Origin of the sequence: Synechococcus sp. 65AY6A5 (assembly GCF_002760415.1) — a bacterium.
In the GTDB taxonomy this organism is placed as follows: domain Bacteria; phylum Cyanobacteriota; class Cyanobacteriia; order Thermostichales; family Thermostichaceae; genus Thermostichus.
On the sequence record NZ_AXUW01000001.1, the window covers coordinates 2,219,396 to 2,272,291 of the forward strand.

Here is a 52,896-nt window from a genome sequence, read left to right on the forward strand (position 1 = left end):
TTATGGTGAAAAACCCGACGGGTGGAGACCCTCTGGAAAGCGTGTCAAGCGGGGCCTGTACCAAACGGCAAAGGGGTGGTTGGTCAACGCTGAGGCAAATGCTGCCGCCAACCTGCTTAAGAAAGTCAGCAGAACCTTGGGGCTTTGCGTGAAGGAACTGTCTAGAGGCGCTTTGACAACGCCGTTACGGGTTCTTTTGTGGACTGCGTAAGAATCCCCCGCCTTCAGGCGGTGGGAGTGTCAAGACTGCGGTCGCCTCCGTCGATAGTCTCGATGGGCCAGATTGAAGTAATCCTGAGTTGGATGCTGAGGAGTAAATCGGTGGGGATTCACAAGCAATGGCTCAAATAGCCCGCTAAAAGGTTCGGATCCCTGCCCTCTGCTGTCTAAGGAAAGAGCATACAATTGAGGAAGACTAGCCCCGTGATGGACACGTGAACATGCTGAAACGAATCAGTCGAAGCTGCCGGCCCCTGCTGGCCATTGCCCTGGCTTTGATCTTGGCCTTGGCCCCCGTCAGTGCCGTCTGGGCGCGCAGTGGTGGTCGCATTGGCGGTGGCTCTTTCCGCTCTCCGACCTTCTCTGCCCCCCGCTCCGTTGGCCCCCGCTCGGCTCCGGTGTACCCCAGCTATGGAGGGGGGTTCGGCTTTCCCCTGGTGGTGCCCTTTTTCTGGGGTGGTGGTGGCGGCCTGCTGACACTGCTGCTGCTCATCGGGGCAGGTAGCTTTCTGGTGCGCAGCCTGCGCTCGGCTGTTTCCGAAGATGGCGACGAGGGGGTTGCTGACCCGCCAGTAACCCTGGCTCAGGTGAAAGTGGGCCTGCTGGCCAGCGCCCGGCAACTGCAAAAAGACATGAACGCCCTGGCTCTGGAAGCGGATACCCAATCGCCGGAAGGGCTGAGCCAACTCCTGCAAGAGGTCACCCTCGGCTTGATGCGCTACAGCGACTACTGGGCCTATGGCCATGCCCAAGCAGAGAAGCTGCCTCTCTCCCGCGCCGAGTCTCTGTTCTACCAAGCCTCTTTGCAAGAGCGCAGCAAGTTTAGCGCCGAAACCCTCAGCAACCGCAACAACCAAATCCAACAGGTTCCCCAAGCGGTCCTTAAACGCGCTGCTGCCGGGATCCCGGATGTCGGCGAGTATCTGGTCGTTACTCTACTAGTTGCGTATCGCGGCAACTTAGGTACACTACCTGTAGTTAAATCTGCGGCGGATCTGCGGCAGTGCCTGCTGCAGTTGGCCTCCATTCCGGCGGAGCGAATTGTGGCGATCGAAGTGCTGTGGACGCCGCAGTTGGAAGGAGACACCCTGTCGGCAGAGGCGCTGTTGACCGAGTACCCGGAAATGCGGCTCCTGTGAGAGCGCTGGAGTGAGGAGACGGCTGCTGTCGGCTAGGGGTCTCGCCGCCAAGGGAGGTTCTATGTCCGGGTTTGATGCTTCGGCAGACAGGAGCCGTCGTTCTCCTTGGGCTGTATTGCGTTACAAGAGTCAAGCAGATTCCCTGCTGGATGAGCTGCTTGAGGATTTGGAGCACAGCCTTGAAGAAGGGCTGGTGGAAGAGTACCCCTATTGGGGCACGCGCCCGCCGCTGCCTTTGCGGCGCTCTTCTATGGCCTCAGGGATCCTACTGGGTTTGGCCTTGGCGGCCACTCTGGTAGCAGGGCTAGCCTTCTGGACGACCCTGCGCCGCCGGGCGGGAGTCTTTTCTCAGGCCAATTCTCCTTGGCTGAGGGATCCTGTGACTGAGGCCTCCGATTCTCCCAACTCGGATTTCCGGCTGGCCCAGGAACAGGAACCATCTCGGCCCCCAGAGGCGGGAGGTAAAACTCCTCGAGATCCCTCTGAGGAAGTTTCGTCTCAGGAGCCACCTAGGATCACCTTAGCCGAGCCAGAGGCGAAAACAACCCCCGTAAGGCCGCCAGCGGCCACCGCTCCTACCCCTGCAGCGGCAACCAGCGCTTCTCCTCCCTCCCTCAGGTCTGCGCCGGTGCGGATCCCGCCTCAACCGCCGCCGCAGATGAAGCTGGTGGGGTTGATCCACGATCCGGGCGATCCCAAGGCTCTGATTCTGATCGACAACGTGGTGCGACAGGTGCCGGTTGGCCAGGCGGTGAAAGCAGAGTGGCGGGTCACCTCCATCAGCCCCTACGGGGTGAGGGTAAGCAATGGCGCTCAAAGCGTCACCTTGCAATTGGGGTTGTCGCAACGGCTCTAGATATCTCTCTTGACATCTGGAGAGGGATCCCTGTGGAAAGTTGGATCAAATCGAAAAAGGGAGAAGGGGCAGATGCAATTTACCAAGCTGGGGCGAATGAGCCGCTGCAGAGTGGGGTTGGGCTTGGCTTTGGGGTACCTCTGTCTTGGTCTGTTCGCTTGTCGCCGTGCACTCCCCTCCTCTGGCTCTCCATCGGGGATCCCACCGGCCTACGCCCATCGCCCGCAACTGCAGGGCAAGGCGCTGGTGGAGCTAGAGGTGCAAACTGCTGAGGGAGCGGGCAAGGTGATCTTGGAGATTCACGGGGAGGAGGCGCCCCTCACGGCTGGCCAGTTTGTGGATTTGGTGCAGCGGGGCTTTTACAACGGTCTCACCTTCCATCGAGTGGAGAAAGATCCCCAACCTTTTGTGGTGCAAGGAGGGGATCCGCGGGGAGATGGCACCGGTGGCGCTACCGAGCCGGGCAGCAACCGCCTGCGCACCATCCCTTTGGAGATTCAGGTGCGTGGGGAGCCTCACCCCCGCTACAACACCTTGATTGAGGATCCCATCGCCCTGAGCAAGCTGGCCTTGCCCCATCGCTTGGGCGCGGTGGCCATGGCCCGTTCTAGCCCGCTGGATTCGGCCTCTTCCCAGTTTTACATCGCCCTCTCTGCTCTGCCGATCCTGGATGGGCGCTATGCGGTGTTCGGCTATGTCACCAGTGGCATGGAGTGGGTGGAGCGCCTGCAGGTGGGGGATGTGATCCGCTCGGCGCGGGTGCTGGAAGGAGCGGACTTGCTGCAGGTTCCCGGATCTCCAGATTCAACTGCAAACTAGGGACCTCGGCGGCTTATGATGGGCTGCAGCCAGGATTTGCTTGCTTGGCTGCTTTTTCCGCCTTCATTCTGGCCTTTTGCCTGGGGAGAAGAGATTTTCGTGCTCCTGCCCTCCCCGCCAACGGCACCAATCTGCCCGCGCCCCTTCATGTACCAAGATGCCTTTTCTCCCCTAGACGAGCTGCCACCTCACTCGCCGCCGGAGGTAGATGTGGAGCGGATGCTGCAGCAGTTGCAGGATCCGGATCCCCGTTTGCGGATGCAGGCGGCCCGCGCCTTCTGTGAGATCGAAGAGCCCCGTGCCGTGCCGTCCCTGTTGGCTCTGCTCAGGGATCCCTGCCCATTGGTGCGGGTAGGGGCGGCCTATGCCCTAGGTCGAAATTCGGATCCCTGTGAGGTGGAGCTGCTGATCGACAGCTTGCGCCGGGATTGGAATGGCTATGTGCGCAAAGGGTTGGTGTGGGCCCTGGGCAATGCCAAGGATCCGCGGGCCTATCCGGTGTTGCTGGAAGTATTGGCCGGAGATATCACAGCCGTGCGACTGTGGGCGGCCAGCGCCCTCGGACAATTGGCCCAAGCTCAGGTGTTGCCCGGCCCGGCCTTGCAAGAGGTGGCGGCAGCCCTCTGTCGGGGCTTGGCCCACGATCCGGTGGCGGCAGTCCGCGGCAACTGCGCCTGGAGCCTAGGGATCCTAGGGCAACATCTGAAGCCGGCGACGCCCTATACAGCTCTCTATCAAATGCTCACCAAGCAGTTGCTGGCCAGCGCCAGCGGCGACCCTGACTGGGGAGTCCAGGATGATGCGCGACTTGCCCTGCAAAAGCTGGCAGATCCGGATTTGCTGGAAAAACTGGGTAACTTCGACTGACCTGGTCGAGCCCAGGCAGCTCGGCCCCAGAGCAAGCTAGGAGCGACGGCTTCAGCGAACCAGGTCAAGCAGCCAGGCAAAGTAGAAGCGGCTTCGAATGGTTCGGCGTTGTTGCACTTTCCAGCCCCACTCGGCCAGGTGGCCCACCAACGTCGCCTCGCGGTGTTGATAGGCGCGGGTGGTTTTGCTGGGGCCAGGGAAGAACTCCCCTACTTTCTTCAGCAGCGTCAGCCAGGGGGTTTTGGGAGCAAAACTGAAGATCAGGCGAGAGCGGGCCAGGCAAGTTAGGTGGTTGAGCATGCGCAGGGCGTCGGCTTCGGGATAGTGGATCATCACATCCAGGCAGACGACGACATCGTACTCCCCCGTCAGTTCCTCCAAATCCAAAACCTGAAACTGGGGGTTGTCTGTGGATCCCAGCTCCATCTGTTGGCGGCGACGCGCTTCGTTGACCATTTGCTCGGAAATGTCGCTGGCAAACACCTGCGCCCCTCGGGCGGCCAAAGGCAAGCTAAGGCTGCCCACTCCGCAGCCGGCATCGCAAATGCGCAGACCGGAGGGATCCCCCAGCCATTGCAACACCGTCTCGACTGTGCGGGCATGGCCCAGTCGAATATCTTTCTGGACAAAATTGACTTCCTCGTTGCCGTAGATGCGCCGCCAGCGCTCGAAACCGACGGTGTTGAAGTAATTGCGGACAATGGCTTTTTCTTGCATAGAACTTCCAGCTACACGACCTCCTCAGGGGCCTTCCTTGCCGATGCGGATACATTCTACCCCGAAGCCGCTGCCGCCACTCCCAGCGCCTGTCCCATGGCTGTATTAGAATTAACTTGCCTTCACTGGAATAAAACTCAATGACGGAAGCTGAGATTGCCCAGGCGTTGCAGGCTCGCTTGGCCGTCCCTGTCAAGATCGCCGTCAAGCGTCGCCAGGCTCACCTGCACGTTCTCCTCAACCGCTCCCCGCAAACCCAGCTCGACTATCCCCATCTCACCCAACAGGTGCGAGCCGCGCTGGAGGCGTTGGGCCTATCCGGCCTGGAGCAGGTGACGGTCTATGGGCGAGCGTCAGGACATTCCGAATACGAGTGGCAGCAAACCCAGCCGCTGCGGGATCCTCTCTTGAGCGCTGAGGAGACCACGCTCGTGCTGGAAAAGCAAGGCAACCGGCTGCTGCAGGATCTAACGCTGGTTGCTCCCGATTCCGCCGGCCCCCAGCCTGAGCCCAAAGAAAAGGGTCCCGGCCAAAAAGCTGCTGGCAAAGGCGGATCCCCTATTGCCTGGCTGTGGCCGGCAGGAGCAGTGCTGATGGTCGGGATGGCGGTGGCGGTTTTGCTTCTTTTCTTTCTCTAGAAAGCAGTCTGGCTGGGGATCAGGCCGGCTGTGGCGAAGGCCGGGATCCAGACGGGGCCGAGCGAGTCAATGCCGCCCTCTGCAGGGCATCCTGCAGCATCCGCTCCACCAGCTCCGTAAACGTCCAGCCCAGAGCTGCCGCCGCCTCTGGGCAAAGCGAAGTGGGGGTCATCCCGGGCAGGGTGTTCACCTCCAGCACCCAAGGGTTCTCGTCGGCATCCACCCGCAGATCCACCCGCGCCAGACCTTCACATCCCAACACCCGATAGGCCCTTAGCCCTGCCGCCTCGCAGCGGGCCAGCCCTGCCGCGCTGAGGGAACAGGGGATCAAATGCCGTGAGCCGCCGGGGGCGTACTTGGCTTCGTAATCGTAAAAATCTCCCTGGGCAGGGATGATCTCAATGGCCGGGAGAACCTGGCCGGAGAGAATGGAGAGGGTGATCTCCTTGCCGGGAATGTAGCGCTCCAGGAAGACCCGCGAGGAGACCGAGCTGGCCAACGCCAGCCCCTGAGCCAACGACACCTCATCCCGCGCAAGGCTAATCCCCACCGTCGAGCCGCTGTTGCTGGGCTTCACCACCAGCGGGGATCCCAAACGCGCCACACACTCGGCCCAGGAGAGCGGCTGCGCTTCATCCCAGACCAGCCACTCAGGAGTGGGAATCCCTTCGGCCCGAAAGATCTGCTTGGAGACCAGCTTGTCCATGGCCAGAGCGCTGGCCAACGGCCCGGATCCCTGATAGGGCAAGCCCAGCCACTCCAGCATCCCCTGCACCACCCCATCCTCACCGCCGGGGCCATGCAGGGCAATCCAGACGAAGTCGCAGCCTGCCTGCCGTTCCTGCCAAAGGCGCAGCGGCAGATCCTCCTCGGGGTCGATCAACTTCGCCCGATGCCCCAGATCCTCCAGCGCCCGCTTACAGGCTTTGCCCGTTACCAAAGAAACCTGACGTTCTGCCGAACGACCCCCTGCCAAGATAACAATGTTCATGGCTTAACCCCAAAGCACTCCCCACTCCCAGCAACCGGCACCAGGATAGCCGCATTCCCTCACTCTAACCTACGAAGGAGGACGGCGGCGGCGCAAAAACTCGGGAATGTCCAAGCCCCCGGATGCAGGGGGCTCAGGCTCAGGGGGCTGTCGAGGCGGTGGCTCAGAGCCAGAGGCAGTGGTCCTACGCGTCCCCACCCCCCCCTTGTTGGCGACCGAGGCTTTGGATCCAGAAGCGGCAGCCGACCGCGATCCGTCAAAACCGGTGGCGATGACGGTGATGCGCACCTCCCCTTGCATGCGCTCGTCCTGGACGGTGCCGAAGATGATGTTGGCTTCTGGATCCACTGCCTCAGCGATAATCTCAGCGGCTACCGTGACCTCGTGCAACGACAGATCCAGCCCGCCGGTGATGTTGAAGAGCACGCCCTTGGCCCCTTCGATGGAAGTTTCCAAAAGGGGAGAGGAGACGGCGGTAATGGCAGCTTCGCGGGCGCGGGACTTGCCGGATCCCATGCCAATGCCCATCAAGGCAGTGCCGGCATCGGCCATGACGCTGCGCACATCGGCAAAATCCACGTTGATCATGCCGGGGATGAGAATGATGTCCGAAATGCCCTGCACCCCCTGACGCAAGACATCGTCCGCGACGCGAAAAGCCTCGTGCACAGGAGTTTGCTCAGAGATCACCGAGAGCAGCTTGTCGTTGGGGATCACGATCAGGGTATCGACCGCCTCCTGCAGCGCTTGGATCCCTTCTTCGGCCTGCTTGGTGCGCCGCTTGCCCTCAAAGGAAAAAGGCCGCGTCACCACCCCCACCGTCAGGGCACCGCTGGCCTTGGCAATCTGGGCGACGATAGGGGCTCCACCGGTGCCCGTGCCCCCTCCCATGCCGGCGGCAATAAAGACCAAATCTGCCCCTTTGAGAGCCGCTGCAATTTCTTCGCTGGACTCTTCGGCGGCTTTCTGACCAATGGCCGGGTTGCCGCCTGCCCCCAGCCCGCGGGTTAACTTTTGCCCGATTTGCAGGCGGTTCACCGTTGATGTCGAGCACTGCGCAAGGGCCTGAGCATCCGTGTTGATACTCCAAAACTCAACACCCTTGAGGTTGCTGGCCGCCATCCGACTGACCGCGTTGCCACCTCCACCCCCCACGCCCACCACCTTAATTTTCGCGGCATTGCTCAGCATGTTCTCCTCTGGATGAGCCGCTGCCTTGGTCTGGGCTCCGTTTCTTTCATACTCGACCTGAGAGTCCTCCCCCGTGTAGCGCTCACTCCAATGGGAAGGCGTTGACTGAGTTTGCTCCAAGCCTTGCCCAGGACTGGGAGGATGGAAGTCTGACCAATGGTTAGATGGCATGTCAGCCCTCAAGATAGCTTAATTCTGGCAAATATCGAACATGCTAGCTGATTTAATATAAGGCAACTCTCTTCAGATGCCAACGGTGAAGACGTTTGCGGATCTTCTAGCTAGGCGGATGCGGCCCCCAAAAAGAGCCTCATCCGGATAATCTGGGCGCTTTCATGTTTCGTACTTTGCCTATGAATCTTCTCTCGCAGTTAAGCTTCCTCTTTTGTACAAGCGAGGTTCCTATCGAAGGGTACGTATTCCCGAACACCTAGTAGATAGAGCCCAAATTAGGACGAACTGTTGCCCCCAGCGCGCTTCGGTCGGAGCTGAGCTTGCGCTTGCCTAAAAGCTAACTTTGCGTTTTCTTTTCGGAGTATTCGAGAATACTCACCCCTCCCAATTCGAGCCTGGCAGACCAACCGCCAATTTTTGCCGATTTTTAATGCTGAGGTTTGGGTATTCTGCAAACTACCCCACGGCTAAAGCCGAAGGCTTCTGCGCCGAAAGAGCCGGTGGGGGGGTGCCGTCGGGGATCCGCGCCATGGGCTTAGAGCGGCTGCAAATGGATCTCGGCGTTCAGCCGCTGGCACAGGGATCCCCCTGATCCTGCGCCGTCGTCCTGCTGGCCAGGGCCTCTACCACTTCGTCGGAGTTGGCAGTCAGCACCACAACGGGGCGCTCGCAGGCGAGGGGGAAAGCGTGCCAGGTGCCGCGGTGCAGCAGCAGCCCGTGCCCAGGGGGGAAGCGCAGGGCTTGCACTTTGTCTAGGTCGGGGAGGGTTTTGGGGGGAGCCATGACCATGATGAATGGCTCCTGTCCCAAGGCTATAAACACATACGCAGGTGGCGCTCCGGCAGAGCACGGCCGGGTAGCTGGGCAGGATCTTGGCGGTGCGGATGACGGCTTTGCCGGTGTACCAGCAGTCGATCCTAGTTTTTTTCGGGGCAGCCGAAGAAAGGGAGGAGCAGGCAACGGTTTTCTCACCCCAGTCTGAGTCTCTGCGGGCCTTATTCTGGTGAGCTGGGCGAGTTAAACTGCCTCTCGATGATGTGGCAAATTTGCCTGGCAGCGGTGCCGTCGCCGAAGGGGTTTTGAGCCTGGGCCATGCGGGCGTAGGCCTGGGGATCCGTGAGCAATTCTCGGGCCGCCTCCAGGATCTTTTCGGGATGGGCGCCCACCAGGCGGGCGGTGCCGGCAGCAATCGCCTCAGGGCGCTCGGTGGTCTGCCGCAGCACCAGCACCGGTTTGCCCAAAGCTGGCGCCTCTTCTTGAATGCCGCCGGAATCGCTGAGGATGAGAGTGCAGCGCTGCATGGCGCTGACCCAGCAGGGATAGTCCAAGGGCTCGGTAAGAAAAACTCGCTCCCGGGATCCCAACAGGGCCTGCAGGGGCTCTCGCACCGCGGGGTTGGGGTGGAGAGGCAAGAGGAGGGCCGTGTCGGGGAACTCCGCCAAAATCTGCAGCAGAGCCTGGCCGATGGCTATTAAGGGATCCCCCCAGTTTTCCCGCCGGTGCACAGTAACCAACAAAACCCGATAGCGCCCCCAGTCCAAGCCAGGGATGGGGCAGGGGATCCCAAGCGCAGCTACCTGTAGCAGGGCATCGATGACGGTGTTGCCCGTGCAATAGATAGAGCCGATCACGCGGCTTTGCTTCAGGTTATCCACCGCTTGCGGCGTGGGAGCAAAGTGCAGGCTGGCCAACTGAGAAATGAGACGGCGATTGGCCTCTTCGGGAAAAGGGTGGTAGAGATCGTCGGTGCGCAGGCCGGCTTCCACATGGCCTACTGGAATGCGTTGGTAAAAAGCAGCCAGGGCAGCGGCAAAGGCGGTGGTGGTATCGCCCTGCACCAAAACCAGTTGGGGCCGCTGCGCCTGCAAGTAGGGTTCTAGACCCCGCAGGGTGGCTTCGGTGATGTCGGTCAGGCTTTGGCGGGGACGCATGATCTCCAGATCCCGATCCGCCCGTAGGCCGAAGAGCCGCATCACCTGATCCACCATCTCCCGGTGTTGCCCTGTCAGGATCACCTCGGTGCGCAGGTGGGGACTGGCCCGCAGGGCCTGGATTACCGGAGCCAGCTTAATGGCTTCGGGCCGCGTGCCCAAGATCACAGAAACCAGAGGAAGGGAGGTCATAGGCTCAAGGGCATCGGCGCCTGGGGGAAGCGAGCAACTCTGGCCCCGCTCCAGACAGATCGGCCGTCAAATCGGGTTTTGGAAAGGCCCTGACTGGGATCGGAGGCTCCCGCCTGCCTGGTTCTCAAGTTACGGCAGCACAGCCTCTGTAGATGGGGATGTTTCCGGGGCCAACTATAGGCAAAGAGAAACCAGCAGAGGGCGCTCCCCCCGATCTTAACCCCCGATTGCTCTACCTTTTGCTTCGCCGAAGCCAGCCCTGGGCAGGGATCCGGCAAAAAACATCAAAACCAAACAGCGCTGCTCGCTCCCTGCCCACCTCGCCCAAGTGGGCCCAGAGGCTGCCGGGCCGGGGACAGTTACCAGGGCCTCTAGATCCAGCCAAAAGCCTGGAGAGACAGGAATCCGTATCCGCCCTCTTCTACTGCCCTCCAATAGCTTGCCGAGGGCTATGGCTCGCCGAAACAAATTGCGCAGGGGCGGAGAGACTCTTAGCGGCGTTTGATCCGTGGGTATCTTGCATGTCGTTCGATGGTTGCCTCAGAGGGGCTGAGAGCCCAAAGCTGACCCCGAGCCTATATCCAGCCCATCTCATCACAAACGAGGGTAAACACCGTTGCACAACTGGCCACTAGCAGCGATATAAAGGGCGGCTGGCCATGAGCCATGCAAACAGCCGCTGCCAGCGAAGCGCCCACAGCAGCAGAAAAAGTGCGACCTGCCCAGTTGCCTTTGGAGGGTTTGTCAGAGGGATTAAATTTGTTAAACATTTTGACGCAAGCAATGGGGTACAAAAGGGATGATTCACAAGGATTTCGCCTCAGGCTATCACTCTCAGATGAAATTTCCGCGGGATTCAGGACTATTCTCAATACTTCTTCGCTTAGGCTTCAATCTTTCGTAAAATTGCGCTAAGGTATTCGTAGTCGTCCCGCAACAGCGAGCTCAACTGCCGCCCTGCTTGCACCAACCAGTGGCGATCCCGGTTCAAGATCCGGTAAGTCTGACGGATGACAGCGGCCACCAACTCGTCGCTGGGGATCCCGTTGACACGCAGCAGGGTGCGCAAAAACTCAAAAGAGCGGCAAAACTCCCTTACCTCGCTTTCAGAGCAGGGGTAAACTGGCTGGTGGATCTGGGGCGGACGCGGCGGCAGATACTGATAAACCCGCCCCCCGCCAACGAAGCCGACAATGGCAGCGCGGAAATCGCTGCGCAACATGGCGAAAATCTGGGGTTGCTGCTCCCGCAGTTCCCGGGGGGAGAGGCCCAAGGCCCTGGGACGGTGAACGGTGTCGATGGGAGTGATGGCGGCATAGCAGACCACTCCATAGATCCAGTTGCCGGTCTCCTCGTCTTGCGAGCGGATCCAACTGCCGAGGGCGGGCAGGGGCGGGAAGCTCAGGCGTTCTGGCTCTAGGCACTGGGCCACAAGGGTGGTGGTGTTGGCCTCCACCACTTCTCCCAGGGCAGAGGGGGGTGGGGAGATGGCTTGGGATCGCATCCTTCCTCCGCTTTCTCAAGGCCAATGGCTGGGAGGTCGCTCTGGGGTCGCGGACAGAGGGGGCAAGCGGGAATGGAGGCAGGGCCGCTGCTCAGCTCTCCAAGGGCAGCCCAGAGCCAGGTGAGGAGGGGGGCAGCGGGGGTTCTTCTGCCGGCTCTGTCTGTTGGTAGCGGGCCTGGGCCCGTTGCAAGGCTTCCCGCACCACCGCAAAGCCAGTGCCTCCAGCGCTGAGCCGCGCGGCCACCACCTGGCGGGGATCGATGGCCGCAAAGATATCCTCCTCAAAGGCTCGATGAAAGCTTTTCCACCGCTCCAGGGGCAGATCTTTGAGCAGAATTCCCTCTGCCACACAGGTACGCACGATCTGACCCACCAGATCGTGGGCGGCGCGAAAGGGGATCCCTTTTCGCACCAGATAGTCGGCCACGTCGGTGGCGTTGGAGAAGTCTTCCTGCACCGCGGCCTCCATGCGTTGGGTTTGGAATTGGATCCCTTCCCGCAGCAGGATGGTCATCGCCTCCAAGCAAGCCTTCACAGTATCGACGGTATCGAAGAGCCCCTCTTTGTCCTCTTGCAAATCTTTGTTGTAGGCCAGGGGTAGCCCCTTCAAGGTGACCAGCAGAGCTTGGAGATGGCCGAACACCCGCCCTGTCTTGCCCCGCACCAATTCCAGCACATCGGGATTCTTCTTCTGGGGCATGAGGCTGGAGCCCGTGGCACAGGCATCGGTGAGGGCGACAAAGCCAAACTCCTGGGTGGCCCAGAGGATGAGCTCTTCCGAGAGACGGCTGAGATGCACCAAGATCAGGCTGGCGGCAGCGTGGAACTCCACCAGGTAGTCCCGGTCGCTGACGGCGTCTAGGCTGTTGGCACTGATGCGCTCAAAGCCCAGCAGATGAGCAACCAGTTGCCGGTCGATGGGCAAGGAAGTGCCGGCCAAGGCCCCGGAGCCCAGGGGACAGACGTTGACCTCTTCCCGCACCCGTCCCAACCGTTGCCAGTCCCGCCAGAGCATTTCTTCATAGGCCAAAAGGTGGTGGGCCAAGCTGATGGGCTGGGCCCGCTGCAGGTGGGTGTAGCCGGGCAGGATTGTCTCCACATGCTGGCTGGCCAAGTCCAACAAAACCCCCCGCAGCTCCCAGAGAGCCTGCCGGATGGTGTCGATTTCATCCCGCAGGTAGAGGCGCAGGTCGGTGGCCACTTGGTCGTTGCGGGAGCGCCCCGTGTGCAGTTTTTTGCCCACTTCCCCCACCAAGGCCACCAGACGGCGCTCGACGGCGTAGTGGACATCTTCCGCCTCAGGGTCAGGCTGGAAGATGCCCTCGGCAACTTCCTTCTCGATCTGCTCCAGCCCCTGCCGAATTTGCTCTGCCTCTTCGCGGCTCAAGATGCCGCAGGCCCCCAGCATCTGCACATGGGCCAGGGATCCGGCCACATCGTAGGGCAAAAGGCGAATGTCGAAGCCAATGCTGGCGTTGAAGCGGGCAATCCTAGGGTGGAGGGCTCCCGCAAAGCGTCCGCTCCAGGGGCGCGGGGTGGAAGGTGCCGTCGGCTTAGCCATGGGCTTGGAACGGGGAGAGAGATGACCACCACAGAAAGACTTGGCTGCAGTTGAGGCGGAAAAGAGCAAGCAAGGCAACGACAGCCAAAACGCCGCCACCTTGGGGCCAGGGAATCCGGGCGCCACCGCCTTTAGTGAGAGCTGGTGATGCTCTTGAGCATGTAGCCTGCCACGATCCCTATCAAAAGGGCCCAAATTTGGCCCGATTCCACGAAGTTGTTCCAGCCCTTGCGGATATCGCCCAGCACGTCCTGCCGGAACACCTGGGCGACGATCGCTTCCGTCTGCAAGGCCGGCGAGGCCGGCAAGTAAACTAAGGAGGGCTCAGAGCCAGAAGCAGTGGAGTGCATGCATGTACCTCAGGCAAAGGTCAACTGGGAAAGCGGGCCGCCACCTAAGTGGCCTCCCTAGCTAGAGGGTACCCTTAGTTTGAACCTTCGTAGCTAGGTTGGCTCAGAATCGGGCAGTACTTTCAACACCACCAGCGTCGTATCGTCCACCGGCTCAGGCCGCAGGGAAATCTCATCCTGAAACAAGAGCCCTGCATCCACTGGCGGCCCTGGGACAACAGGGTGGGATCCCTGGCGGCCCCGGAAGGCGTCCATCTGCTCAAAAAGGTTCTCCAGGATCTCCTCGGGCGACTCGTAGCGACTGGCAGCCCGCTGGATGGCCTCCATCAGACCTGAAGTCTCCAGCCGCTCCCCGCGGGTATTGGCGGCCTCGACATAGCCATCGGTATAATAAACTACAACATCTCCCGGCTGCAGGTGCACGCAGCTTTCCGAGTATTGGCTGTGTTCCTCCAAGCCGATCAGCGCTCCCTCTGTGTCGAGGGGCTGGATGTCGCGGCTGCGGGCCCGCCACCAGAGGGTGGGGTTGTGGGCGGCGTTGCTGAAACAGAGGCGACGGGAGCGGGGATCGTACTCTGAGTAGAACAGGCTGATAAAGCGATTGGAGTTCTCCAGATCGCTGTACATGGCCCGGTTGAGATGTTGGAGAACGCGGGCCGGCGAGTGGCGGTTGAGGGCTTCTGCCCGTACCATGGCGCGGGTCATGCTCATCAACATGCCGGCAGGGACACCTTTGCCCATCACGTCCCCAATTACGATGGCCAGGCGAAAGTCTTCGGATGGCTCAGGGGAAGGGGCCAGGGATCCAACCGGCTCATCGGCGGCGGCCCTAGAGTTTTCCGGTCGCTCGCTGGGTATCTTAATGAAATCGTAGTAATCGCCCCCCACCTTGCTGGCCACACGGCAGCGGGCTGCCAGCCGAATGCCCGGAACCTGGGGGTACTGGCGGGGCAACAGTTGGGTCTGGATGTAGGAGCCGATCTCCATTTCTTTTTCCAGGGCCATTTTGCGGCGCAAGGCCGCCGTCAAGCGCTCGTTCTCGATGGCCACGCCCGCTTGGTCAGCCACCAACCGCAGCAGTTGTTGGCGACGTTCATTCCACTGGTAGCCGGGCTGACGGCTGAAGACGTACAGGCGCCCCTGGACGGAGCTGCGAATCAACAGCGGCGTCCCGAACAGGCGGACATCTGGCCCCAGACTCTGGCGCAGGCGCTCGTCCAAGAGATGTTCCAGGGCTGGGATCTTCACAGACAGGGATCCCTCGGTTTTTAAAATGGGCTCCTGCGCAGACAGAGCTTGGGCGATCTGCTCCATCTCGGCGCGAATCTGCTCGCGGCGGTCGAGGTCCGAACAATGCAGTTGATCTAGCTGGATGGTGCCGTTGGGGTTGAACAACACCAGCGCGCCGCCGTCGGCAGCGGTGAGTTGGCTGGCCACAAAAGCCGTGAGCTCTAGGATCTGGTTCAGGTTGTTGAAGGAGCGCAGGGCAAAGGCCAATCCCCCCAGCAAATACAGCATCGGCTGCTGGTCTGTCCCCAGCTCTGCCACCGGCTCCGGCTTCGGCGGGGCGGGCAAGATGGCCGGTTTCACTTCCGTCAGCTTTCTCTCCTCCGAGGCCGCCTTGGGCGCACCGGCGGGATCCCCATCTGGGCCAGCTTGGGCCGAGCGCAGATCGCCCTGCTCGTCGGTGGGCGGCAGCGACGCAGCCGGAACGTTGGCGGGAAAGGAGTTTCTGTCCGCGCCTTGGGCAAGCAAAGACTCCGTCCAGGACGAACCCGACAGCCCGGCAGGGGGCTGCGCCGGAAAGGCTTTTTGCGGGCCGTACTCATCCATCGGGAACTTAGAGGCAATCCCTTGGAAACATAACGATGCAGTTTAGCAAAAATATCAAAAGCTTTGTCGCAAAAGTTTCAGCCCAATCCCAATAGTCTTCCTTACGCGCGGCGGCGCTGACGGGATCCCCGGCACAGCTCCTGGTAGAGCTGCTCCAACCGGCTGAGGTTGTGGCTGAGGGTGTAGCGCTCCAGCACCCGCTGGCGGGCTTTCATCCCCAGCAGTTGCGTAAATTCCCGTTGATCCCGCAGCAGGGGCAGCAGCGTTTGCAGCTCCACCGTCACCCGAGCCGGATCCAACAGGATCCCGGCTCCATCGGCCAAAACCTCGCCGTCGGCCCCGACGTCGGTGGCCACCGCCGCCACCCCACAGGCCATCGCCTCCAGCAACGACAAAGAGAGCCCCTCGATTAAAGAGGGCAGGATAAACACGTCGGATCCGCGCAGGATCTCGATGCGCTGCTGCTCGTCGGCAACGTAGCCCAGCCAGTGGATCCCGTGCTGGCGGGTGTAGAAGGGCTTGAGGGTATTGAGCAGCGGCCCATCCCCCACAATGAGCAGGCCGCACTTCTCGCCCATTTGAGCTTGCTTCCAGGCTTTGAGCAAGGCCTCCACATTTTTTTCCGGCGAGATCCGCCCTTGGTAAACGAAGATCCGCTCCAGCCCCAACCGTTGCTTAAGGGTGGAGGGCCCCGGCGAATACTTATCCACGTCGACGCCGTTGGGAATGACCACCACCTGCTCGCGGCTCACCCCTAGCCTGACCAAGATCTGCCGCTGTGTTTCCGAGAAGACGATGGTGCGGTCGTAGTGGGCCAAACAAGGAGCATAGAGCTGGTAGGCCAGGTATTGGGTGCGGGAGGCAATGTTGCGCCGCCGCCGGTCGAAGGCCGGGTGGAAGGTGGCCACCAGCGGCTGGTTGAGCTCCGCACAGATCTCCGGCAAGACAAAGTCGATGGGAGAAATCGTCAGCGAGGCATGCACCAGATCCGGCTGCAACTCCCGCAGCGCCTGGGTGAGCAGCCGCCTGGCGTTGGGAGCTGGGATCGTATAAATCTGCGACTTGTACAGACAGGGCAGGGAGACATCCCGCCCCGCCAGCTCAGCACGCCAACGGCTCCCCGGACGGGATCCCTCTACAGCAGGGGCCTCCAGGCTGGGGGAGGGGCTTTCGTTGGTGAAATGGAAAAAGCTCACCTGATGTCCCCGCTCCAAGAGGCCGTTGGTCACCTCACGGCCATAGGTGACGTTGCCACAGAAAGGTGCCTTCTTGCCTATCCAGGCGATGTGCATGGGCGGATCCCTACGGCGCCAGAACGCTGATCTACAAGGGGATGTGCGATTCCAAAGCCTCTATAAGGGTAGCAGACTCGCATCCCACCTCGGCCCGCTCCTCCCCTCTCAGGGGAGAAACCCAGACCGACAAGGCATTGACAGATACCCAGCCCTACGTCGCAGCTATCCAGCAGAAAAACTTATCTGTGCCCCTCTCTGCCCAGCAGACCCCAGAGGTACAGCCCCGCCGACCCGGTCAGGGCCGCCAGGCCGAGAAACGTCCAGGCAAGGCCGAAATAGGTTTCCGCCACCCCCGCCAAAACCAGCGGCAAACTGAGAGCAATGTTGACCGCATTGTTCTGCAGTCCAAAAACCTTGCCGCGCAGATGTTCGGGGGTCTCCTCCTGGAGCAGGGTTTGCATGGGCACCGCCACCAACGCCCCTCCACAGCCCAGCAGGGCAATCCAAGCCAAGCTGGGAAACAGCTTCCCCTCCGTCCAGGACAAGGCCGCCAAGGACAGACACAGCAACAGGGATCCCAGCCCACTCCAGGCGCGACGGCTCACCTGCCGGCCCGTATGCCCCACCCAAAAGGCCCCAATGGCCATGCCCAGGCCGGCAGCCGCCAGCAACACCCCAAACTGATCTGCCTCCAGCTCCGCCGTCACCTCGGCCATGCGCACCGCCAAGACCGCCAGCGCCGCAAACAGCGAGTAGAGCACCACCATTTGCAGCAGGGCCGCGCGGATCAAGGGCATTTGCCCGATGTATTCCAGGCCCAGCTTGAGATCTTCCCAGAGATGGGGAGCCTCCCAAGGTCTGGGCTCCAGCTTCTCGTGGGGTTGCAACAGCAGCAGCAGGGCTCCCGCCGACAGGTAGGCTCCCCCCACCAACAGCTCTGGCCCCACCTCCCAGCCGGGCAACCACGCACGCCCCCAACGATCCGCCAGCGTTAGCAGCGGCTCGCCGATGGCAAAGCCGGCGATCAGCGAAGCCATCATCGTCGTGGTGTAGAGGGAGTTGGCCGCTAACAGCTCCCGCCTGGGCAGGATCAGGGGCAGAGTGGCCTGTTCGGCAGGGGCAAAAAACTGGGTCAAAACAGACACGGCAAAGCTAATCAACAGCAGCCCGCCAAAGCCCAAAGGGATCCCTGGCCAAAAGTTGCGCCCCGCCGTCAGCCAGAGCAGCGGCGGCAACAGCAGCACCAGGATCCCGCGCACCACGTTGGAGAGCACCAGCACCCCCTTCTTGGGCCAGCGATCCACAAATACCCCCGCCAGGCTGCCCAACAACACCGCCGGCAGCGTAAAAGCCAGCATGATCGCCGCCACCCAGCCGCTGATGGAGGCCCCTTCCGGCTGAAACTGCCTCGAGATCAACCCAATCAGCAGCACCAACAACACCTTGTCGGCCAACTGGGAAAACACCTGCCCTATCCACAGCAGCAGGAAATTGCGTCGGCGCAGCACGGCCAGGAAATTTCTCAGGCCTGGCCCGGCCAGAGCAGCATCCTCCTGCTTCAGCTTCTCGGTTGGGCCGTCGTCTTTGGGATCCTCAGGGAGCGGCTCCGGCAAGGGATTCCCGGACGAACACGCCAGCGAGCCGGAGGGAGGACTTGCCGGCGGCTCAAGTGGGGGGGCCTCCGACTTTAGCACCTCAGTTGAAGGAAATGTGGGAGGAAGATCCCGAAGATGAGGAGTCCGCTGGCAGACCTCCGCCTCCCCTTCCGGCCAATCCCCTCGTCGCTCCAAAGTCATAGTGCCCCGTGTAACCTTTCTCCCTCCCCCGCCTTGGCCCTGACAGGTGCTTTTCATGCCGGCTCGTGCCGCCACTGCTGCTGGACGGAGAGAGGTGCCCTGATCTTAATCTTGGCCCATCCCGCAATCAAACTTGCGCGCCCGTCTCGAGGAGGGGGCGACACCTCCCATCGGTCGCGCCGGCAGGATCTCATCAACCCTCTGCCAAGGACAGGGAGCGCAAGGGATCCGGGATCGACTCGCTGGGGGCCACGAAGCTGCCCTTTTCCACAAAAGTGAGGCGCACCGCCAGCCAACGGATGAAATCCTCATTGGTCGAGACCACTGCCCCCAGCGGCTCCTTTAACTTGTGGCGCAGGGGACGCAGCTCTGGAGCTTCCATGAAAGCCGGCTGGGGCACCCAAAAGAAATCGATGGAGCGATGGTGCTCCTCGTAGTGTCGGCGACGCTCCTCCAGCACTTCCTCCAGAGGTTCAGAGCGCAAAAAAGACAGACTGGCAACAATAAAGTGGTAGGTGGTGGGCTCAGCAGCAGGCATACTCTACGATTAACATGTGAGACTCGAACACCTAGAGGCGCGCTCCTGGCGAAAACACAACTTCTCCTGTCGGCTCTTCACCCAGAGTTGCCAACTTCAGCCTACTGGCAGGATTAGTTGGCAGACTTGAGTAAATGCGGGGCGGGATCGCGGGAGCTACACAGGGTCTGACAGTCTTCCAACTGCCGGGGGACGGGCAGCCGCGCCATCACCTCCTCAGGCGGCATAGACTGCTCTGAAGCCTGCCTGAGGGTGGGCAGAGCTTGAGCTGCCCATTCCTGCGCCCAGAGGGGTGTTGTTGAGGAGGGTTCCCCCTGCTCCAACAGCTCCTGACAGAGCGCGGTCGAGCGCTCCAAGTCGCCGCTGCCCTGATAGGCCATGACCAGGGCTACCCGCGCCAAAGCGCATTCCTCAGGGTTTATCCTGGAACCGTTGCGCTCCTTCTGGCGGGGCGAGCTCTCGTGAATCGAGCAGCAGTAGCAGAAAGACTCAAGGAGGTTGATCGCCTCTAAGTAGCGCTCCTGCTTGAGAGCAGTGATGCCGGCACGAAGGGATCCATACGGAGGGGACATGAGCCTAAGTATAGAAAAGATTCTGACGCCTTGCACTTAAGGGCGTTGATGACCTAGCTTTTTATCCGAGGTTTCGTGTCTGATACTACTATACAGCCTTTGGCCAGGCGACCGCGAATCTCCTTACCCTCTTAAGCTTTTGGCAAGGGCGCTCAACTCTTACGGGCCAAGATATAAGTGCTGACGTAGTGGGTTTCTCGGCGCAACACCTCACAGCCTGCCTGCTGCAGGCGCACCCCCAGGTCGTCGCGGATGTAGTCCCGGTAGTAGGGTTCGTGGAAGGTTTGCACAAAAGCTTCCATCGTCTCCTCCAGCTCGGGCGAGTCCAGCAGTTGCACCGAGTCGCAGATGACAATGGCGCCCCCCGGCTTCACCACCCGGCTCATCTCGTTGATGACATTTTGGCGGGCCGGGCCGGGCAGCTCGTGGAAGAGAAACACGCTGACAACCGCATCAAAGGTGGCGTCGGCGTAGGGCATGGCCTCGGCATTGGCGCGGATGAGCTGGGGCAGCTCCCCGGGCAACTCCTGCAACAGCCGGTTGGCCTTGCGCAGATAGGCAGGGGAAAGATCCAGGCCGTACAACGCCGCTTTGGGCAGGGATCCCCGCAGCAGGCGCAGCGTGCGCCCGGTGCCACAAGCTACGTCGAGGATGTGGGGGTCGGATAGAGCAGGATCGAGACCATCCTTGAGCAGGCGGATCACCCGTCGCCGCATCGCATCTGCCGCGCCACCAAACAGCAGTTCCACCTGCAGGTCGTAGAGCTCAGCCGAGCTGTCGCTCAGGTAACCGTTGGTTTGGTAATGAAAATTTTGCAGGTAGTATTTTGGATAGCCCTCGGTGGAGATGTCTGGAGAAAACTCTTGGTAGCGCCGGCTGTGTACCCGCTGAGTGATCTGCGGCAGATCCAGCCATACCTGCGGGTAGTAGCGGGCAAAGTCCAGCCAGGGGTTATCGAAAAGAAGGGCGTGAGGGTAGTAACCTGCCTCGGCGTCTTGCCAATCGACCTGTAGCAGCCGTTCGTAACGAGCCCGCAACTCTTGCAAAGTAGCTGGGCTGACCTTCACCCGCTCCCGCGGCGGTAGGGGCTTCCCAGAGGAAAAACTTTGCAGCTCCCTGAGCACAGAGAGCATCAGCTCCAAAGCCTGGGTGGAGAGAGCCTTGTGGGCAAAGCCAAAGAGATTTTTGCCCCACTGAAAAGCGCGGTAAGCAGCTTCTCCGACTGGAGATGGGATCGGCAGCGACAGCTCGGAGCTCAACTGTAAGCTCATAACCCTGCAAGGTGCGAATGCTTAATGTTTGTTTACGTTAGATTATAGCAAGGCAGCGATGCGAAACCGGCAAGTTCTGGGCCTTGGGAGAGTCGGCGAAATTGGAGCTGTAAACACTCCACTTCCCTGAGAGGGAGAGTACTCTATTGGTGTCCCAGGAAGGACGCCTCTGATGCTTCATGCGCTGGAGGAAGAGGCTGAGCAGGTCGAGTAGATTGGGAAAAGGGGGCGCCCGAGCATGACAGCCAAGACGGTGTTGGTCATTGACGATAGCATCATGATCCGCAAGATGGTGGCCAGCATCTTGGCTGACCAGTTTCAGGTGCTGGAGGCCAAAGACGGCCTAGCGGGCCTGGAGGCTGCCAAAAAACATCACCCCGACCTGATCTTGCTGGATTTTGTCATGCCCAAGATGGACGGCTATGACACATTGCAGGCCATCCGGCAGGAAGAGAGCCTGAAGAATACCCCTGTCATCATCATGTCGGGGATGAAAGAGCAGGTAACAGCCCGCGTCCCTGAGCCTTTTGTCGATTTCGATTTTATTGAAAAGCCGTTTGAGGCGGAGGCTCTTCTGGCTCGCATTCAAAAGGCCCTGCAAGTAGCCCCTGCGGCGGCAGCAGAGCCGGGATCGGAAACCAACACCCAGTTGCTCTTGAACAAGCTCACCGCCATCGAGACGCTGCTCATCCAAGGCACGGAAAACCTTATCCAGCGGGAAGTGGTGACGCGGCTTTCTGATCTCAACCAGCGCCTGGAGCGTCAGGAATCCCACAGCGCTAACCTGGAAGAGCAGATCCGTAAGCTCACCAGCGAGGTGGAACGGCACAGCCAGGGCTTGGCCTTGATCGTCAAGGAGCTAAAGCACATCCGCAAGCTGTTGGGGGGATCCTGATGTCTGAGAGGGTTTTTGAGCGCGCCTATCGGCACCTGGATGCGGTGACGGCCCTGTTTGTGGCTGTGCTGCTGATCTCCAACATCGCCTCCACCAAGATCGTGCTCTTGGGGCCGTTTACGTTCGATGGCGGCACCGTCCTTTTTCCCCTCAGCTACATTTTCGGCGACATCCTCACGGAGGTCTACGGCTATGCCCGCTCGCGGCGGGTGATCTGGCTGGGATTTATCTCGGCGGCCCTGATGTCGGCGACCTTGATGATCGTGGGATCCCTGCCGGCAGCCCCCGACTGGCCCTACCAGGAAGCCTACAAACAGATTCTCGGCCTTACCCCGCGCATTGTACTGGCCAGCCTAATTGCCTACTGGAGCGGCAGCTTTGCCAATGCCTATGTGCTGGCCCGCCTGAAGGTGTGGACGCGGGGACGCTGGCTGTGGACACGCACCATCAGCTCCACCCTGGTGGGCCAGGCGGTGGATACGGGCCTGTTTATTCTCATCGCCTTCTGGGGGGTGTTTCCCGGTCTGATGAGCCTCATTGTCTCCAACTACGTGTTCAAGTGTGCCGTTGAGGCGGTCTGTACGCCCCTGACCTATGTCATCACCGGCTGGCTGAAGCAGCAAGAACAGGAAGACTACTTTGACGTGGCAACCGACTTCAACCCTTTCCGAATGCAGTCCGTATCTGGGTAGTTCATTCGTCCATGGCTGCCCCGACGGATATGGCCAAAAGAGGGATCCCAGTTTTGGTATAGTCAGCTAGAAACCGCAGGAGCCCCGCCCTGTACCCCCCTATATCCCCCCGTATACGGGGGGACTGGGGGGCCGGGGGCCGTGCCGGTCAGGGTCGGGAGGAATGCGGACGACGTATAATCGTGACATGGCCCAAGTCCTGACTATCTCCTGCAAACTCAAGGTGTCTGTGTCGCAAGCCGCCAAGCTGGATGCGACCCTGGATGCCTTCGCAAAGGCACTGAACTGCGTGAATGAGAACACACCAGAGAAGATAGTCAACGCCGTCAAGCTCCAATCTCTCTGCTACCGCGAGATTCGTACCCGCTTCGGACTATCCAGCAACCTGGCACAACAGGTGTGCAGAAGGTTAGCCGGTGCCCGCAAGGTTGCCCAGCAGAAAAACCGTCCAGTCAAGGCGTTCAAGTCTGGCTTTGTTACCTACGATGCCCGCATCTTCTCGTTCCGTGAGAAGGACTGGACGGTGTCGCTGACCACCGTTGAGGGACGGGAACGCTTTGAACTGGATATAGGTCACTACCAGCGCGGCCTGCTAGCGGGTTCAAATCCCAAAGCAGCCACGTTGGTCAAGCGCCAAGGCGGCTCCTACTCCATCCAGATTGGCGTGGAGTCTGAGGTGCCGGAGCCGGAGCACGCCGTCAAGGCCATTGGTGTGGACTTGGGTAGGAGAGATATTGCCCACACCTCTGAGGGAGATAACTGGAATGGACGGCAGTTGAACCAGGTCAGAGACCACTACTCCCGTTTGAGAGGGGTTCTCCAACGCAAGGCCAGCAAGGGCACACGCAGTACACGACGTCGGTGTCAGCAACTGCTGCAACGGCTGTCTGGTCGGGAGAGACGCTTTCAAACTTGGGTGAACCACTGCATCTCCAAGTCGATTGTTGCTAGGGCACTGGCCACTCACCGTTTTATTGCCTTGGAAGACCTGACCGGGATCCGGGAGCGGGTCAACCGGCAGCCGCGCAGCAAGACGGAGCGGCGGCGGGCAAACAGTTGGGCGTTCTACCAGTTGCGGCAGTTTGTGCACTACAAGGCGATGCGGGCAGGGGTGAAGGTTGTGGTGGTTTCGCCGGCCTACAGCTCGCAGACCTGCCACCAGTGCCTGTGGATTGGGCAACGGGAAGGGAAGCATTTTCGCTGTGTGAACCCGGCTTGTGGTTGGGAAGGGGATGCAGATTTGAACGGTGCCAACGGGATTGCACTTTTGGGGGTCGCTGTAAACCAGCCCCCCTACATCCCCCCGCATGCGAGGGGACAAGAGGGGGGTTCGTGGTTGGCTTGCCAGCTGCAGGGCTACCAAAAGCCCGCTCCGTACCCCCCTCAATCCCCCCGCCCCCCTGCCCCCCGTATACGGGGGGTTGGGGGGCTGGAAGGGGGGGCGGTCGGAGCCGGGTAGTTTACAGCGTTATCCTATCTACCCTGCCGCCGGTGCGCAGCGAGCCGGATCAGGTTGGGCAGCCCGGTGTCGTCGGGAGCTTTTATCCAAGACAAGACTTTTGTGAGGGATCCAGACCATGATGCTCATTTTCCAAATTGCTTTGTTGGTGTTGGTGCTTTACAGCTTGCTGTTGGTGGTGGCGGTGCCGGTGCTCTTCAGCTCGGCCAGCGACTGGAGCCGGGCCAAGAATGTGATTTTGGTGGGATCCCTGCTCTGGGTGCTGATGGTGATCGGGGTGGGGGTACTTAGTTTCTTTAAGTGATATCCTTCGACGCCCATCCCCCAGGCTCCTGGACGTTGCAGAGCATCAGGGTTGCGACTGCAAGGTTCTGGGGGCGGGGAAAACTGCGCATCTCCGCACCCGCGTGGGCCTTGAGCGCTCTCGGTACAAGGGATCCCACCCCTTACGATGGATAGCAATTTAATTTAATCTCATGGCCTTGCTGCTCCCTAGGTCAGCGGCAAGTTGTGCCTACACTGATGTCTTTTGGGAGGTTTGGGTGTTGAGAGCAGTGAAGCGTTCGTGGAGCCTCCGCTTGGCCCGGCTGGGGACGAGGCTGATTTTGGCAGGCTTGTTGGTAGGGGTGCTGTCCCCTTCGGCAGCGGCGCAGTCGGGCCTGGTGATCACCGGCAGCGAAGGGGTACCTGTCCTCAGCTACCGGCTGGATTTTCGCGGCATTCGCGGTCGGTTGGATCGCTATCGCCTGACGATCCCGCCTCAGAACGTGGCGGTGGCAGAGGTGCAGATCAACGGGGATAGAAATTTCGATGCCGTCATCGACCCGGAGAACGTGCGCCTAGAGGTGGAGGGCAAGCCGGTGGAGCTGGCGGAAGTGTACTGGAACGAGGAGTTTCGCTCTTTGGAGGTGGTGGCCCGTCAGCCCATTGCCGCCGGCCAGGAGATCCGCTTGGTGCTCTCCAATGTGCGCAATCCTTCCGCTGCCGGCATCTACCGGGTAGAGGCGCGGGTACGGGGGACAGAGCCCAACCCCCTCTTCCGCAATGTGGGCAACTGGCTCATCACCATCGACGATCCGGAGCGGCTCACTTTCTAAGGGCAGCTCCCTTCGAGCGGGGGAGAGTTTTGAGAGTGGATCCCTGAACAGGGGGTTTCGGGCGTAGCCCTTTTCAGAGACAGGGCAAGGCTGGTGAGGTACTGCGGCATCTCTATCTCCCCTCTCCCTAAGGGAGAGGGGTTGGGGGTGAGGGAAACTCCCCTCCAGACAGTAGCCTGGCGTACTGGGAGAGGCTTTCTTTGGTGCTGGCCGATATCTGGTATCCCAACTGGTGGCAGGCCCTGGTCTTGGGCATGGTGCAAGGGATCACGGAATTTCTGCCCATCAGCAGCACGGCGCACCTGCGGGTGTTTCCAGCTTTGCTGGGCTGGCCGGATGCGGGGGCTTCCTTTGCGGCGGTGATCCAATTGGGCAGCCTGGGAGCGGTGTTGATCTACTTTGCTTCTGACCTGCGCCAGTTGCTCCTCGGCTCCTGGAAGGCTTGGCAGAAGCGAGATTTCCAGGAGGAGTCTTGGCGGCTGCTCATGGGGATCCTGGTGGGAACGCTGCCGATTGTCATAGCGGGCTGGGCCGTCAAGGCCATCTGGGGATCCCCGCCCCGGCAGTTGTGGGTGGTTGCCGCCGCCGCCATCGGCTTGGCCCTGGCTTTGGGCTGGGCAGAACGGGTGGGGAAGCGCCGGCGCGATCTGCACAGCCTGGGCATTGGGGATGGGCTCTGGGTGGGGCTGGCCCAGGCTTTGGCCCTGATCCCAGGGGTATCCCGCTCTGGTGTGACGCTGACGGCGGCTCTGTTGCTCGATTTGCAGCGCTCGGCTGCCGCCCGCTACTCCTTTTTGCTGGGGATCCCGGCCCTCTTTTTGGCCGGGGTGGCGGAGTTTATCGCCGAGTTCAGGGCAGAGGCGCTGCTGTCGCAGGGGCTGGGGACGCTCTCGGCCTTTGTCTTCTCCTACGGGTCCATCGACTGGCTAATTCGATTTTTGCAGCGCAGCAGCACCTGGGTGTTCATTGTCTATCGGATTGGTTTTGGCCTGTTCATTTTCCTGGGGCTGGCCCTGGGGTTTTTGCAACCTTAAGTGGGCTTTTGTTGCCGCAGAATCCGCAGCGCTTTCGGCAGGTGCTCCGCCAGGTGGGCCGGATCCACGCCCGTTAGACCCCGTTCCCCCGCCAAATGGATGGCTGCTTGAGCATGCCACCACACCCCCGCACAGGCGCAACTGAGCAGCTCCGCGATCCCCATCGACTGACCCAGTTGAGCCCTTCTGCGCGCCACCAGGCCGCCGATCAGGCCGGTCAGAACATCGCCGCTGCCGCCGCGGGCCAAAGCCGGTGTGCTTTCCGGGTTGACCCAGCATTCCCCCGTAGGAGAGGCGATGACCGTCCGCGCCCCCTTCAAGACCACTACTGCCCCGCTCTGGGCTGCTGCTCTCTGGGCTGCCTCCATGCGATCTGAAAGCGGGAGGTGCGGAAAAAGCCGGCGAAACTCCCCCAGGTGCGGGGTGAGGATGGCTTGGATCCTGTGTTCTGGCAAGCGCTCCACCCCTATTTCCGCCAAGGCGTTGAGGCCATCGGCGTCGATCACCCAAGGGATCCCGGCCCAATCCTGCAGCAGGATCTCCAGCAGCAGACGGCGGGTTTCTCCCACGCCCGGCCCCACCGCCACCGCCTGAAAGGGTTTCTCGGCCAGCAGGGAGGGGATCCCTTCCCAGGCGTGAACCAAGACTTCCGGCAAAGCGCTGTGGACGAGCCCTTTCACTTCTGCCGGCACCGCCAGGGTTACCATGCCCACGCCGCTGGCGCGGGATCCCAGCCCGGCCAACACCGCCGCCCCGGCATAGGTTGTCGATCCCGCCACCAGCAACAGGGATCCCTGGCGGTATTTGTGGGTATCCAAAGGCGGATCGGGGGGGAAATGGGGCCAGGGGTGCAGCAACACCTGGGGAACTTCCACCTCCGGCCAGGCCCAAGGGGGAATGCCGAAATCGAGGCGGCGCAGACGTCCCACCCAAGGCAGAGCCGCCTCCTGCCACAGGCCCCGCTTCCAGAGGCCCAGGGCATAGGTGTAGCTGGCGCGGATGCAGCAGCCCCAGATCTCGCCTGTCTGGTCGTTGAGGCCGGAGGGCAGGTCCAGGCTGAGGATGGGAATGCCGCTGCCGTTGGCCCACTCCACCGCCTCCGCCCAGGGATCCCCCAGGGGCCGGTTTAGGCCAATGCCAAAGAGGGCGTCGATGAGCAGGTCGCAGTCGGCCAACGCCTCCACCCGCTCCACAAACTCCGCCCCCAGGGCCCTGAGGTAGCGGGCGTGCTCGGCGGTCAGGGGTTTGAGATCTGGCTTGCCCAGCCACACCTTCACCGACCTTTGGGCCAGCCGCAGCTCTCGTCCAACCACCAAGCCGTCGCCGCCATTGTGCCCTGTCCCGCAGAGGATGCCGATGCGCTGGGCCTGGGGAAAATCCTGTTGCAACTGGGCAAAAGCGGCCAGCCCTACCTTTTCCATCAGGGCGGCCACGGGCATGCCGGCAGCGAAGATCTCCTCCTCAAGGCGCTGCATCTGCGCCGCGCTGACCAGGGCGGTGGCCGGGTCGAACTGGCAGCGGGGATCCCTATCGCCACGCCGCGCTGGTGTTACAGGCGGTATCGCTGGGGGGAGAGGGTTCATGGCTCAGTTGCGCCAATGGCGCTTAGCTCGATTACATTCCCATCCGGATCGCGGACAAACACAGCCGCCCGCCCGGAAGCGCTGGGCTGCACCTCATAGCCTGCCTGCAGCAGGCGGGCTTTCACCGCCTCCAGATCTTCCACTCCCAGCGCCACGTGGGGAAGGCGCCCCCACTTCGCCCTGCTGCCACGACTGGCTTGCTGCCCCTGGTCAAGCGGCTCCTCAGTGACGATCAAGTGAATCTGCGAAGACCCCACCTGGTACCAGGCGCCGGGAAAGTCAAAGGGAAACCGTTCTGCCTTGGGGATCCCGAGCACCGTGCCGTAGAAATGCTCGGCCCTGGCCAGATCGCTGACCCAAAGGGCGGTGTGCAGGTGCTGGTAGGCGGGCTTTGGGGAGGCGGTCATGACATTGCTCCGGGAAAGTGCTTGCATCTGTCGAGGGAAACCATATTTTCTCCAAGAGCCTGCTCCGCCTGTGCGCTAAGTTGGAGCTAGGGCAGCGGCGAGGAACGTACCTTTGTCCTATCTTGGTTCTTACCCAGGAGTTGGTCTATGGGATCCCGCACCAAGTTTTTCGGCACCGTCTTGGCCATGCTGGCTGTCAACAGCATCTATATGCAGTTGCAGCAGCTGGCCCTGCGGCTGGAAGAAGAGGTGAACCCGGCTCCCTCAGAGCAGGCTGCTCCAGAGCCTCAGAGCAACGCGCAGCCACCGGATCTCTGGGGACATCTGGCCTAAGTTTTCCGGGGATGGCGGTGGGTCGAGGCCAGTGCTGGCTCCACCTCTCCCCTGCAACCCTAGGCTCCGAGCCAAGAGGCAGTTTGCAAAGGGGATCAAACTCCGTACCATAGAGGAGCGAGCTCCCCTATTTTGCGGTTTACAACTTGGATACTCACCATGACTCAGCCGTCAGCAGCTTCTGGGCAAAAGCCGATCGTCGTCGCCCCCTCCATCCTTTCAGCCGATTTTAGCCGCTTGGGGGAAGAAGTGCGGGCAGTGGACGAGGCAGGAGCCGACTGGATCCACGTAGATGTGATGGATGGCCGCTTTGTGCCCAACATCACCATCGGCCCGCTGGTGGTGGAAGCGCTGCGCCCGGTTACGGCCAAGCCTCTGGATGTCCACCTGATGATTGTGGAGCCGGAAAAGTATGTGGCCGACTTTGCCAAGGCGGGGGCCGACATCATCTCCGTTCACGCCGAGTCCAGCTCCACCATCCACCTGCACCGCACCCTCAGCCAAATCAAGGATCTGGGCAAACAGGCAGGGGTGGTGCTTAACCCGGCCAGCCCCCTGGAGCTGATCCAGTACGTGCTGGATCTGGTGGACCTGGTGTTGATCATGAGCGTCAACCCTGGCTTTGGCGGCCAGAGCTTCATCTCGGCGGTGGTGCCCAAGATTCGCCAGTTGCGGGCCCTGTGCGACGAGCGGGGCTTGGATCCCTGGATTGAAGTAGATGGCGGCATCAAGGCCAGCAACGCCTGGCAGGTGATCGAGGCGGGGGCCAACGCCATCGTGGCTGGCTCAGCCGTGTTCAAGGCCAAGGACTACGGGGAAGCCATTCGTGCCATTCGCCACAGCCGCCGCCCCGAGCTGGTAACGGTTTGATTTGAGCTGATCTGGGAAAACCCTGCCCTTGGACTCCTCTCAGGCCAAGGCGCAAAAGAGAGGGGAGAAGGCCTGGCGCTCCTCACCCTCAGCCCATTGGGAAGGGCCACGGCTCAGCGGCAGGGATCCCTTCTGGTGGGAGGATGGGCTCGAAATTCTAGCGCAGAGCGTTGGTCTTCTTCTGGGCAGCCAAAGGCACGGTACCGTCCTCACCGGCGGCCTGGACTAGGCAATGGGGAGGTGTGGAAGGAGGCGTGATGGGCTGGGGCGAAGTGGGGCTGAAAAAGGTCTGGCAGAAGGGCAGGCGGCTGTTGCGCTGAATGGTGGCAAGGTAAGGGGGAGGGACAGTGCCCCAGTAGGCGCCCAGCACCTGCTGGTCCGGATCCTCCGGCAGCACCTGGTAGTACACCATCAGGCGATTATCGGGGAACCAGGCGCGAACAAGCCTTTGCAGTTGCCTTAAATTGAAGCCCGGCTCTTCTGGATTGTCAATTAGGTGCATCCCCGCCAGCCGCCCGCCCATGAAGTAGGCCTCCACATAAAACCCACGGGCATAGAGGGGGGGCTCTAAGGGATCCCGCGACGAAGGGGCATCCGGCAGGTAAAGGGCCTCACCGCCCGGGCGCAGTTGCCAGCGGCTCCAGCGGGGATCCTCCCGGTCGCTGGAAATAGTCTCCCAATTGTTGGCGCGGGCGTAGCTCAAGAAGCGCTCCTCCACCATGCCCAAATAGAGCATTTCCATCTGCAGGGGCAGCCGGGCACTTGTTTGCAATAGGGGCAAAGTTCGCACTTCTCCCTGCTTGAGCACCAAAACCTCTGCCAAGGCAGGGCGCGGTTCCCACGCCAGCAACGCCGCCAGGATTCCTGCTCCGAGGGCTCTGCCAAGGCCGGCCAGACCTAGCCGTGCCGAGGCCCGCAGCAACAGGAAAAGCAGTTTGACAAGGGGCAGTTTAAACCGAGGCCGTGCCCCGCCCCACATGGCAACGGAAGCAGGGACATAAGATGAGATCACGGGGAAATTCGAAGAGCTGGGAAGACGATAGAGACTATGGATGTTCTATTCTAGCCACAGCGCTAAGGTTCTTTGAAAATTTTAATCTGCTGCCCTGGGTGAACTTTCTTGCCGGCGGATGGATCAAAACCGGTCTCCAAATGGGCGCGACTGTCGAGAACCTCCCTCCCCCTCCTCGACTGCAAGGCCGGGGCTTGTCGTCATCGCTGGCCCCACGGCCACCGGCAAGTCGCGCCAGGCGCTGCTGTTGGCCCAGCGGCTGGGATCCCCCCTGTTGAACGCCGACTCTCGTCAGGTGTACCGGGAGTTCGACATCGGCACTGCCAAGCCCACTCCCGCCGAGCGGGCCCTCTGGCCCCACGAGTTGATTGACTTTGTGGATCCCCGCCACACCTATACAGTGGCCGAGTTTCAGCAGGCGGCCCAGGCGCGCATTGCCGCAGCCCATCGGCAGGGACAGACTCCTATTCTGGTGGGGGGCACAGGGCTCTACATTCAGTCGATCACGGCAGGCTTAGGGATCCCGGCAGTTCCCCCCCAGCCTCAGTTGCGCGCTCAACTGGAGACGTGGCCGCCCGAGATCCGCTACGCCTGGCTGCAGCAGTTGGATCCTGTGGCAGCGGGGCAGATTCACCCTCATGATGAAGTGCGCACCCTGCGGGCTTTGGAGATCATCTACACCACTGGGAAGCCGGCTTCCTACCTGCGGCAGGCCCATCCTCCTGACTACCCCATTTTGCTCTTGGGGTTGCACTGCCCAATGCCCCGTCTGGAACAACGCATTGCCCGGCGCACAGCAGAAATGCTGGCGGCAGGCTGGATTGAGGAGGTAAAAACGCTGCGGCAGCGCTACGGGCCAGACCTGCCCCTCTTGCAGACCTTGGGCTATGCGGAGATCGGCGCTTACCTGGAAGGGCGGATCCCGGCAGCCGAGCTGCAGCCTCTGATTGTGCGGCGCACCCGCCAGTTTGCCAAGCGGCAGATGACCTGGTTTCGGGCCATGCCAGGGATCCAGTGGCTGGACTGCGAGGCCGAGGATCTGCCCGAACAGATCTGGAAGCGGGTTACAGCGTGGATGGCAGCTCAGACCAGCGCCGGAACCACTCCTGCCGTCGCCGCGCGTCCGCCCGCCGATCCGTAAGGATCTCCAACACCCGCACCCCTTGGGCGGGCAAGGGATCCAAAGCCTGGGCCAGCTCTTCCCAGGTCTCTATCCGCTGCTGGGGGATGCCATGGGCCTGGCAGAGGAGGGCAAAATCCACCGCCTGGGGAGTCGCAAAGTAGGGCTCAAAGGGTGGGCCCGCCTCGGCAATGGGCAGCAGCTCGAAGATGCCGCCCCCCTGGTTGTTGATGAGAAGAATGGTCAGGGATCCCTGGAGGCATTGGGCAAGACGCAGGCCGCCGCAGTCGTGCAGAAAGGCCAGATCCCCAGTCAGCAGCACTGTTGGCCGATGGCGGTAGGCCACCCCAAAGGCAGTCGAGAGGATGCCGTCGATGCCGTTGGTGCCGCGGTTGAAGTAGGGCCGGATGCGGCGATCGTTGGGCGGCCAAAACCACTCCACATCCCGCACCGGCGTGCTGTTGGCAATAAATAGCGGCGTCTCCGGCGGCAGGTGGTGGGCCAGCCACCAGGCAAGCTTGCCCTCAAACCACTCCGGCAGGTCAGCCAGCAGCCGATCCAGCTCAGCCCGAGCTTTGGCTTCCGCCCGCAGCCAGGTTTGTAGAAAAGCGGTTGCTTTGGCCTTGCCTGCCGGGATCCCTGCCGCCACCTCCTCCACGACAAAGGGCAAGTGGGTGGTGGGGTTGTGGAGGGGATCGGCGTTCTGGGCCCGGGGATCGAGCAGCCAGGTGCGGGGTCGGGCTTGGGCTAGGGTTTGCCGCAGCGCCTTGCTGGTGGGCAAGGATCCCAGTTGGATCACTTGCTCTGGCCAAAGAGGAGGTTGCTCTCCCTGGAGGAGAAAATCGTAGGTGGTGATGAGGTAGGGGTTGAGGGAAGCGTAGTTGCGCAAAGGGGAGAGTCCCTCCGCCAACACCGGCCAGCCCAGGGCCAGCGCCAAGCGGGCCACCGCCTCTGCATAACGCTGGGGGTCTGCCGGTTGGGCCGGCCCTGCCAAGATCACCCCCCGCTCACAGCCACACCACTCCCGCCAAAAGGAAGCTGTTGACGCGAATGCAGAACCGCCAGCCGGGGTGACCAGGCCAGATGGGGAGATAACCCCGCGGAAAAAGGTCTTCTCAAACTCCGGATCTTCCTGCAAATGAACCAGCGGCGCCGTGCTGCCATCGGCAACGGGAGCTAAGGGATCCCGCAAAGGCACGTTGAGATGCACCGGACCCGGGAAAGGGTAGAGAGCACGCTCCCAGGCGTGGATGATCATTTGGCGCAGGTAGGCCAGAGCTTCCAGGTCGGCGCTGGGCAGGGCCAGCTCCGCCTGCCAGTTGGGGTAGTGGCCGTAGAGCTTCACCTGGTCAATGGTCTGCCCGGCGCGGCAGTGGCGCAGCTCCGGCGGCCGATCCGCCGTCAACACCAAAAGGGGCCAACCACTTTCTGCCGCCTCGATGAGAGCAGGGAAAAAATGGGCGCCGGCGCTGCCGGAAGTACACACCAGAGGGATGGGCTGCCGAGTTTGCTGGGCCAAGCCGAGGGCAAAAAAGGCCGCCGACCGCTCGTCCACCGCTGGAATGGCCTCGATCTCAGGGTGCTGGGCTAGGGCATAGGTGAGGGGGGCAGAACGGGATCCTGGACAGACCACGGCCACCCGACAACCCAGCCGGCTCAAGGTCTCGGCCAAAATGGATCCCCAGAGGGTGTTGAGGTTGCGCCAGTCCAGCCGTTGAAGGGAGTTTGCGCCAGTCACTCCAGCTATCCCAGCCAGCGGGGAGATCGAGCAAGTTGGGTAGGAAGCTCAAAATAGGCACATCCTAGTAATCTATAGCCATCCCCAATCGCAGGGGAACCACTTGCTTTGGCCTTCCTTCGCCTTTCCTCTCTTTTTGGGAGGGGAGCTGTGGGCCGGGGAGGCGCCCGGGAAACTGCCTCAAGTCGGTTGGTCGCGCCGCAACTCCAGATTTCCTGGCGGGGGCAAGGGTTGGCCAGGCCTCTCCGATGGGGGAATAATGTTCATGAGAACGCCCCTTATCGACCTTCGCTGCACCCAATAGGAGCACCCATGGCCAGAAAACCCGATGGATACCTTGTCCACATCATGCTCGAAGGTGGACAAACCATGCAGGTACGGGTCAAGGAAGCTAGAGAATACACAGAGCTGATCAACCAACTGATGGTGGGTGGGGACGAGTTCATCACATTGCCCAAGCAAATGGACAACGAGTACATGATCGTGCGTCCGCAGCGGGTGTCCGGCGTGTCGGTGGAGGCGATCTACACTTCCAGCGTCGGCATCGACCTGTAGAGCTCAAGGCCAGGGTCGCCGGGCTGGGTTGCAACGCAAAGCCCCCACCCCTGAGGGCAGGGGCCGGACTAGACCCCCCTGGGATCTAGAGCCTTAGCACCGACAAGTTAGCTTTGCGGGGGCAGGATCACCTTGTCGATGACGTGGATGACGCCGTTAGAGGCCTCAATGTCTGCTTGCGTCACTTTGGCATCGTTGACCTTGACTCCGTCGCTCAAGGAGATCTTCACAGAAGATCCTTCGACCGTCGTCACTTCACCTTCCTTTAGATCGCTGGAGAGGACTTTGCCGGGCACCACATGGTAGGTGAGAATCCGGGTCAATTTCTCGCGGTTTTCCGGCTGCAGCAGCTCCTCTAGAGTGCCTTGCGGCAGCGCCGCAAAAGCTTCATCGGTGGGAGCGAAAACGGTGAAGGGGCCTTCCCCGGAGAGCACCTTCACCAAGTCGGCAGCTTCCAAGGCTTGGATCAAGGTGGTGAAAGAGCCGGCCTCGGCAGCAACATCTACTATGGTTTTGCTGGCAGGGGCAGCGGTTTTCACGCTTTCAGAAGTCGCGCCGTGGCTGCCGGCAATGACCGCAGGGGCTGCAACCAACGTGGTGGCCGAGGCAACAGCCAAGGAGAGAGCGAAGAGATTGCGAATCATGCAATGTAACCCTCCGTGAAGAGTAGGTTCACATTTCTATGTGACGGACGGGATAGAGCTCGGGTTCCTCAAAATCGCAAAAAGTCCCCGAAAAAGATATTTCTACTACCCCAAAATACCTTTTTGACAAGGCTTACAAGGCTACTCTCCGCTGAGGTTAGATTTGCAACAATCATCGCGAGATGGCGGTGAACCATCCAAAACACGCCCGATGAGGATCCCTTGAGGCTGAGGGATCGTTACGTTTGTTTACATTGTTTGTTCAAGTTAGCGTTCCATTGGCATCGCCAAAGTGGGCACCTCTGCGGTGCTGGGCAGAGGGGTAAACGAGTTGGCGATCTCAGCAGGCATGCCTACTCTTCTTCCGCCTCGAAGTCTTCGTCGTAGTCGTCCCCGATCAAATCGTCGATGTCGTCGATGTCTTCTTCCAAAACAGCTTCAGGGACTTCAAGAGGCTGCTCGATCAGCCGGCCTTCCTGGCGCAACCAGTCGAGGATAGAAATGCTACCGGGCAGGGGCAGCACTACTGGAGGCTGATCGCGAGGTTCTTCCCGCAGAGAAGGGTTGTGGTACATGCTGTCCAGAAGAAGTGCAGCTGTGAAGAAGGTGTGGGCAAGCTTCGGGTCGATGGCCTCGATAGGGCGCCACTTATCGACTGTCCTTTAGCTTAGCTTATCCCTGCCAAGCCTGCAAAAAGCGGTGCAGCACCCGCTCCAGCTCGACGGCTCGCGCCGCCTTAAACAGCAGTCGATCCCCTGCCCGCACCTGCTGCTGCAAACCCTCCACTAAGGCAGAAGCTTCCTCAAAGCGTTCAACCTCGGCGGCTGGCTTTTCGTCAACCAGTGGCTGCATCTCCCCGTCGGGATCCAAAAGCCAGACCCGCTCCAGTCTCAAGGAGGCAGCCGCCCGACCCACCTCTGCGTAGAGCTGTGGGGCATGCTCTCCCAGTTCCCGCATTGGGCCGAGGATGGCCCAGCGCCGTTTTCCCGCAGTCTGAGCCAGCAGGTGCAAAGCCGCGATCATCGCTTCCGGCGAGGCGTTGTAGGTCTCATCCCAAATCTCCACGTCCCCAGCCAGCTTGAGATGGCGATTGCGCCCCTCCAGAGGCAGCGGTAGGTCAAGGGGCTCTTGCAGGCGCTCCCAATTCAGACCCAAGCTGCGCACAGCCGCCAGCACCCCCATCCAGTTAAGGGCGTGATGCCTTCCTGGCAGGGGCACCGGCAAGGTCAAGCCCTCCACGGTTACGGTTTGGGCTTGGGGATCCCATTCTCCTCGCAAGTCCCCTTGGGCGAGGCCATAGGTGAGGGTTTTTCCCGACCACAGGCTGGCGGCAGTGGCCAACAGCAAGGGATCCTCACCATTGAGCACAGCTATCCCCTGCCCCAACTCCTGCAGCAGCTCACACTTGGCAGCAGCAATGGCCTCGCGGGATCCCAGCCTGCCGATGTGGGCGGTGCCGATGTGGGTAATCAAGGCATGGGTGGGGCGAGCCATCTGTGCAAGGCGGCGAATCTCACCAGGGCCGCGCATGGCCATCTCCAGAACGGCAAACTGGTGTTCTGGTTGTAGCCGCAGCAGCGTTTGCGCCACCCCAATGTCGTTGTTGTGGTTGGCCTCGCTTTTGAGAACGCTGCCGTAGCGCGAAAGAGCAGCCGCCAGCATTTCCTTGGTGGTGGTTTTGCCTGCTGAGCCGGTGATGGCCACTACCGGGATGGAAAATTGCTCCCGCCAGGCTCTGGCAATGCGCTGATAGGCAGTCAAGGTATCGGGAACCTGGAAGTGGGGACCCTCCACCGGCCGCTGGCTGATGACAGCAACGGCCCCCTTGCTCAGGGCTTGCGGAATAAAATCGTGCCCGTCGAAGCGTTCTCCCCGCAGCGCCACAAAAACGGATCCTGGCTGCAACCGGCGGCTGTCGGTGCAGAGGGCCTGAACCGGCAACCCCAAGAGGTGGGGATCTCCCTGCAAAGGGGCTTGCAGCAGGTCGGCCACAGTTTGCAAGGTCAGCATGGAGCAGCAGTCGGAGCATGACTCTAGTCAATAATAAGCTCAACTATACTGAAAATAATGTATAATATGTTCAGTACGGATTACTACCAGTTGATCTTTCTGTTTACTTTCGAGTCTGCCAACATGGTAGCCAAAGCAAAGCAGAAAATTGGTAGTAAGACGACACGGAAACTGCGCTTTGGGTATTCTACTCAAAGCTTTGCGGGATACCGCCATTCTGTTTGGACTCCGTCCCGCTAACGCGAATGGAAACAAGCAGAATGCTATCGCTGCATAGTTGAACAGTGATGTTCAGCAGTGTTCAGCGTAAATGTATCAGACCGGCTATCGCGTAGGATACCAACAAAAGCCCAATCCAACGCCAGGCAACGACCCAGCCCTTGCCATCCAGGGCTCAACGGTTGCCTATGCCCGATTTCACCTGCTTGGATCCCCTTGTCCGGCACTTCCATCTGGGGGATCCGGAGCCACCCGCAGCCATTCAAGGGGGCCTTATTCATCAGCTATTCTCAAGAGGGGTTCTCCCGCTAGCATTGCGGAAGAAAGCTTGGGGTGTGAGGCAAAACTAAGGTGAAGACGGCCGGTAAGGGGATCCCAGCGGCGCGGCAGCAACTCAGGCGCAAACAAGCTCTGGGGCTGGGGATCCTGTCGCTGCTGGGCTTTGTGGCGGGGATGGGGTTTGCCGCCCTCTCCCAGCCGGAAGGGGGATCGCCCGTCGCCGCTCCAGAGCCGGAGGTGCCCCGTTTTACGGCCCACGGCTGGCCGCTGCTGGATCCCCTGCCCCAGCCGGACGAGATCTGGGAGTGCGAGCTGGTGGTGGTGGGCGGATCCCTGGGGGGCGTGGCGGCGGCAGGCCAGGCCATGCGGGGGGGCGTGCAAACCTGTCTCATCGAGCTCACCCCTTGGCTGGGGGGCCAGATCACCTCCCAGGGGGTATCAGCCATCGACGAGTCGCTCCCCATGCGGCAGCGGGGCAATTTTTCCCGCCACTGGCTGGAGTTTAAGGCCCTCATCGAAAGCCAGCCGGTGCATCTGCCCGCCTGGACAGGGATCCCGCCGGGAACCCGTGTCTCCAAAATCAACAGTTGCTGGGTAGGGGGGCTGTGTTTTCCGCCCCAGGCTGGTTTGCAGGCGGTGGAAACCTGGCTGCAACAGGCCGCCCGCAGCGCCCCCCACAGTCGCTGGGCCACCCAGACCGCTTTTAAGGGGGCCACCTTCAGCGCCGACGGCTCCCGCCTCGAGAGCATCTACGCGGTGCAGCGGCAGCCGCGGGATCCCGATTTTGTGCCGCCGGGGCGGCTGTGGCGGGAATTGGTGAGCTGGTATAGCTGGCAGGAGACGGAAGTCTTTGCCAAGCGGGTGCTGCGGCTGCAGGCGCCGCCGGGCCGCCCCTTGTTCGTGATCGACGCCACCGACACCGGCGAGCTGGTGGGCTGGGCCGGGATCCCCTACCGGCTGGGCTCAGAAGGGCGAGATCTAACCGGGGAGCCCAACGCCGCCCCGGCCAGCAACCCGGAGTGCACCCAGGCTTTCACTTTTCCCTTCGTGCTGGCCATCCACGACGACGGCGGGCGCTCCCGCGCCGAGCTGGCCCAGTTGCAGCCGGGCTACTCCCGCGCCGAGCACCGCCGCCAGTTCGACCTGGAGGGGTTTCCCACCTTCAGCGGCCAGAGCTTTTTCAACTACCGCCGCATCGTCAGCAAAGGCCGCACGGATCCCTTTTACGGCACCCCGCTTCCCGGCGATCTCACCCTGGTGAACTGGAACCGCGGCAACGACTGGGGGATCATGAACCCACCCCTAATCCTAACGGAAGAGCGGCTGCTGGCCTCAGGGCAGCGCCACAACTGGCTGGGGGGGCTGGATGTCTCGGCCATCAAAGATGGGGAGAACCACGCCCTGCTGTTTGCCGAATGGCTGATGGAAACCCAGTCCCGCGCCGGCTATCCCCTCTCCTTGCTGTTTGGCGAAGAGTCTTTGCTGGGCACCCGCTCCGGCCTCAGCCTCTACCCCTACATCCGGGAGGGGCGGCGTATCCTGGGGCGGGCTGCCTACGGCCAGGCGGAATTCCTGATGCTGGAGCAGGATATTCGCGTCGGCGCCAGCGGGGGACGGGACTTTAGCCCCACAGCAGTTGGGATCACCCACTACGCCATCGACATGCACGGCTGTCGCTACCGCAACTGGGAGCCTTCCCTGTCGGCCAGCTCGGCGCCGGTCAACGAGTTTTCCGTCCGCCCCATCGTCATCCCCCTAGAGGCCCTGATCCCCCAGAAGGTGGATAACCTGCTCATCGGCGGCAAGGGGATCGCCGCCAGCCACATTGTCAACGCCGCCACCCGCACCCATTACGGCGAGTGGACCATTGGCTCGGCAGCGGGGCTGACCGTGGCTTGGCTCCGCAGCCAGGATCCCGGCTTGACCCCAGCCCAGATCGTGCCCCAGGGCAAAATGGCCGATTTGCAGCGCTACCTGGTTGCCTACGGCCAGCGACTGCACTGGTAGGCCGTTGCCGCCGCTTTACCCCTGGGCTAGGGAAGATCCTACCCCTCTGCGCCGGAAGGCAGGGGATTGGGATCCCTGTTGGCGCCATAGCGCCGCTGCCGCCACCACACCAGCAGGGGGCTGGCGATGAAGATGCTGGAATAAACCCCCAAGCTGAAGCCGATGAGCAAAGCAATGGCAAACCCCTTCAGGGTGGCTCCCCCAAAAATGGCAATGGCCACCAGGGGCAGCATCGTCGTCAGGGTGGTGTTCAAAGAGCGGGCAAAAGTCTGGTTCAACGACAGGTTCACCACCTCGGCAAAGCTGACCTTGCGGCTGACCAGACGCAGATTTTCCCGGATGCGGTCGTAGATAACCACTGTGTCGTTGACGGAAAAGCCAATGATGGTTAGCAGCGCCACCAAAAACAGGCTGTCCACCTCCATGCCCACCGTCAGGCCCAAAAGGGCAAACAGACCTGTTGTCAGCACCACATCGTGCAGCAAGGCCACAATGGCAAACACTGCGTAATCCCACTGGAAGCGCAGGGCCAGATACACCACAATGAGCCCAAAGGAGATGAGCACCGCCACAAGGCCGGAGCGCAAGAGCAGACGCCCCACCGTCGGGCCTACCGTCTCCACCAGCTTGCGCTCAAAAGGGCCTATCTGTTGCCGCAGCGTGGCTTCTACCGCCAGGCGCTCCTGCTCCGTCAAAGGGGGCATGCGGATCAGGGCTTCTTGGCCCGTCTGGGTGTCCAGTTGGATGATGCTGGTTCCCAGGTCATGTTCCTGCAGAGCCCGCCGCAGCTCGTCGGTGGTGACAGGCTGCTCAAAACGCAGATCCAACAAGGTGCCGCCGGCAAAATCCAGCCCCAGCCGCAGGGGGGTTCCCAGAGAGGCCAGGGAAAAAGCCATGCTGACCAGCCCCACCAGCAACACTGCCAGAGACAAGCTAAACCACAGCCTGCTGCGACCCACGATGTCGAAGCGGTAGTCAAGCGACCGCCGGGATCCCACCGCCGGATCGGTGGGGGATAGCTCTTGAGCTGTCATGATTGAGCCGCCTCCATGCGAACGCCGTAAAACTCAGGTTTGCGCAGGGCGGGGATCCCCATTGCCGCCAAAAGCAGCGTGCGGGTGCAGGTGATGGCCGTGAAAAAGCTCACCAAAATGCCAATGGCCAGGGTTACCGCAAAGCCTTTCACCAGCCCCATCCCCAGCCAGAAAAGTACGCCACAGACCAAAAGGGTGGTGACATTGCTGTCGAGGATGCTGCTGAAGGCGCGGTTAAACCCTTCCGAGATGGACTTGTAGATGGACTTGCCGGCCCGCAGCTCCTCTTTGATGCGCTCGAAAATCAGCACATTGGCATCCACCGCCATGCCGATGCTGAGGATGAAGCCGGCGATCCCGGGCAGGGTCATGGTCACCCCCAGCAGTTGGAACAGAGCAAACGTACAGAGGGCGTAGATGAGGAGGGCGATATCGGCAACAAGCCCCGGCAGGCGGTAGTAGGCCACCATGAAGACGAAAACCAGCACCAGGCCGGCAATGCCAGCATAGAGGCTGCGGCGCACGCTCTCTTCCCCCAACGTGGCCCCGACGGTGCGGTTTTCAATGACGCGAATGGGAACGGGAAGCGCCCCCGCCTTGAGCTTCACCGCCAGATCGGTGGCGGTTTCCACTGTGAAATTGCCCGTGATCACCGCCGTCCCGCCGGTAATGCCGGTGCGGGCAAACTCCGGCCCCACAATTGGCGCGCTGATCAGCACGTCGTCCAGAAAAATGCCAATCGGGCGCCCTGTTCCGGCCAACTCGCGGGTGAGCTGAGTAAACTTCTCTGCCCCTGCCGGCTTAAACTCCAGCAACACTTCCCAAGTCTGGGATCCGCGGCGGGGGGCTTGGGGATAGGCGTTGCGCAGCAGATCGCCGGTGAGGCCGACCCGTTCAAACAGGGCGTCGGGATCCTCCCCCGCCGTTATCTCTCCCCGCTCGTTGCGGGGCAGGGCACTGACCGGCACCAGGCCCTTGCGAAACTCCAACCGGGCCGTATCGCCCAAAAGAGCAATGGCCCGATCGGGATCTGCCACCCCCGGCAGCTGCACGAACAGGCGATCTTGGCCGCTGATCTGCACCAGAGGCTCGGCCACCCCCAGGCCGTCGATCCGCTGCTGGATCACCGCCTCTACCCCCTGCATCACCTCAGAGGTAATCTCAGGCACCTCTTCCGTGGGCAAAGCCTGCAGGGTGAGCTGCGTCCCCCCTTTGAGGTCAAGGCCAAGACGAACTTCGCGGCTGAAGCCCAAGTAGACGAGAGCAACCACCACCGCCAAGATAAAGATCAGCCCTCGCAGAACAGCGAGGCGACTGAGCCACAAAGCTGGAGATCTGGCCATACTGCTGAAAGGGTGAGGAACACGGGCGCACTCGATCCGAGGCTTTCAGGATTTTGGCACCTTTTGATCCTATCGCACACGGGATCCCTCACCTGACAAGTCGGAAAACGGCAGCGGCAGGAGCGTCCAAGTAGGGTCTCTGGGGAGCTGCTGCAGAGACAACCGCGAGTTTCTCAGAAGATGGGCGCTCGGCTGCCGAGCCGAGTAAGGAGAAGGTTGAAAGCCGTTAAACCAACGCTGTCTCCTCTTGGTTTGTGCTAGCCCTGGGGCTAGGCTATTGCCATCTCGGGGCAGCAGGCAACATCTGGGTGGGGTTTGGCTCTACCCCGACATCTGCGAGTTCAAGGAGGGAAAGTTGAGGTGAATTGGAGACGGACTTACTATCTCCCTGGATTGCTCTCGGCCCTAGCTTTATGGGGATCCCCCGCCTGGGCCGGAGAGTATTTCACCGAGGAAGTGACCAGCCCTAGCCTGGAGATCATCCACGGCTGGCGGCAGGAAGTGGACGGCATTAACGTCACCATCACCAACACCAGCCTGGGATCTTTTCGGGTGCCGCTGGAAATCGATATGGAGGATCGAACTAGCTGTGAGCGAGCCGACTTAGTGCTGACGAACAATCGCGTTATGCCAATGGGATCCTTTCAAGACTGCATTCTCAACATCTTTCCCTACTTGGATAAATTCATCAACCAAGAAGTCGCCAGCATTCGGGTCGCCCTCAAAGGGCCGGCCCCCCTCCTGGAGATCCCCCTGGAAGAGTCGGATCGGCTGATCTTGGCCCAGGTGGCCAACCAATCGCGGGAAGCCTTTGTCTTCTTTCAGCAGGAGCTGGCCCGCGTCTTGGCGCTCTTGAAGCAGCCCGATCCCGGCCAGGCCGAGACGGCCCCACCGACGGCCAGCCCAACGCCGACTGCTGCCGCCGAATCTGCACCCAACCCGGGAGATTTCGTGATCGTGGGCTCGATTCAGGAAGAACGGGTGGGGGCTGGCAGCCGCCTGAGCGTAGAGGCGATCAACCGCAGCACCCGCACCGTCCTCAACGCTCGTGCTCGCTTCACGTTCTACCGGGGAGAGGAGGTGGTGGAGACGCGGGTGGTCGCGTTTGAACCCAGCGACGTGCCGCCGGGACAACGCGCCTCTGCTAGGGTTCTGAAAACCGATGCCAATTGGGATCGGGTCACCGTCACCTTCCAGTGGCAGTAGGGATCCCTAAGGTGCCAGGGCGTTCCCTCGCAGCAGGCTGCCTAGAGTCTTAACCGTGATCTTGAACTGCACCCAAGGGTTCATGGGCACCACCGTCTTGTAGAGGTAGCTGTCAAAGGTCATCCGCTGCACATCCCGGTCAGCGCACATCTCCACAAAGGCCTCGCGGGTGGCGTTGGAACGGTAGAACACCCGTTGCAAAATGTCCAAAACCTTGTAGGTTAGGCCGTATTGGCGATCCCAGCGCTTGAGGTACAGCTTGAGATCTTCTTCGCTGGGGATGCGCTTCCCGCCCTCGGAGGTCTCGACGATGGTCTCGGCGCACATGCGGCCCGACTTGGCGGCAAAATAGATCCCCTCGCCGCTGGACTTGGTTACATAGCCTGCCGCATCTCCCACCAGGGCTGCCCGACCCACCACACGGCGCGGACGCGGATGCTCTGGGATCGGATGGGCTTCCACCTTGATCACCTGGCCGCCCCGAATCCGCTCGGCAGCGCGGGCGCGGATCCCGGCCTGCAACTTTTGGATCTGGGCTTGGTTGGCCTTCATGGTGCCGGTGCCCACCGCCACGTGGTCGCACTTGGGGAACACCCAGGCATAGAAGTCCGGAGAAACATCGTCCCCCACGTACATCTCTGCCCGCTCCTCGTAGTAGGCCATTTTGTCGTCCGGGAGCCGAATCCGCTCCTGAAAGGCCAGAGCATAGTTGTAGTCGCCGGCACCGATGGCTTCTGCCACCTTGGAGTGAAAGCCATCTGCCCCGATCACCAGATCCACCGCCAGCGAACGGGGTACTCCCCGATTTGAGCCGTCGGAAAAATCGCTGTAGTGCAGGATGTAGGGATCCCGGCCATTTTGGGGGATTTCCAGATGCATCACCTTGCCGTGGATCAGCTCCGCCCCTTTTTGGCGAGCGCGGTTGCGCAAGAAGGCATCCAGGATCTCGCGGCGGCACATGCCGATATACTCATTTTCCTTTTCGAGGGCGATATCCACCTCGTAGTTGGAAGGGGAGATCATCTTCATCTTGCGCACTTTGCGGTCGATAATCTCCTCAGGGAGGTCGAACTCTGAGACCATACAGAGGGGAATAGCGCCCCCGCAGGGCTTGGCGTTGTCTAGCTTCCGCTCAAACAAAAAGGTCTCGATTCCGGCTTGGGCTAGAACTTCGGCGGCAGAGGCTCCGGCTGGGCCACCCCCAACAACAGCAACTCTCAGGCTCAAGGCGCTCTCCTCGCTGCAAGTAGATCGGCTCGTCAGACAGCAGGCATCCTACCACAGCTCCCCAAAAGCGTTGCAAACCTTGACGAAGTATTGCAGTTCGGCGAGGCTCAAGGGAACGTGCTTTGGCGATGGGAACAATAAAAAGGGGTCCGCCCCGTCTGCTTGTCCAGGGGGCGGGGAGCGGAAACCTGCCCTGCAGTCCGGGCTCAGCGCTAGAGGTTCTGAATCATGAGCTTAATTGGCAACATCATTTGGCTGATCTTCGGGGGGTTGCTGACCAGTCTGGGCTATATCTTGGGGGGGGCTAAGCCTTTGCCTGACCATCATCGGCATTCCTTTTGGCTGGCAGAGCATCAAACTGGGGTTTGCAGTGCTTGCCCCCTTCGGCAAAGAAGTGGTGGAGTATCCCGATGCCAACAGCCCGCTGCTGCTGATCTTCAACGTGATCTGGCTGTTGCTCTTCGGCTGGCCCCTGGTGCTCAACCACCTCTTCTGGGCTGTGATCCTGGCCGTCACCGTCGTTGGGATCCCCTTTGCCAAACAGCACCTGAAGCTGGTCATCCTGTCTTTGTTGCCTTTTGGCCGGGATCTGCGCTGAAAGAGGGCAAAGTGGGGATCCCTGCAGATTAAGATCACTGCCAAACTCTACCGCGACGGCAAGGGGAGAGGGCGAGCGGCCAGCCGTTGACTGTGATTTGGATCGCCTTCGAACCTCTCATCCGGTCACCAAGACACGGGCGGAAAAGCGAGAGATTGAACTCATCGCAGATGGGGAGAAAACCATGCGCAGCATCTGGCTCGCGGGGGTAGTCGCTGCTTTGGCTCTGCTGGCGGCTATGTCTTTGGCTCAATCGGATCCCCAGGAAGAGTGGCTGCACGGCGAGCAGTGTGGCACAGAGGGGCCGGTCATCTGTCTGGAGTGACGTTCTCCTCAGCCCGGATTTCAGAGGGGCTCTATCTGGGTCACTTCTACCCGGCTCTCTGGCCCTAGGCTGATGCGGAACTGTTTGGCACCCGTCGGCAAGGGATCCGGCGGCAACTCCGGCAGGTCGGCAAGAGGAGTTTCGGCGCGGCGTTCCCGGGCCAGCTCATTCTCCGGCTCGGCAGCCAGCAGGGATCCCGCCGCATCCACCGTTACTCGATAGATCAAGCTCTCCTGCAAATCGGGAGGAGACTGCCATTGCTGGGCCAGGGTGTTTTGCAGCCGCAGCAGAGGATCTCCAGAGGCTTCCGGCGCGGTGAGCTGCTCCTGGGCCGAGTTGAAAGCAGTGGGAGCCCTCTTCTCCGGGGTGCGGCTGGCCCAGATCCCGACCCCGGCCACCAGGGCGATCCCTCCCACCAGCAGGGCAGCGATCCCGGCAGGCTGTCGATACCAAGCCCGCGTTACCGGCGTTCCCAGGCTGGCCAGTTGGGGAATGTCATCGGCCACCTGAGAGAGGTTCTCCAACAGGTCGTACAACTGGGTCATCGACAGATCCACTTGGGCAATCTGATTCTCCCCTTGGCGCACCGTGAGGCGATGAAAAATAAAATCCAGCGGACGGATGGCCACAGTACCGCTGAAGGTTCCCTTGGGCGCGCCGCTGAGCTGGGATCCGACGTAGCGGTCGATCACCGCGATCAAATCGCTGAGCCAAACACTGTCCCCCTGCAGAGTTTTGGTGGTCTCCCCCTGGCGAATTTCCAACTGACACTCGAAGTTCTGCTGGATGGCTCGCAGGGGCGGCGTTGAGGAACCCTCGGCAGCTTCGGGCAGGCCAGGTGCCTCTCCCCGCACCGTGAGGGTCGAGGTGGGCTGTTGATAGGTATGACTGATAAGGGTGAGACTGGGCATGGCAACTGGCGGGCAAACAACACAAGCAAGGAGCCTATTTCAGGAAGAGGGCAAAGCATCCGATCCGGAGCTATGGGCTACCTCCCCTTCTTCGTCGCTGCCGGCGGGCAGATCCATCTCAGGGCGGTTGAGCAGGGCTTTCCATAGACGCTGGGCCCCTCTTGGGCTGCTGTAAAACATCAGCTCGATCAAGATGCGCAGAGCCAGCTCGGCGAGGCTGTTCTCGTCACGCACATCCCCATCCACCATGCGGCTGCGGTAGTGGGAGATAAACTCATCTAGATAGTCGCCCACCAGTGGCTGACGGAAAGGGCTGAGCTCCTGTTCAACAGCAGCTTCCAGTTGCTCCAAGGTGCTGCGGATACGGGCCTGCTGCTGAGCAGCCAGATGAGCAATCACCAGCACCAGGGCGCGCGCCTCTTCGATATCGACTTCTTTTCGCCCACCGCTGCTGCGGCGCAGAGGGTTGGCGTTGCGCAGCCGCCAGAGAGCCACCCGATCGCCGATCTGCTTTTCCAAGTTCAGGGCTTTGGCTGCAGCCAGAACCGCCTCGGAAATTTCTCCGCTCAGGGACTCCAGCCCCAGCAACAGCAAATCCAACTGGGCTTTGATGGTTCCGGTAGCTGTGGTGAGGCCGGCGGGCCGAGGGTCTAGCTGAGTCTGCTTAGGTTCCACCGTCACGCTGTCAATGGGAGCTTTTTGCTTTGATAGGACTCTATGATCTCCTGTCTGGGGCAAACCTGCAACCGGATCCCTCCTGCGCTTGATTCTGACCCTTGCCAAGGGCTTGGATGACGACATCCGGCAGGCGCTGGGCATTGTCCCGCTCTTTCTCGCTTCTTGAGAGTTCCCCAACCAGATTAGAAGTCAGACCGAGTTGTTCTGGGTCAGTTGTTGTTTTTGCAACGAACCCATTTTCTCAGCCTGTTTGCCCTTGAGAAAAAGAGGGGGTAGGAGGCGCTGTCGGTATGGGTTGACCTAGGATAGTGTATGATTCAAGCCTATAGCGGGTGAGAAGAGAGGGGGATCCGCATTTTGCGGCTTGATTGCCTGACTGTTCCCAGTCTGCCCTTTCTGACCACCTCAGCTCCGGGCGTATCCACAGATGAGCATGAGCGCTCCTGCTGCCCAACCCAGCCCTCCTCACTTGGTCTTGATCTTCACGGATCGGATGGGTCGGCGCGGCGTTGTCTTAGACAAGATTTACTACTCGGTGGGCCGGGCAGCCAGCAACCACATCCGCCTCTACGACTCTTGTGTTTCCCGCGAACACGCCCTGATCATCCGCATCCCGGAAGAGAACCGGGCTGGGTACGGCTATATGATCTTTGACGGCAGTTCCGCATCCCGCCGCAGCACCAATGGTTTGTTCGTCAACGGCAAGCGGGTTTTGTCTCATCGGCTACAGCTTTTGGACAAGATAGGGTTTGGGCCCAATGTAACCGCCATCGTGGAGAGCACCGACCGCCTCAGCCCGGAGACGCTGGCAGCCCTGTTGAGGCCGCCGGCCCTCGGCGACAATGTAACCCCAACCGGATCCCAGAGAGAAACCTTGAAAGAGACGCCCAGAGAGAACGACGACTTCACCGCCGCTTGATGGCGTGAATGGTTTTCAATCCAACCCCCTGCCGAGTTTTGGGTTCCCGTGACTCCCACTCCCCCTGCCCTGAGCGGCTACTGGCAAAATGGCTTCGACCTGGAAGCTCACTTGGGATCCTTTCTCGGCCTCAAGGCCGCCGAGCTGCGGGAGAAGCTGCGGCTTGGCCAGCAACAGTTGGCAGAGCTGGGCCGGCGCGACTTCATCTGGGATCAGGCGGAGATCTTTTACCGGGATCGGGTGGGATCCGCCTATTTGCTGGACTTGGCAGCTTGGCACCTGAGCAGCACCGACTACATCGGCGATACCCTGCGCCTGGTGGCCGACCATGCCCGTGGGCGGGTGTTGGATTTTGGCGGCGGCATCGGCACCCACGCCATTGGGGCGGCCCTCTGCCCGGCGGTGGAGCAGGTGATCTTCTGGGATATCAACCCCATCCATCGGCAGTTTGTGCAACTGCGGGCGGAAAAGCTGGGCCTAAGCGAACGCATCCACTGTCCAGACACCTTCCCGGAAGGGATCCGTTTTGACACCGTCATCTGCTTCGATGTGGTGGAACATTTGCCGGATCCGGCGGCGCAGTTGCGGCAATTTGACGACTGGCTCCAGCCGGCAGGTAAGCTCTTGATTAACTGGTATTTTTTCAAGGGGTTTAACGGCGAATTTCCCTTTCATCTCGACGATTCACAGCGGATCGAGGAGTTCTTTCAGGTGTTACAAAGCCATTTCTTAGAAGTGTTTCACCCCTATTTGATTACTGCCCGCTGCTACCGCAAGTGGAATGAACGCTGAGATGGGAGAAAACCCAAGTGCTGCGCTATTTGCAGGTGTTGTGGTTGTTTTGGAGCACTTCTGTAGCTGCAGAAATGGAGTACCGGGCCAATTTTGTCTTTGCCAGCCTCAGCAGCTTGGGCGGCCTGGGGTCAGCTTTGTTTGGGCTGTCGCTGTTCTACCAGCAGGGGCACCGCCTGGGGGGCTGGAGCTGGCCGGAGGCGCTCATCGTCTTGGGGGTGTTCACCATTTTGCAGGGGGTGTCGGCCAGCCTTTTTAACGTCAACTTAAACCGCATCGTGCAACAAGTTCAGGAAGGCACCCTGGATTTTGTGTTGCTCAAGCCCATCAGCAGTCAGTTTTGGCTGTCAACTCGGGTGTTTTCTCCCTGGGGCCTGGTGGATATTGGCTGTGGCCTGTTGTTGATTCTCTACGCCGGGATCCAGTTGCGGCTGCCGGCCTGGGCCTATGTTCTGGGTCTAGTGCCCCTTTTGCTGGGGTTGGTCATCCTCTACAGCCTCTGGTTTATGCTGGGGGCCACCAGCATCTGGTTTGTCAAGATCTACAACGTCACCGAGGTGTTGCGGGGCTTGGTGGAGGCGGGGCGATTCCCGCTGGTGGCCTATCCGGTGGCCTATCGGTTGTTTTTTACCTTCGTCGTGCCGGTGGCTTTCTTGACCACCGTGCCGGCAGAAGCCTTGCTGGGTCGGATCCAGTGGCCCTGGCTTGTGGGATCCGCCCTGCTGGCGGCGGGGCTGCTGTGGGGATCCCATTTGTTCTGGCGCTTTGCCCTGCGCTTTTACACCAGCGCCTCTAGTTAAAATCTCCGTCCAAACCTCTCCATCCTGAGCATCCAAGCAGGGAGGATGGGAGTAATTGCTACAGAAGCGCCCCACGCGCTCCCCTTTGGGAAGAACAATTGGCCTTCCCCCTCAATGGAAGGGCAAAGGCGGATTCTCGGCTGGGGGATGGGATCCCTCTAGCCTGCCTTTCTAGCGGCAAAAGAGAGTGCTGGTTGCCGCAGCAATCTGCAGCCACCTGTCTTGTGGCGCAGAGGGGTGTTTTGTTGTCAACAATCCTGACACCGACTGAGACAATTTGTCAATTTTTTAAGGAGCATTTTCCATGCGCAGGCACCTGCAGTGTGTGGCCGTATCTGTGGCAGCCGGTAGCTTAGCTCTGCTGGGCTGCAGCAACAGCAATGCTTCTCCGATGGCGATGATCCCCTCCCAAGCAGATTTGGTGGCCCTGGGCAGCGGCAACCGCCTCACCTTCATCCGCTCCACCGATGCCTCGGTACAGGGATCCCTGACGGTGACGGGGGTGAGTGGTAGTTTGATCGGTATTGATGTGCGTCCTGCCAATCGCCTGCTCTACGGCCTCACCGACGCCAACATCCTCTACACCATTAACTTGCAGACCGGCGCCGCTACGGTGGCCAGTACCCTGTCGGTTCCCTTTACGGCGGGTACGCTGTCCGGCATAGATTTCAACCCCGTTCCGGATCGGCTGCGCCTGGTGGGAGCCAACGGCCAGAACTTCCGCATCAATGTGGACACGGGCGAAGTGATCCAAGATAGACCTTTGGCCTTTGGCCCAATGGAACTGCAGGGATCCCGACCGGCTGTTACCGCCGCCGCCTACACCAACAACGTGGCCGGCACCCAATCCACACGGCTGTTGAACATCGACGGCGAGCGCAACCTGCTGCTGTTCCAGAATCCGCCCAACGAGGGGGTGCAAATGCCGATTGGCCCCCTGGGCGTGAACTTCGGCCCGGTGGGCGGGTTTGACATCCGCACGGTCGGCGGGGTGGATACCGGCTTTGCCATCGGCGGCTCCACCCTGTATCGAATTGACCTGAATACAGGTCGCGCCACCTCTGTGGGCACGCTGCCGGGTGGGCCGTTCTTTGGCTTGGCTGCCTTCTAGATCGGCCAGGTTGTTACAATTCCAGTCATTTTTCTGGCCAATTGTTGCTGTTTTGTTTCGGCCCGATTCCAGCTCGGGATTGGGCCTTCTGTACTTCTTCAAGTAGGGTTGACCTCCATCTATGCAGGCGATAGATTATGGGAGCCGCTGTCCTTTCTGGCTTGCCTTAGGCAAGGCCTGCTTCTTACTAAGTGCTTTCTCGTCGCCGTTTTGTTTTCTCCTTCCCCCCATGAAGATCGAGGATGACAAAGCCGAGGGATCTCTGCAGGAGAGAAGTGATGCAGAGGTATTTTCAGCCCTCAAGGCAGGCCAGTCGCAAGCTTTGGCTATCCTCTACGACCGCCACGCCGGTTTGGTATACGGAATCGCCTGCAAGATGCTGGGCAACTCTGCCGAGGCCGAAGATCTGACGCAGGACATTTTTTTGAGTTTGGCCCGTTCTTCCTTCGATTCCAAGCGGGGATCCCTGCGCACTTACCTGGGCATTTTGGCCCGCTCCCGCTGTTTGGATCGGCTGCGCTCTTGGCGCAATCGACAGCGATCCCTGGAACGGGGCAGAGTGGAATTACAGGGCGATGCCGCCGAGGATCCGGCCCTGGAGCAGTTGGCCGGGGCAGAGCAGGCGGTCGAGGTGCAAACGGCTTTGGCCCAGCTATCTGAACATCAACGCCAAATCCTCAAAATGGCCTATTACGAAGGCATGAGCCAAACAGAAATTGCCAAGCAATTGAATCTGCCTTTGGGAACGGTTAAAGCCAGAGCCCGCCGAGGCTTGCTGCGGCTGCGCGAGTTGCTGGGAGGCGCCCCATGAAAGCCGAGTCTGTGTCTCCCGAAGAACTGCAACTGTGGCTGGCCGGCTACGTGCTGGGGGATCTCTCCCCGGAAGAGGCCGACCGCCTGGAAGCGGTGCTCAAGCTGCGCCCGGAGCTGCAGCAGGAGCTGCAAGCCCTGCAACAGACCCTGGAAAGGGCCTACGGCGTCGAAGAGAAGCAACCTCCCCCCGCGCTGCGGGCTTCTCTGCTGCAAGCCTACACAGAGCCGGCGCCCAAACCCCTCTCCACGACAATTCAGGGATCCCCTCGCTGGCGGGGCCTGGCGGCATTGGCAGCAGGGTTAATCGTGGCTTTGGGACTGGGGAATCTCTACCTGTGGCGCAGGCTGCAACTGGCCCAGACGCAAGGGATCCCGGTCGAGGTGGTGACATATGAATTGCAACCGACGGCAGAAAACGTGACTGGCTCGGTTACGGTGGAGGTGGATCCGCAGCGCTTGCAGGGGAGGCTGGTAGCCCGCGGTTTGCCGCCGCTGCCGGAAGGCCGCGTCTATGCGCTCTGGGTGGTGCTGGAGCCGGAAGCGCCCTTCACCAAAGATAGGGCGGGGGCGATCCTCACCACAGCTTTCCGGGTGGATGCGGCGGGAAACCAAGAACAGGAGCTGCGCTTGCCACCGGTGTTCGCATCCACAGAATGGGTGCGGGCAGTGGCCATTACCGAAGAAGACGGCAGCCGGCCCCAAGAGCACCAGGGATCCCCTCTGTGGATTTCCGGCTAGCGGGAGCAGTGGCCAACCAACATAGGTTCGTCGGCGGAGGCAAGGCATGGATCTAGCCAGGATCCCTCTGCTTAAGCGACTGGCGGAGCACTCTCGCCGATGTGGATCGGCAAAACAGGGATCCCGAGCCACCCTGCCGTTGGGAAAAGTTGTGGGCGCACCGGAAGCGTAACAGCATTAAGATGATGGTCACTACCCCGGCACAGCAAAAGCCAACTTGGAGGCCACCCTATGGGCGAAGCCAAGCGCCGCAAAACCCGAAACAGACCGACTCCCGACCAAGAGCTGCTCTTTCCCCAGCTCAAAGACATTCCTCTCACCAAAGCCCAAGCCCGCACGATCTACAATTGGACAACTCGAGGCGCTTGGGCCGGCATTATTCTCCTGGCCATTGTCTGGGTGGTGGTGCGATTTGTGGGGCCTGCCCTGGGCTGGTGGCACCTGGTGGGCTAGCCGGCTGGATCCCTTGAGTCTCCTTGGAGTTTTCCTATGCGATCCTACTTGGCAGCCGCCCTGCAGATGACCAGCACCCCCGATCTGGCCGGCAACTTGCAACAGGCAGAGGAGTGGATTGACTTTGCGGCGCGCCGGGGCTGTGAGCTGGTGACCTTGCCGGAAAACTTTGCCTTCATGGGGCCGGAGGAAGAAAAAGCCCGCCTTGCGCCGGAGATTGCGCAGCGGGCCGAAGAGTTTTTGGCCAAGATGGCCCAGCGCTACCAGGTGTTTGTGCTGGGCGGGGGATACCCGGTGCCGGATGGACAGGGCAAGGTGTACAACACGGCGGCCCTCTACAGCCCCGAGGGCAAGGAGCTGGCCCGCTACCGCAAGATCCACCTCTTCGACGTCAACCTGCCCGACGGCAACACCTACCGCGAGTCGAACACGGTGGTGAGCGGCAACGAGGTGGTTGTCTGCCAGGAGGAGCGGCTAGGCACCCTTGGTTTGTCGGTCTGTTACGACGTGCGCTTTCCTGAGCTATATCGCTCCTTGGTGGATCGAGGGGCAGAAGTGTTGTTGATCCCCGCCGCCTTTACCGCCTACACGGGTCGGGATCACTGGCAGGTTTTGCTGCAGTGTCGGGCCATTGAAAACACCTGCTACGTGATCGCCCCCGCCCAGGTGGGCACCCACTACGAGCGGCGACAATGTCATGGCCACGCCATGATCGTGGATCCCTGGGGGACGATCCTGGCGGATGCCGGCGGCGAAAAACCAGGAGTGGCCATTGCCGAGATCGCCCCAGAGCGGCTACAGCTTATCCGGCGGCAGATGCCCTCGCTGCAACACCGCCGGCTGGCCTGTGCCGTTACTCCCTAGGGATCCCCTATGCCTTGGCCGCCGCTGATTCTCTACAGCAAGCCCGGATGCCACCTCTGCGAGGGCCTAGCGGAGAAATTGCGGCAGATCCCCGAAATCGGCGAGCTGGAAATCCGCGACATCACCGCCAACCCCGCCTGGTGGGAGCGCTACCACCTGGAGGTTCCCGTGCTGAAGGTGGCCGGGGATCCCGAACGGCTTTTGCCTCGCCCCTCGCCGCGGCTGACGGCGGCGCAGTTGCGCGCCTGGCTGGGACAACAGTTGGGTTGCCTATCGGGAGGCTAGCGCTTCGCTGCGGGCGGTATAGCCAGCTTGGCGCAAAGCTGCCACGGTGGCCTCGGCATCTTTAACCCAAAATTGGGATCCCAGCCTCACCCAGAGCGTGTGGGGAGGGGCGACGATGGCCGCCACAACAGGGATGCGATTTTCTTCCTTGGCTTCCGAACGTTGGCGGGCAAGCAATGTTTGCAAACGGTATCGATCCTCCAATGTCCCAGCCGAGTCCAGAGGGAGTTCCACCGTAACCCAACTCACCGATTCAATCGGCTGTAAGTCCTCGACAATCAATTGCACCTGTTCATCCCGCTGATCCACCTTGGCCCAGATAAAGAGCCGTTGATCCACCTCCAGACGATGGCGCAAACGTTCGTAAGTTTTGGGGAAGATCACCGCTTCGCAACTGCCGGTGAGATCTTCCAGTTGCAAAATGGCCATGCGATCCCCTCTCTTGGTGGTT

General features: G+C 60.9%; 55 protein-coding genes and 1 pseudogene. 29 read left to right on the top strand and 27 right to left on the bottom strand.

Features of this window, described 5'->3' with window-relative positions:
• Window positions 1-440: 440 nt before the first annotated feature.
• From SYN65AY6A5_RS10425 to SYN65AY6A5_RS10440, 4 genes are all read left to right on the top strand, one after another.
• Window positions 441-1,358: a DUF1517 domain-containing protein gene (locus SYN65AY6A5_RS10425; RefSeq protein ID WP_041438024.1), complete on the top strand. Its 918-nt coding sequence runs from the start codon at window positions 441-443 to the stop codon at window positions 1,356-1,358.
• Window positions 1,359-1,419: 61 nt separating this feature from the next.
• Window positions 1,420-2,214 (top strand): hypothetical protein, encoded by a 795-nt coding sequence (locus SYN65AY6A5_RS10430; RefSeq protein ID WP_011429037.1) that lies wholly within the window; start codon window positions 1,420-1,422, stop codon window positions 2,212-2,214.
• Window positions 2,215-2,286: 72 nt separating this feature from the next.
• Complete coding sequence (locus SYN65AY6A5_RS10435) at window positions 2,287-3,033, top strand: peptidylprolyl isomerase (protein WP_011429036.1); 747 nt, start codon at window positions 2,287-2,289, stop codon at window positions 3,031-3,033.
• Between the two features lie 99 nt (window positions 3,034-3,132).
• Window positions 3,133-3,900 (top strand): HEAT repeat domain-containing protein, encoded by a 768-nt coding sequence (locus SYN65AY6A5_RS10440; RefSeq protein ID WP_240527300.1) that lies wholly within the window; start codon window positions 3,133-3,135, stop codon window positions 3,898-3,900.
• Window positions 3,901-3,951: 51 nt separating this feature from the next.
• Here SYN65AY6A5_RS10440 and bchM read toward each other — a convergent pair whose 3' ends face one another.
• Entirely contained in the window at window positions 3,952-4,617 is a 666-nt protein-coding gene (gene bchM / locus SYN65AY6A5_RS10445; protein ID WP_011429034.1) for a magnesium protoporphyrin IX methyltransferase, read from the bottom strand.
• Between the two features lie 140 nt (window positions 4,618-4,757).
• On the opposite strand from bchM, the gene SYN65AY6A5_RS10450 reads away from it, so the two are divergent.
• Complete coding sequence (locus tag SYN65AY6A5_RS10450) at window positions 4,758-5,255, top strand: hypothetical protein (protein ID WP_041438022.1); 498 nt, start codon at window positions 4,758-4,760, stop codon at window positions 5,253-5,255.
• A gap of 19 nt (window positions 5,256-5,274) precedes the next feature.
• Here SYN65AY6A5_RS10450 and SYN65AY6A5_RS10455 read toward each other — a convergent pair whose 3' ends face one another.
• The 13 genes from SYN65AY6A5_RS10455 to SYN65AY6A5_RS10515 form a co-directional block, all read right to left on the bottom strand.
• Window positions 5,275-6,246 (bottom strand): D-alanine--D-alanine ligase, encoded by a 972-nt coding sequence (locus SYN65AY6A5_RS10455; RefSeq protein WP_011429032.1) that lies wholly within the window; start codon window positions 6,244-6,246, stop codon window positions 5,275-5,277.
• A gap of 69 nt (window positions 6,247-6,315) precedes the next feature.
• Window positions 6,316-7,437: a cell division protein FtsZ gene (gene ftsZ / locus SYN65AY6A5_RS10460; RefSeq protein WP_011429031.1), complete on the bottom strand. Its 1,122-nt coding sequence runs from the start codon at window positions 7,435-7,437 to the stop codon at window positions 6,316-6,318.
• Between the two features lie 738 nt (window positions 7,438-8,175).
• Window positions 8,176-8,400 carry an ureidoglycolate lyase gene (locus tag SYN65AY6A5_RS14170; protein WP_206336818.1) on the bottom strand — a complete coding sequence of 75 codons (225 nt, stop codon included), beginning with the start codon at window positions 8,398-8,400 and terminating at the stop codon, window positions 8,176-8,178.
• Window positions 8,401-8,606: 206 nt separating this feature from the next.
• On the bottom strand, window positions 8,607-9,734 hold the full coding sequence (gene wecB, locus SYN65AY6A5_RS10470; RefSeq protein WP_011429028.1) for a UDP-N-acetylglucosamine 2-epimerase (non-hydrolyzing): 1,128 nt from the start codon (window positions 9,732-9,734) through the stop codon (window positions 8,607-8,609).
• 883 nt (window positions 9,735-10,617) lie between these two features.
• Entirely contained in the window at window positions 10,618-11,238 is a 621-nt protein-coding gene (locus SYN65AY6A5_RS10475) for a hypothetical protein (RefSeq protein ID WP_011429026.1), read from the bottom strand.
• 91 nt (window positions 11,239-11,329) lie between these two features.
• On the bottom strand, window positions 11,330-12,799 hold the full coding sequence (argH, locus tag SYN65AY6A5_RS10480) for an argininosuccinate lyase (protein ID WP_099884378.1): 1,470 nt from the start codon (window positions 12,797-12,799) through the stop codon (window positions 11,330-11,332).
• A 131-nt stretch (window positions 12,800-12,930) separates the two neighbouring features.
• Window positions 12,931-13,149 carry a hypothetical protein gene (locus SYN65AY6A5_RS10485; RefSeq protein ID WP_099812611.1) on the bottom strand — a complete coding sequence of 73 codons (219 nt, stop codon included), beginning with the start codon at window positions 13,147-13,149 and terminating at the stop codon, window positions 12,931-12,933.
• A gap of 93 nt (window positions 13,150-13,242) precedes the next feature.
• Complete coding sequence (locus tag SYN65AY6A5_RS10490; RefSeq protein ID WP_228375389.1) at window positions 13,243-14,982, bottom strand: GAF domain-containing SpoIIE family protein phosphatase; 1,740 nt, start codon at window positions 14,980-14,982, stop codon at window positions 13,243-13,245.
• 101 nt (window positions 14,983-15,083) lie between these two features.
• Entirely contained in the window at window positions 15,084-16,274 is a 1,191-nt protein-coding gene (locus tag SYN65AY6A5_RS10495) for a glycosyltransferase family 4 protein (RefSeq protein ID WP_011429021.1), read from the bottom strand.
• A 182-nt stretch (window positions 16,275-16,456) separates the two neighbouring features.
• Window positions 16,457-17,830, bottom strand: coding sequence for an MFS transporter (locus tag SYN65AY6A5_RS10500; protein WP_228375388.1), 1,374 nt, complete (start codon window positions 17,828-17,830; stop codon window positions 16,457-16,459).
• A 376-nt stretch (window positions 17,831-18,206) separates the two neighbouring features.
• On the bottom strand, window positions 18,207-18,551 hold the full coding sequence (locus SYN65AY6A5_RS10505; protein ID WP_011429018.1) for an MgPME-cyclase complex family protein: 345 nt from the start codon (window positions 18,549-18,551) through the stop codon (window positions 18,207-18,209).
• 113 nt (window positions 18,552-18,664) lie between these two features.
• Window positions 18,665-19,123: a hypothetical protein gene (locus tag SYN65AY6A5_RS10510; RefSeq protein ID WP_049749696.1), complete on the bottom strand. Its 459-nt coding sequence runs from the start codon at window positions 19,121-19,123 to the stop codon at window positions 18,665-18,667.
• A gap of 152 nt (window positions 19,124-19,275) precedes the next feature.
• Window positions 19,276-20,394, bottom strand: coding sequence for a class I SAM-dependent methyltransferase (locus tag SYN65AY6A5_RS10515; protein ID WP_011429016.1), 1,119 nt, complete (start codon window positions 20,392-20,394; stop codon window positions 19,276-19,278).
• Between the two features lie 238 nt (window positions 20,395-20,632).
• On the opposite strand from SYN65AY6A5_RS10515, the gene SYN65AY6A5_RS10520 reads away from it, so the two are divergent.
• The 6 genes from SYN65AY6A5_RS10520 to SYN65AY6A5_RS10545 all read left to right on the top strand — a co-directional run bounded on the left by SYN65AY6A5_RS10520 (window position 20,633) and on the right by SYN65AY6A5_RS10545 (window position 25,571).
• Window positions 20,633-21,289 (top strand): response regulator, encoded by a 657-nt coding sequence (locus SYN65AY6A5_RS10520; protein ID WP_011429015.1) that lies wholly within the window; start codon window positions 20,633-20,635, stop codon window positions 21,287-21,289.
• A complete protein-coding gene (locus SYN65AY6A5_RS10525; RefSeq protein WP_011429014.1) occupies window positions 21,289-21,981 on the top strand; it encodes a queuosine precursor transporter in 693 nt (230 codons plus the stop codon). The genes SYN65AY6A5_RS10520 and SYN65AY6A5_RS10525 overlap by 1 nt, the downstream gene beginning before the upstream one ends.
• A 187-nt stretch (window positions 21,982-22,168) precedes the next feature.
• Window positions 22,169-23,440: an RNA-guided endonuclease TnpB family protein gene (locus tag SYN65AY6A5_RS10530; protein ID WP_099884380.1), complete on the top strand. Its 1,272-nt coding sequence runs from the start codon at window positions 22,169-22,171 to the stop codon at window positions 23,438-23,440.
• Window positions 23,441-23,558: 118 nt separating this feature from the next.
• A complete protein-coding gene (gene psbZ, locus SYN65AY6A5_RS10535) occupies window positions 23,559-23,744 on the top strand; it encodes a photosystem II reaction center protein PsbZ (protein ID WP_011429012.1) in 186 nt (61 codons plus the stop codon).
• 238 nt (window positions 23,745-23,982) lie between these two features.
• On the top strand, window positions 23,983-24,537 hold the full coding sequence (locus SYN65AY6A5_RS10540) for a DUF2808 domain-containing protein (RefSeq protein ID WP_228375387.1): 555 nt from the start codon (window positions 23,983-23,985) through the stop codon (window positions 24,535-24,537).
• 203 nt (window positions 24,538-24,740) lie between these two features.
• Window positions 24,741-25,571 carry an undecaprenyl-diphosphate phosphatase gene (locus tag SYN65AY6A5_RS10545; protein ID WP_011429010.1) on the top strand — a complete coding sequence of 277 codons (831 nt, stop codon included), beginning with the start codon at window positions 24,741-24,743 and terminating at the stop codon, window positions 25,569-25,571.
• On the opposite strand, the gene SYN65AY6A5_RS10550 is transcribed toward SYN65AY6A5_RS10545, so the two are convergent.
• Both SYN65AY6A5_RS10550 and SYN65AY6A5_RS10555 read right to left on the bottom strand, forming a co-directional pair.
• On the bottom strand, window positions 25,568-27,154 hold the full coding sequence (locus SYN65AY6A5_RS10550; RefSeq protein ID WP_099884382.1) for an NAD(P)H-hydrate dehydratase: 1,587 nt from the start codon (window positions 27,152-27,154) through the stop codon (window positions 25,568-25,570). The two genes, SYN65AY6A5_RS10545 and SYN65AY6A5_RS10550, sit on opposite strands and share 4 nt — an antisense overlap.
• Window positions 27,151-27,561 carry a VOC family protein gene (locus SYN65AY6A5_RS10555; protein ID WP_011429008.1) on the bottom strand — a complete coding sequence of 137 codons (411 nt, stop codon included), beginning with the start codon at window positions 27,559-27,561 and terminating at the stop codon, window positions 27,151-27,153. Before SYN65AY6A5_RS10555 ends, SYN65AY6A5_RS10550 begins: the two co-directional genes overlap by 4 nt.
• 147 nt (window positions 27,562-27,708) lie before the next feature.
• Here SYN65AY6A5_RS10555 and SYN65AY6A5_RS10560 point away from each other — a divergent pair, with 147 nt between their 5' ends.
• A complete protein-coding gene (locus SYN65AY6A5_RS10560) occupies window positions 27,709-27,894 on the top strand; it encodes a hypothetical protein (protein WP_011429007.1) in 186 nt (61 codons plus the stop codon).
• A gap of 159 nt (window positions 27,895-28,053) precedes the next feature.
• The gene (gene rpe, locus SYN65AY6A5_RS10565; RefSeq protein WP_099884384.1) at window positions 28,054-28,764 is read left to right on the top strand and encodes a ribulose-phosphate 3-epimerase; all 711 of its coding nucleotides are present in this window, start codon (window positions 28,054-28,056) and stop codon (window positions 28,762-28,764) included.
• 157 nt (window positions 28,765-28,921) lie between these two features.
• Here rpe and SYN65AY6A5_RS10570 read toward each other — a convergent pair whose 3' ends face one another.
• Window positions 28,922-29,587 carry a hypothetical protein gene (locus SYN65AY6A5_RS10570; protein ID WP_240530508.1) on the bottom strand — a complete coding sequence of 222 codons (666 nt, stop codon included), beginning with the start codon at window positions 29,585-29,587 and terminating at the stop codon, window positions 28,922-28,924.
• A gap of 307 nt (window positions 29,588-29,894) precedes the next feature.
• On the opposite strand from SYN65AY6A5_RS10570, the gene miaA reads away from it, so the two are divergent.
• Window positions 29,895-30,917, top strand: coding sequence for a tRNA (adenosine(37)-N6)-dimethylallyltransferase MiaA (gene miaA, locus SYN65AY6A5_RS10575; protein ID WP_011429004.1), 1,023 nt, complete (start codon window positions 29,895-29,897; stop codon window positions 30,915-30,917).
• Here the strand turns inward: miaA and menD are convergent.
• Window positions 30,841-32,634 carry a 2-succinyl-5-enolpyruvyl-6-hydroxy-3-cyclohexene-1-carboxylic-acid synthase gene (gene menD, locus SYN65AY6A5_RS10580; protein ID WP_099884386.1) on the bottom strand — a complete coding sequence of 598 codons (1,794 nt, stop codon included), beginning with the start codon at window positions 32,632-32,634 and terminating at the stop codon, window positions 30,841-30,843. The two genes, miaA and menD, sit on opposite strands and share 77 nt — an antisense overlap.
• 312 nt (window positions 32,635-32,946) lie before the next feature.
• Here menD and SYN65AY6A5_RS10585 point away from each other — a divergent pair, with 312 nt between their 5' ends.
• On the top strand, window positions 32,947-33,189 hold the full coding sequence (locus SYN65AY6A5_RS10585; RefSeq protein WP_041438020.1) for a hypothetical protein: 243 nt from the start codon (window positions 32,947-32,949) through the stop codon (window positions 33,187-33,189).
• Window positions 33,190-33,296: 107 nt separating this feature from the next.
• Here SYN65AY6A5_RS10585 and SYN65AY6A5_RS10590 read toward each other — a convergent pair whose 3' ends face one another.
• From SYN65AY6A5_RS10590 to murF, 3 genes are all read right to left on the bottom strand, one after another.
• A complete protein-coding gene (locus SYN65AY6A5_RS10590) occupies window positions 33,297-33,833 on the bottom strand; it encodes a fasciclin domain-containing protein (protein ID WP_011429001.1) in 537 nt (178 codons plus the stop codon).
• A gap of 353 nt (window positions 33,834-34,186) precedes the next feature.
• Window positions 34,187-34,408 carry a DUF3134 family protein gene (locus SYN65AY6A5_RS10595; protein WP_011429000.1) on the bottom strand — a complete coding sequence of 74 codons (222 nt, stop codon included), beginning with the start codon at window positions 34,406-34,408 and terminating at the stop codon, window positions 34,187-34,189.
• A gap of 97 nt (window positions 34,409-34,505) precedes the next feature.
• Window positions 34,506-35,843: a UDP-N-acetylmuramoyl-tripeptide--D-alanyl-D-alanine ligase gene (gene murF / locus SYN65AY6A5_RS10600; RefSeq protein WP_011428999.1), complete on the bottom strand. Its 1,338-nt coding sequence runs from the start codon at window positions 35,841-35,843 to the stop codon at window positions 34,506-34,508.
• A 69-nt stretch (window positions 35,844-35,912) separates the two neighbouring features.
• Here murF and SYN65AY6A5_RS14815 point away from each other — a divergent pair.
• Both SYN65AY6A5_RS14815 and SYN65AY6A5_RS10610 read left to right on the top strand, forming a co-directional pair.
• A pseudogene (locus SYN65AY6A5_RS14815) lies at window positions 35,913-36,120 on the top strand (hypothetical protein); the annotation flags it as partial.
• Window positions 36,121-36,413: 293 nt separating this feature from the next.
• Window positions 36,414-38,348, top strand: coding sequence for an FAD-dependent oxidoreductase (locus SYN65AY6A5_RS10610; RefSeq protein WP_240527766.1), 1,935 nt, complete (start codon window positions 36,414-36,416; stop codon window positions 38,346-38,348).
• Window positions 38,349-38,386: 38 nt separating this feature from the next.
• Here SYN65AY6A5_RS10610 and secF read toward each other — a convergent pair whose 3' ends face one another.
• Entirely contained in the window at window positions 38,387-39,382 is a 996-nt protein-coding gene (gene secF, locus SYN65AY6A5_RS10615; RefSeq protein ID WP_011428997.1) for a protein translocase subunit SecF, read from the bottom strand.
• Complete coding sequence (gene secD / locus SYN65AY6A5_RS10620; protein WP_011428996.1) at window positions 39,379-40,725, bottom strand: protein translocase subunit SecD; 1,347 nt, start codon at window positions 40,723-40,725, stop codon at window positions 39,379-39,381. Before secD ends, secF begins: the two co-directional genes overlap by 4 nt.
• A gap of 360 nt (window positions 40,726-41,085) precedes the next feature.
• Here secD and SYN65AY6A5_RS10625 point away from each other — a divergent pair, with 360 nt between their 5' ends.
• On the top strand, window positions 41,086-41,931 hold the full coding sequence (locus SYN65AY6A5_RS10625) for a hypothetical protein (protein WP_011428995.1): 846 nt from the start codon (window positions 41,086-41,088) through the stop codon (window positions 41,929-41,931).
• Window positions 41,932-41,937: 6 nt separating this feature from the next.
• Here SYN65AY6A5_RS10625 and chlP read toward each other — a convergent pair whose 3' ends face one another.
• Window positions 41,938-43,158 carry a geranylgeranyl reductase gene (gene chlP / locus SYN65AY6A5_RS10630; protein WP_099884389.1) on the bottom strand — a complete coding sequence of 407 codons (1,221 nt, stop codon included), beginning with the start codon at window positions 43,156-43,158 and terminating at the stop codon, window positions 41,938-41,940.
• Between the two features lie 370 nt (window positions 43,159-43,528).
• On the opposite strand from chlP, the gene SYN65AY6A5_RS14480 reads away from it, so the two are divergent.
• Window positions 43,529-43,756 carry a YccF domain-containing protein gene (locus tag SYN65AY6A5_RS14480; protein WP_240531032.1) on the top strand — a complete coding sequence of 76 codons (228 nt, stop codon included), beginning with the start codon at window positions 43,529-43,531 and terminating at the stop codon, window positions 43,754-43,756.
• A gap of 184 nt (window positions 43,757-43,940) precedes the next feature.
• Entirely contained in the window at window positions 43,941-44,081 is a 141-nt protein-coding gene (locus SYN65AY6A5_RS14070) for a hypothetical protein (RefSeq protein WP_168173324.1), read from the top strand.
• A gap of 20 nt (window positions 44,082-44,101) precedes the next feature.
• Here SYN65AY6A5_RS14070 and SYN65AY6A5_RS10645 read toward each other — a convergent pair whose 3' ends face one another.
• Window positions 44,102-44,992 (bottom strand): DUF4335 domain-containing protein, encoded by an 891-nt coding sequence (locus tag SYN65AY6A5_RS10645; RefSeq protein ID WP_011428993.1) that lies wholly within the window; start codon window positions 44,990-44,992, stop codon window positions 44,102-44,104.
• A 39-nt stretch (window positions 44,993-45,031) separates the two neighbouring features.
• Window positions 45,032-45,673 (bottom strand): DUF3038 domain-containing protein, encoded by a 642-nt coding sequence (locus SYN65AY6A5_RS10650; protein WP_011428992.1) that lies wholly within the window; start codon window positions 45,671-45,673, stop codon window positions 45,032-45,034.
• Between the two features lie 424 nt (window positions 45,674-46,097).
• Between SYN65AY6A5_RS10650 and SYN65AY6A5_RS10655 the strand changes: the two genes are divergently transcribed.
• The 9 genes from SYN65AY6A5_RS10655 to SYN65AY6A5_RS10695 all read left to right on the top strand — a co-directional run bounded on the left by SYN65AY6A5_RS10655 (window position 46,098) and on the right by SYN65AY6A5_RS10695 (window position 52,445).
• Complete coding sequence (locus SYN65AY6A5_RS10655) at window positions 46,098-46,589, top strand: FHA domain-containing protein (RefSeq protein ID WP_099812622.1); 492 nt, start codon at window positions 46,098-46,100, stop codon at window positions 46,587-46,589.
• A gap of 48 nt (window positions 46,590-46,637) precedes the next feature.
• On the top strand, window positions 46,638-47,381 hold the full coding sequence (locus tag SYN65AY6A5_RS10660; protein WP_099812623.1) for a methyltransferase domain-containing protein: 744 nt from the start codon (window positions 46,638-46,640) through the stop codon (window positions 47,379-47,381).
• A 17-nt stretch (window positions 47,382-47,398) separates the two neighbouring features.
• Complete coding sequence (locus tag SYN65AY6A5_RS10665; RefSeq protein WP_011428988.1) at window positions 47,399-48,181, top strand: ABC-2 family transporter protein; 783 nt, start codon at window positions 47,399-47,401, stop codon at window positions 48,179-48,181.
• Window positions 48,182-48,485: 304 nt separating this feature from the next.
• On the top strand, window positions 48,486-49,292 hold the full coding sequence (locus SYN65AY6A5_RS10670; RefSeq protein ID WP_099884391.1) for a DUF4394 domain-containing protein: 807 nt from the start codon (window positions 48,486-48,488) through the stop codon (window positions 49,290-49,292).
• 229 nt (window positions 49,293-49,521) lie between these two features.
• Entirely contained in the window at window positions 49,522-50,103 is a 582-nt protein-coding gene (locus SYN65AY6A5_RS10675) for a sigma-70 family RNA polymerase sigma factor (RefSeq protein ID WP_099884393.1), read from the top strand.
• Window positions 50,100-50,843, top strand: a complete 744-nt coding sequence (locus SYN65AY6A5_RS10680) for an anti-sigma factor (protein ID WP_011428984.1) — start codon at window positions 50,100-50,102, stop codon at window positions 50,841-50,843. Before SYN65AY6A5_RS10675 ends, SYN65AY6A5_RS10680 begins: the two co-directional genes overlap by 4 nt.
• A 231-nt stretch (window positions 50,844-51,074) precedes the next feature.
• Entirely contained in the window at window positions 51,075-51,296 is a 222-nt protein-coding gene (locus SYN65AY6A5_RS10685) for a DUF2839 domain-containing protein (RefSeq protein ID WP_011428983.1), read from the top strand.
• 36 nt (window positions 51,297-51,332) lie between these two features.
• Window positions 51,333-52,160 carry a carbon-nitrogen hydrolase family protein gene (locus SYN65AY6A5_RS10690; protein ID WP_011428982.1) on the top strand — a complete coding sequence of 276 codons (828 nt, stop codon included), beginning with the start codon at window positions 51,333-51,335 and terminating at the stop codon, window positions 52,158-52,160.
• A gap of 9 nt (window positions 52,161-52,169) precedes the next feature.
• Window positions 52,170-52,445 carry a glutaredoxin family protein gene (locus tag SYN65AY6A5_RS10695; protein WP_011428981.1) on the top strand — a complete coding sequence of 92 codons (276 nt, stop codon included), beginning with the start codon at window positions 52,170-52,172 and terminating at the stop codon, window positions 52,443-52,445.
• On the opposite strand, the gene SYN65AY6A5_RS14485 is transcribed toward SYN65AY6A5_RS10695, so the two are convergent.
• A partial coding sequence (locus SYN65AY6A5_RS14485) for an OB-fold nucleic acid binding domain-containing protein (protein WP_240531033.1) occupies window positions 52,431-52,896 on the bottom strand: 466 nt, incomplete at its 5' end. The two genes, SYN65AY6A5_RS10695 and SYN65AY6A5_RS14485, sit on opposite strands and share 15 nt — an antisense overlap.

What these genes read in the sequence shown, in the direction of transcription:
- SYN65AY6A5_RS14070 (WP_168173324.1), top strand. Translation starts at nt 43,941, where the DNA reads ATGCGCAGCATCTGGCTCGCGGGGGTAGTCGCTGCTTTGGCTCTGCTG.
- SYN65AY6A5_RS10655 (WP_099812622.1), top strand. Translation starts at nt 46,098, where the DNA reads ATGAGCATGAGCGCTCCTGCTGCCCAACCCAGCCCTCCTCACTTGGTC.
- SYN65AY6A5_RS10590 (WP_011429001.1), bottom strand. Translation starts at nt 33,833, where the DNA reads ATGATTCGCAATCTCTTCGCTCTCTCCTTGGCTGTTGCCTCGGCCACC.
- secF (WP_011428997.1), bottom strand. Translation starts at nt 39,382, where the DNA reads ATGACAGCTCAAGAGCTATCCCCCACCGATCCGGCGGTGGGATCCCGG.
- rpe (WP_099884384.1), top strand. Translation starts at nt 28,054, where the DNA reads ATGACTCAGCCGTCAGCAGCTTCTGGGCAAAAGCCGATCGTCGTCGCC.
- SYN65AY6A5_RS10690 (WP_011428982.1), top strand. Translation starts at nt 51,333, where the DNA reads ATGCGATCCTACTTGGCAGCCGCCCTGCAGATGACCAGCACCCCCGAT.
- SYN65AY6A5_RS10675 (WP_099884393.1), top strand. Translation starts at nt 49,522, where the DNA reads ATGAAGATCGAGGATGACAAAGCCGAGGGATCTCTGCAGGAGAGAAGT.
- SYN65AY6A5_RS10425 (WP_041438024.1), top strand. Translation starts at nt 441, where the DNA reads ATGCTGAAACGAATCAGTCGAAGCTGCCGGCCCCTGCTGGCCATTGCC.
- psbZ (WP_011429012.1), top strand. Translation starts at nt 23,559, where the DNA reads ATGATGCTCATTTTCCAAATTGCTTTGTTGGTGTTGGTGCTTTACAGC.
- SYN65AY6A5_RS10560 (WP_011429007.1), top strand. Translation starts at nt 27,709, where the DNA reads ATGGGATCCCGCACCAAGTTTTTCGGCACCGTCTTGGCCATGCTGGCT.
- SYN65AY6A5_RS10510 (WP_049749696.1), bottom strand. Translation starts at nt 19,123, where the DNA reads ATGTCCCCTCCGTATGGATCCCTTCGTGCCGGCATCACTGCTCTCAAG.
- SYN65AY6A5_RS10585 (WP_041438020.1), top strand. Translation starts at nt 32,947, where the DNA reads ATGGCCAGAAAACCCGATGGATACCTTGTCCACATCATGCTCGAAGGT.
- SYN65AY6A5_RS10435 (WP_011429036.1), top strand. Translation starts at nt 2,287, where the DNA reads ATGCAATTTACCAAGCTGGGGCGAATGAGCCGCTGCAGAGTGGGGTTG.
- SYN65AY6A5_RS10455 (WP_011429032.1), bottom strand. Translation starts at nt 6,246, where the DNA reads ATGAACATTGTTATCTTGGCAGGGGGTCGTTCGGCAGAACGTCAGGTT.
- secD (WP_011428996.1), bottom strand. Translation starts at nt 40,725, where the DNA reads ATGGCCAGATCTCCAGCTTTGTGGCTCAGTCGCCTCGCTGTTCTGCGA.
- SYN65AY6A5_RS10430 (WP_011429037.1), top strand. Translation starts at nt 1,420, where the DNA reads ATGTCCGGGTTTGATGCTTCGGCAGACAGGAGCCGTCGTTCTCCTTGG.
- SYN65AY6A5_RS10645 (WP_011428993.1), bottom strand. Translation starts at nt 44,992, where the DNA reads ATGCCCAGTCTCACCCTTATCAGTCATACCTATCAACAGCCCACCTCG.
- SYN65AY6A5_RS10525 (WP_011429014.1), top strand. Translation starts at nt 21,289, where the DNA reads ATGTCTGAGAGGGTTTTTGAGCGCGCCTATCGGCACCTGGATGCGGTG.
- bchM (WP_011429034.1), bottom strand. Translation starts at nt 4,617, where the DNA reads ATGCAAGAAAAAGCCATTGTCCGCAATTACTTCAACACCGTCGGTTTC.
- SYN65AY6A5_RS10685 (WP_011428983.1), top strand. Translation starts at nt 51,075, where the DNA reads ATGGGCGAAGCCAAGCGCCGCAAAACCCGAAACAGACCGACTCCCGAC.
- SYN65AY6A5_RS10695 (WP_011428981.1), top strand. Translation starts at nt 52,170, where the DNA reads ATGCCTTGGCCGCCGCTGATTCTCTACAGCAAGCCCGGATGCCACCTC.
- SYN65AY6A5_RS10530 (WP_099884380.1), top strand. Translation starts at nt 22,169, where the DNA reads ATGGCCCAAGTCCTGACTATCTCCTGCAAACTCAAGGTGTCTGTGTCG.
- SYN65AY6A5_RS10595 (WP_011429000.1), bottom strand. Translation starts at nt 34,408, where the DNA reads ATGTACCACAACCCTTCTCTGCGGGAAGAACCTCGCGATCAGCCTCCA.
- miaA (WP_011429004.1), top strand. Translation starts at nt 29,895, where the DNA reads ATGGATCAAAACCGGTCTCCAAATGGGCGCGACTGTCGAGAACCTCCC.
- SYN65AY6A5_RS10490 (WP_228375389.1), bottom strand. Translation starts at nt 14,982, where the DNA reads ATGGATGAGTACGGCCCGCAAAAAGCCTTTCCGGCGCAGCCCCCTGCC.
- SYN65AY6A5_RS10670 (WP_099884391.1), top strand. Translation starts at nt 48,486, where the DNA reads ATGCGCAGGCACCTGCAGTGTGTGGCCGTATCTGTGGCAGCCGGTAGC.
- argH (WP_099884378.1), bottom strand. Translation starts at nt 12,799, where the DNA reads ATGGCTAAGCCGACGGCACCTTCCACCCCGCGCCCCTGGAGCGGACGC.
- wecB (WP_011429028.1), bottom strand. Translation starts at nt 9,734, where the DNA reads ATGACCTCCCTTCCTCTGGTTTCTGTGATCTTGGGCACGCGGCCCGAA.
- SYN65AY6A5_RS10475 (WP_011429026.1), bottom strand. Translation starts at nt 11,238, where the DNA reads ATGCGATCCCAAGCCATCTCCCCACCCCCCTCTGCCCTGGGAGAAGTG.
- SYN65AY6A5_RS10505 (WP_011429018.1), bottom strand. Translation starts at nt 18,551, where the DNA reads ATGCCTGCTGCTGAGCCCACCACCTACCACTTTATTGTTGCCAGTCTG.
- SYN65AY6A5_RS10515 (WP_011429016.1), bottom strand. Translation starts at nt 20,394, where the DNA reads ATGAGCTTACAGTTGAGCTCCGAGCTGTCGCTGCCGATCCCATCTCCA.
- SYN65AY6A5_RS10555 (WP_011429008.1), bottom strand. Translation starts at nt 27,561, where the DNA reads ATGACCGCCTCCCCAAAGCCCGCCTACCAGCACCTGCACACCGCCCTT.
- SYN65AY6A5_RS10680 (WP_011428984.1), top strand. Translation starts at nt 50,100, where the DNA reads ATGAAAGCCGAGTCTGTGTCTCCCGAAGAACTGCAACTGTGGCTGGCC.
- SYN65AY6A5_RS10550 (WP_099884382.1), bottom strand. Translation starts at nt 27,154, where the DNA reads ATGAACCCTCTCCCCCCAGCGATACCGCCTGTAACACCAGCGCGGCGT.
- SYN65AY6A5_RS10520 (WP_011429015.1), top strand. Translation starts at nt 20,633, where the DNA reads ATGACAGCCAAGACGGTGTTGGTCATTGACGATAGCATCATGATCCGC.
- SYN65AY6A5_RS10485 (WP_099812611.1), bottom strand. Translation starts at nt 13,149, where the DNA reads ATGCACTCCACTGCTTCTGGCTCTGAGCCCTCCTTAGTTTACTTGCCG.
- SYN65AY6A5_RS10495 (WP_011429021.1), bottom strand. Translation starts at nt 16,274, where the DNA reads ATGCACATCGCCTGGATAGGCAAGAAGGCACCTTTCTGTGGCAACGTC.
- SYN65AY6A5_RS10450 (WP_041438022.1), top strand. Translation starts at nt 4,758, where the DNA reads ATGACGGAAGCTGAGATTGCCCAGGCGTTGCAGGCTCGCTTGGCCGTC.
- ftsZ (WP_011429031.1), bottom strand. Translation starts at nt 7,437, where the DNA reads ATGCTGAGCAATGCCGCGAAAATTAAGGTGGTGGGCGTGGGGGGTGGA.
- SYN65AY6A5_RS14170 (WP_206336818.1), bottom strand. Translation starts at nt 8,400, where the DNA reads ATGGTCATGGCTCCCCCCAAAACCCTCCCCGACCTAGACAAAGTGCAA.
- murF (WP_011428999.1), bottom strand. Translation starts at nt 35,843, where the DNA reads ATGCTGACCTTGCAAACTGTGGCCGACCTGCTGCAAGCCCCTTTGCAG.